Origin of the sequence: Microcoleus sp. K4-B3 (assembly GCF_036704615.1) — a bacterium.
In the GTDB taxonomy this organism is placed as follows: domain Bacteria; phylum Cyanobacteriota; class Cyanobacteriia; order Cyanobacteriales; family Microcoleaceae; genus Microcoleus.
On sequence record NZ_JAUBSF010000006.1, the window covers coordinates 57672 to 113932 of the forward strand.

58 protein-coding genes and 1 pseudogene (2 of these 59 cut by a window edge) are annotated in these 56261 nt (G+C 46.7%); 35 read left to right on the forward strand and 24 right to left on the reverse strand.

All coding sequences use genetic code 11. The features are described from left to right. Window positions 1-1329, forward strand: the 3' portion of a protein-coding gene (locus QUA78_RS05120) for a VWA domain-containing protein (protein ID WP_333398624.1). It extends 1203 nt beyond the left edge of the window; the window shows 1329 of its 2532 coding nt (coding positions 1204-2532); its start codon lies beyond the left edge, outside the window; it ends in the stop codon at window positions 1327-1329. 453 nt (window positions 1330-1782) lie between these two features. On the opposite strand, the gene QUA78_RS05125 is transcribed toward QUA78_RS05120, so the two are convergent. Both QUA78_RS05125 and QUA78_RS05130 read right to left on the reverse strand, forming a co-directional pair. Beyond that, complete coding sequence (locus tag QUA78_RS05125; protein WP_333305029.1) at window positions 1783-2751, reverse strand: hypothetical protein; 969 nt, start codon at window positions 2749-2751, stop codon at window positions 1783-1785. 169 nt (window positions 2752-2920) lie between these two features. Next, on the reverse strand, window positions 2921-3904 hold the full coding sequence (locus tag QUA78_RS05130; protein WP_333305031.1) for an AraC family transcriptional regulator: 984 nt from the start codon (window positions 3902-3904) through the stop codon (window positions 2921-2923). 186 nt (window positions 3905-4090) lie between these two features. Between QUA78_RS05130 and QUA78_RS05135 the strand changes: the two genes are divergently transcribed. The 6 genes from QUA78_RS05135 to QUA78_RS05160 all read left to right on the forward strand — a co-directional run bounded on the left by QUA78_RS05135 (window position 4091) and on the right by QUA78_RS05160 (window position 10145). Next, entirely contained in the window at window positions 4091-4927 is an 837-nt protein-coding gene (locus QUA78_RS05135) for an SDR family oxidoreductase (protein WP_333305033.1), read from the forward strand. A gap of 117 nt (window positions 4928-5044) precedes the next feature. Next, complete coding sequence (locus QUA78_RS05140) at window positions 5045-6103, forward strand: NAD(P)-dependent alcohol dehydrogenase (RefSeq protein WP_333305035.1); 1059 nt, start codon at window positions 5045-5047, stop codon at window positions 6101-6103. Between the two features lie 74 nt (window positions 6104-6177). Beyond that, window positions 6178-6822, forward strand: coding sequence for a TMEM175 family protein (locus tag QUA78_RS05145; RefSeq protein ID WP_333305037.1), 645 nt, complete (start codon window positions 6178-6180; stop codon window positions 6820-6822). A gap of 58 nt (window positions 6823-6880) precedes the next feature. Continuing rightward, window positions 6881-7888, forward strand: a complete 1008-nt coding sequence (locus QUA78_RS05150) for an aldo/keto reductase (RefSeq protein WP_333305039.1) — start codon at window positions 6881-6883, stop codon at window positions 7886-7888. Window positions 7889-8042: 154 nt separating this feature from the next. Next, window positions 8043-8894 carry an aldo/keto reductase gene (locus tag QUA78_RS05155; RefSeq protein WP_333305041.1) on the forward strand — a complete coding sequence of 284 codons (852 nt, stop codon included), beginning with the start codon at window positions 8043-8045 and terminating at the stop codon, window positions 8892-8894. An 87-nt stretch (window positions 8895-8981) separates the two neighbouring features. Beyond that, on the forward strand, window positions 8982-10145 hold the full coding sequence (locus QUA78_RS05160; RefSeq protein WP_333305043.1) for an aldo/keto reductase: 1164 nt from the start codon (window positions 8982-8984) through the stop codon (window positions 10143-10145). Between the two features lie 89 nt (window positions 10146-10234). Here the strand turns inward: QUA78_RS05160 and QUA78_RS05165 are convergent, their stop codons facing one another. Beyond that, entirely contained in the window at window positions 10235-11140 is a 906-nt protein-coding gene (locus QUA78_RS05165) for a hypothetical protein (protein ID WP_333398626.1), read from the reverse strand. Here QUA78_RS05165 and QUA78_RS05170 point away from each other — a divergent pair. After that, window positions 11140-11301: a hypothetical protein gene (locus QUA78_RS05170; RefSeq protein ID WP_333398644.1), complete on the forward strand. Its 162-nt coding sequence runs from the start codon at window positions 11140-11142 to the stop codon at window positions 11299-11301. The genes QUA78_RS05165 and QUA78_RS05170 overlap by 1 nt on opposite strands. A 34-nt stretch (window positions 11302-11335) precedes the next feature. Here QUA78_RS05170 and QUA78_RS05175 read toward each other — a convergent pair whose 3' ends face one another. The 3 genes from QUA78_RS05175 to gyrA all read right to left on the reverse strand — a co-directional run bounded on the left by QUA78_RS05175 (window position 11336) and on the right by gyrA (window position 16341). Continuing rightward, window positions 11336-12628: a ribonuclease D gene (locus QUA78_RS05175; RefSeq protein ID WP_333305047.1), complete on the reverse strand. Its 1293-nt coding sequence runs from the start codon at window positions 12626-12628 to the stop codon at window positions 11336-11338. Window positions 12629-12848: 220 nt separating this feature from the next. Beyond that, window positions 12849-13574, reverse strand: coding sequence for a Uma2 family endonuclease (locus QUA78_RS05180; RefSeq protein ID WP_333305049.1), 726 nt, complete (start codon window positions 13572-13574; stop codon window positions 12849-12851). 55 nt (window positions 13575-13629) lie between these two features. Continuing rightward, window positions 13630-16341 carry a DNA gyrase subunit A gene (gene gyrA / locus QUA78_RS05185; protein ID WP_333398628.1) on the reverse strand — a complete coding sequence of 904 codons (2712 nt, stop codon included), beginning with the start codon at window positions 16339-16341 and terminating at the stop codon, window positions 13630-13632. A 396-nt stretch (window positions 16342-16737) separates the two neighbouring features. Here gyrA and QUA78_RS05190 point away from each other — a divergent pair, with 396 nt between their 5' ends. From QUA78_RS05190 to QUA78_RS05200, 3 genes are all read left to right on the forward strand, one after another. Further along, window positions 16738-17661, forward strand: a complete 924-nt coding sequence (locus tag QUA78_RS05190; protein ID WP_333398630.1) for a histone deacetylase — start codon at window positions 16738-16740, stop codon at window positions 17659-17661. A gap of 343 nt (window positions 17662-18004) precedes the next feature. After that, window positions 18005-18193, forward strand: a complete 189-nt coding sequence (locus QUA78_RS05195) for a hypothetical protein (RefSeq protein WP_015175516.1) — start codon at window positions 18005-18007, stop codon at window positions 18191-18193. A gap of 495 nt (window positions 18194-18688) precedes the next feature. Beyond that, the gene (locus tag QUA78_RS05200) at window positions 18689-19711 is read left to right on the forward strand and encodes an ATP-binding cassette domain-containing protein (protein ID WP_333306007.1); all 1023 of its coding nucleotides are present in this window, start codon (window positions 18689-18691) and stop codon (window positions 19709-19711) included. An 83-nt stretch (window positions 19712-19794) separates the two neighbouring features. On the opposite strand, the gene QUA78_RS05205 is transcribed toward QUA78_RS05200, so the two are convergent. From QUA78_RS05205 to QUA78_RS05220, 4 genes are read right to left on the reverse strand one after another with little or no spacing between them, the layout of a single operon-like run. Further along, window positions 19795-20064, reverse strand: a complete 270-nt coding sequence (locus QUA78_RS05205) for a hypothetical protein (RefSeq protein ID WP_333306009.1) — start codon at window positions 20062-20064, stop codon at window positions 19795-19797. After that, on the reverse strand, window positions 20061-20675 hold the full coding sequence (locus tag QUA78_RS05210) for a Uma2 family endonuclease (protein ID WP_333306011.1): 615 nt from the start codon (window positions 20673-20675) through the stop codon (window positions 20061-20063). The genes QUA78_RS05205 and QUA78_RS05210 overlap by 4 nt, the downstream gene beginning before the upstream one ends. Before the next feature lie 31 nt (window positions 20676-20706). Beyond that, entirely contained in the window at window positions 20707-21867 is a 1161-nt protein-coding gene (locus tag QUA78_RS05215; RefSeq protein ID WP_333306013.1) for an NB-ARC domain-containing protein, read from the reverse strand. A gap of 24 nt (window positions 21868-21891) precedes the next feature. After that, on the reverse strand, window positions 21892-22110 hold the full coding sequence (locus QUA78_RS05220; protein ID WP_333306014.1) for a hypothetical protein: 219 nt from the start codon (window positions 22108-22110) through the stop codon (window positions 21892-21894). A 477-nt stretch (window positions 22111-22587) separates the two neighbouring features. Here QUA78_RS05220 and QUA78_RS05225 point away from each other — a divergent pair, with 477 nt between their 5' ends. Then, complete coding sequence (locus QUA78_RS05225; RefSeq protein WP_333306016.1) at window positions 22588-22803, forward strand: hypothetical protein; 216 nt, start codon at window positions 22588-22590, stop codon at window positions 22801-22803. A 156-nt stretch (window positions 22804-22959) separates the two neighbouring features. Here QUA78_RS05225 and QUA78_RS05230 read toward each other — a convergent pair whose 3' ends face one another. The 3 genes from QUA78_RS05230 to QUA78_RS05240 form a co-directional block, all read right to left on the reverse strand. Then, window positions 22960-23322 (reverse strand): type II toxin-antitoxin system PemK/MazF family toxin, encoded by a 363-nt coding sequence (locus QUA78_RS05230; RefSeq protein WP_333306017.1) that lies wholly within the window; start codon window positions 23320-23322, stop codon window positions 22960-22962. Then, on the reverse strand, window positions 23312-23707 hold the full coding sequence (locus QUA78_RS05235) for a hypothetical protein (protein WP_333306019.1): 396 nt from the start codon (window positions 23705-23707) through the stop codon (window positions 23312-23314). The genes QUA78_RS05230 and QUA78_RS05235 overlap by 11 nt, the downstream gene beginning before the upstream one ends. A 95-nt stretch (window positions 23708-23802) precedes the next feature. Continuing rightward, entirely contained in the window at window positions 23803-24039 is a 237-nt protein-coding gene (locus QUA78_RS05240) for a hypothetical protein (RefSeq protein WP_333153890.1), read from the reverse strand. Between the two features lie 570 nt (window positions 24040-24609). Between QUA78_RS05240 and QUA78_RS05245 the strand changes: the two genes are divergently transcribed. Both QUA78_RS05245 and QUA78_RS05250 read left to right on the forward strand, forming a co-directional pair. Beyond that, complete coding sequence (locus QUA78_RS05245) at window positions 24610-25500, forward strand: ABC transporter permease (protein ID WP_333306021.1); 891 nt, start codon at window positions 24610-24612, stop codon at window positions 25498-25500. Window positions 25501-25768: 268 nt separating this feature from the next. Then, window positions 25769-26152, forward strand: a complete 384-nt coding sequence (locus tag QUA78_RS05250) for a hypothetical protein (RefSeq protein WP_333398631.1) — start codon at window positions 25769-25771, stop codon at window positions 26150-26152. A 117-nt stretch (window positions 26153-26269) separates the two neighbouring features. Here the strand turns inward: QUA78_RS05250 and QUA78_RS05255 are convergent, their stop codons facing one another. After that, a complete protein-coding gene (locus QUA78_RS05255; RefSeq protein WP_333398632.1) occupies window positions 26270-27628 on the reverse strand; it encodes an FAD-binding oxidoreductase in 1359 nt (452 codons plus the stop codon). Window positions 27629-27773: 145 nt separating this feature from the next. Then, window positions 27774-28535, reverse strand: a complete 762-nt coding sequence (locus QUA78_RS05260; RefSeq protein WP_333303229.1) for a class I SAM-dependent methyltransferase — start codon at window positions 28533-28535, stop codon at window positions 27774-27776. A gap of 278 nt (window positions 28536-28813) precedes the next feature. Here QUA78_RS05260 and QUA78_RS05265 point away from each other — a divergent pair, with 278 nt between their 5' ends. The 6 genes from QUA78_RS05265 to QUA78_RS05290 all read left to right on the forward strand — a co-directional run bounded on the left by QUA78_RS05265 (window position 28814) and on the right by QUA78_RS05290 (window position 36356). After that, window positions 28814-30283 carry an adenylate/guanylate cyclase domain-containing protein gene (locus QUA78_RS05265; RefSeq protein WP_333303230.1) on the forward strand — a complete coding sequence of 490 codons (1470 nt, stop codon included), beginning with the start codon at window positions 28814-28816 and terminating at the stop codon, window positions 30281-30283. 384 nt (window positions 30284-30667) lie between these two features. Continuing rightward, entirely contained in the window at window positions 30668-32080 is a 1413-nt protein-coding gene (locus QUA78_RS05270) for an adenylate/guanylate cyclase domain-containing protein (RefSeq protein WP_333303231.1), read from the forward strand. A 215-nt stretch (window positions 32081-32295) separates the two neighbouring features. Then, a complete protein-coding gene (gene bioA, locus QUA78_RS05275) occupies window positions 32296-33600 on the forward strand; it encodes an adenosylmethionine--8-amino-7-oxononanoate transaminase (protein WP_333303232.1) in 1305 nt (434 codons plus the stop codon). A 17-nt stretch (window positions 33601-33617) separates the two neighbouring features. Continuing rightward, a complete protein-coding gene (bioB, locus tag QUA78_RS05280) occupies window positions 33618-34661 on the forward strand; it encodes a biotin synthase BioB (RefSeq protein ID WP_333303233.1) in 1044 nt (347 codons plus the stop codon). 234 nt (window positions 34662-34895) lie between these two features. Then, window positions 34896-35507 (forward strand): methyltransferase domain-containing protein, encoded by a 612-nt coding sequence (locus QUA78_RS05285; protein ID WP_333303234.1) that lies wholly within the window; start codon window positions 34896-34898, stop codon window positions 35505-35507. 174 nt (window positions 35508-35681) lie between these two features. Next, the gene (locus QUA78_RS05290) at window positions 35682-36356 is read left to right on the forward strand and encodes an SDR family oxidoreductase (protein ID WP_333303235.1); all 675 of its coding nucleotides are present in this window, start codon (window positions 35682-35684) and stop codon (window positions 36354-36356) included. Between the two features lie 140 nt (window positions 36357-36496). Here the strand turns inward: QUA78_RS05290 and QUA78_RS05295 are convergent, their stop codons facing one another. Beyond that, on the reverse strand, window positions 36497-36976 hold the full coding sequence (locus QUA78_RS05295) for a hypothetical protein (RefSeq protein WP_333303236.1): 480 nt from the start codon (window positions 36974-36976) through the stop codon (window positions 36497-36499). Between the two features lie 82 nt (window positions 36977-37058). On the opposite strand from QUA78_RS05295, the gene petN reads away from it, so the two are divergent. From petN to QUA78_RS05315, 4 genes and pseudogenes are all read left to right on the forward strand, one after another. Further along, entirely contained in the window at window positions 37059-37148 is a 90-nt protein-coding gene (petN, locus tag QUA78_RS05300) for a cytochrome b6-f complex subunit PetN (protein ID WP_071883976.1), read from the forward strand. A 92-nt stretch (window positions 37149-37240) separates the two neighbouring features. Continuing rightward, on the forward strand, window positions 37241-37840 hold the full coding sequence (locus QUA78_RS05305) for a DJ-1/PfpI family protein (protein ID WP_333303237.1): 600 nt from the start codon (window positions 37241-37243) through the stop codon (window positions 37838-37840). Then, a pseudogene (locus QUA78_RS05310) lies at window positions 37837-38080 on the forward strand (DUF167 domain-containing protein). The gene QUA78_RS05305 and the pseudogene QUA78_RS05310 overlap by 4 nt, the downstream one beginning before the upstream one ends. Window positions 38081-38165: 85 nt before the next feature. Next, the gene (locus QUA78_RS05315; RefSeq protein ID WP_333303238.1) at window positions 38166-38354 is read left to right on the forward strand and encodes a CsbD family protein; all 189 of its coding nucleotides are present in this window, start codon (window positions 38166-38168) and stop codon (window positions 38352-38354) included. A 291-nt stretch (window positions 38355-38645) separates the two neighbouring features. Here the strand turns inward: QUA78_RS05315 and QUA78_RS05320 are convergent, their stop codons facing one another. Together QUA78_RS05320 and QUA78_RS05325 are read right to left on the reverse strand one after the other, a co-directional pair. Beyond that, entirely contained in the window at window positions 38646-40601 is a 1956-nt protein-coding gene (locus QUA78_RS05320) for a calcium-binding protein (protein ID WP_333303239.1), read from the reverse strand. A 464-nt stretch (window positions 40602-41065) separates the two neighbouring features. Beyond that, the gene (locus QUA78_RS05325; RefSeq protein WP_172186209.1) at window positions 41066-42199 is read right to left on the reverse strand and encodes a cob(I)yrinic acid a,c-diamide adenosyltransferase; all 1134 of its coding nucleotides are present in this window, start codon (window positions 42197-42199) and stop codon (window positions 41066-41068) included. A 227-nt stretch (window positions 42200-42426) separates the two neighbouring features. Between QUA78_RS05325 and fraC the strand changes: the two genes are divergently transcribed. The 9 genes from fraC to QUA78_RS05370 all read left to right on the forward strand — a co-directional run bounded on the left by fraC (window position 42427) and on the right by QUA78_RS05370 (window position 51262). After that, window positions 42427-42945: a filament integrity protein FraC gene (gene fraC, locus QUA78_RS05330; protein WP_172186210.1), complete on the forward strand. Its 519-nt coding sequence runs from the start codon at window positions 42427-42429 to the stop codon at window positions 42943-42945. Between the two features lie 5 nt (window positions 42946-42950). Continuing rightward, window positions 42951-43949 (forward strand): DUF5357 family protein, encoded by a 999-nt coding sequence (locus QUA78_RS05335; protein WP_333303241.1) that lies wholly within the window; start codon window positions 42951-42953, stop codon window positions 43947-43949. Between the two features lie 250 nt (window positions 43950-44199). Beyond that, window positions 44200-44973 (forward strand): ABC transporter permease, encoded by a 774-nt coding sequence (locus QUA78_RS05340; RefSeq protein ID WP_333303242.1) that lies wholly within the window; start codon window positions 44200-44202, stop codon window positions 44971-44973. Window positions 44974-45135: 162 nt separating this feature from the next. Continuing rightward, a complete protein-coding gene (locus QUA78_RS05345; protein ID WP_333303243.1) occupies window positions 45136-45978 on the forward strand; it encodes a Uma2 family endonuclease in 843 nt (280 codons plus the stop codon). 20 nt (window positions 45979-45998) lie between these two features. Then, window positions 45999-46826 (forward strand): ATP-dependent sacrificial sulfur transferase LarE, encoded by an 828-nt coding sequence (larE, locus tag QUA78_RS05350; RefSeq protein ID WP_333303244.1) that lies wholly within the window; start codon window positions 45999-46001, stop codon window positions 46824-46826. A 249-nt stretch (window positions 46827-47075) separates the two neighbouring features. Then, window positions 47076-47705, forward strand: coding sequence for a DUF4178 domain-containing protein (locus tag QUA78_RS05355; RefSeq protein ID WP_333303245.1), 630 nt, complete (start codon window positions 47076-47078; stop codon window positions 47703-47705). Between the two features lie 8 nt (window positions 47706-47713). Further along, window positions 47714-49162 (forward strand): spermine/spermidine synthase domain-containing protein, encoded by a 1449-nt coding sequence (locus QUA78_RS05360; RefSeq protein ID WP_333303246.1) that lies wholly within the window; start codon window positions 47714-47716, stop codon window positions 49160-49162. After that, entirely contained in the window at window positions 49152-50420 is a 1269-nt protein-coding gene (locus tag QUA78_RS05365) for a peptidoglycan bridge formation glycyltransferase FemA/FemB family protein (protein WP_333303247.1), read from the forward strand. Before QUA78_RS05360 ends, QUA78_RS05365 begins: the two co-directional genes overlap by 11 nt. Then, window positions 50417-51262 carry a DUF350 domain-containing protein gene (locus QUA78_RS05370; RefSeq protein WP_333303248.1) on the forward strand — a complete coding sequence of 282 codons (846 nt, stop codon included), beginning with the start codon at window positions 50417-50419 and terminating at the stop codon, window positions 51260-51262. The genes QUA78_RS05365 and QUA78_RS05370 overlap by 4 nt, the downstream gene beginning before the upstream one ends. Window positions 51263-51559: 297 nt before the next feature. On the opposite strand, the gene QUA78_RS05375 is transcribed toward QUA78_RS05370, so the two are convergent. After that, complete coding sequence (locus QUA78_RS05375) at window positions 51560-53422, reverse strand: polysaccharide biosynthesis/export family protein (protein WP_333303249.1); 1863 nt, start codon at window positions 53420-53422, stop codon at window positions 51560-51562. Window positions 53423-53751: 329 nt separating this feature from the next. On the opposite strand from QUA78_RS05375, the gene QUA78_RS05380 reads away from it, so the two are divergent. Further along, window positions 53752-54453, forward strand: a complete 702-nt coding sequence (locus QUA78_RS05380; protein WP_333303250.1) for a class I SAM-dependent methyltransferase — start codon at window positions 53752-53754, stop codon at window positions 54451-54453. An 11-nt stretch (window positions 54454-54464) separates the two neighbouring features. On the opposite strand, the gene QUA78_RS05385 is transcribed toward QUA78_RS05380, so the two are convergent. The 5 genes from QUA78_RS05385 to QUA78_RS05405 all read right to left on the reverse strand — a co-directional run bounded on the left by QUA78_RS05385 (window position 54465) and on the right by QUA78_RS05405 (window position 56072). Next, window positions 54465-54818 (reverse strand): DUF4864 domain-containing protein, encoded by a 354-nt coding sequence (locus tag QUA78_RS05385; RefSeq protein ID WP_333303251.1) that lies wholly within the window; start codon window positions 54816-54818, stop codon window positions 54465-54467. A gap of 22 nt (window positions 54819-54840) precedes the next feature. Continuing rightward, on the reverse strand, window positions 54841-55131 hold the full coding sequence (locus QUA78_RS05390) for a type II toxin-antitoxin system RelE/ParE family toxin (protein WP_333303252.1): 291 nt from the start codon (window positions 55129-55131) through the stop codon (window positions 54841-54843). Continuing rightward, entirely contained in the window at window positions 55119-55454 is a 336-nt protein-coding gene (locus QUA78_RS05395; protein WP_333303253.1) for a hypothetical protein, read from the reverse strand. Before QUA78_RS05395 ends, QUA78_RS05390 begins: the two co-directional genes overlap by 13 nt. Before the next feature lie 137 nt (window positions 55455-55591). Next, window positions 55592-55813, reverse strand: a complete 222-nt coding sequence (locus tag QUA78_RS05400) for a hypothetical protein (RefSeq protein ID WP_333398634.1) — start codon at window positions 55811-55813, stop codon at window positions 55592-55594. Next, on the reverse strand, window positions 55800-56072 hold the full coding sequence (locus tag QUA78_RS05405) for a BrnT family toxin (RefSeq protein ID WP_333398636.1): 273 nt from the start codon (window positions 56070-56072) through the stop codon (window positions 55800-55802). The genes QUA78_RS05400 and QUA78_RS05405 overlap by 14 nt, the downstream gene beginning before the upstream one ends. A gap of 63 nt (window positions 56073-56135) precedes the next feature. Between QUA78_RS05405 and QUA78_RS05410 the strand changes: the two genes are divergently transcribed. Continuing rightward, window positions 56136-56261, forward strand: the 5' end (the start) of a protein-coding gene (locus tag QUA78_RS05410; protein ID WP_333398637.1) for a histidine phosphatase family protein. 513 nt of this gene lie beyond the right edge of the window; the window shows 126 of its 639 coding nt (coding positions 1-126); it begins with the start codon at window positions 56136-56138; the stop codon falls past the right edge of the window.

The window sequence follows — 56261 nt, forward strand, 5'->3', positions numbered from 1 at the left end:
AGCATCATCATCAACTTGAAACACTTGCAAGAAAATTATCAGCGAAAAGGTTTGAAGCGAATTGAGGGAAAGCGAGACGAAAACGGCAACCTTGTCAAGCCTTGGCTGAAAACTGAATTCTTGGATGGTGACGAATACGTGCAAATGGGTTCATTTGCCATCAATCAAAATACCGCTACCATCAATATGCTGATTACCCGGAAAGCTAAGCTGGTAAAAGTTGAGGATGGAACTTTAATCGCAGAAGTGGCGGGAATTCTAGTTACAGACCTCAATACTTTCAACAATTATACCATTGTCAGCGACGGCGAAGTTAATATCAAGTCGCTGCGAACCAAAATCAGCAGCAAACCAGTGTTTGATTTGCTCAAAAAATGCGGTATCCTTGAAAAAGACGGTTCGCCTGTGCAAGAATTTGACTTCCGTTCAGAGTACGATATTAAGTTAGAGACTTTGCCCCTCGTGCCTTTTGACGGGCGTTACGGCAGCCTTGACGGAGTGTTTGAGGAACTCGCAGAAATCAAAATTCTCTCTAGCATTCTCTCGGCTCATTTGAAGGAGGAATCCGAGGCTTACACTGCGGAACAATTGGAAGAATTGAAACAGCATTATCTGTCAAAAAGCCTTTACATCAATTTTCCGACGACGACGGAATACACAGATTTAAAAAGTGCGATCGCCAACGGTTCAGTAGATTCGCGAGTCAGCTACAAAATCGACCTCGGCAGCAAAAACATCCTCAACTTGGGCAAATTGCACTCTGCCAACAAATTTCTCGATCGCCTTTATGAAGTTTACCACAAAAACACGGGCGAAAAGCTAGCAAAACCGACATTTGACATCACGTTAGATGAGCCTGTTGTCTTCGCACACAAAACCCTGTCATCCCGAACAAAAATCACCAAAGTTGACGACTTGATGAAACTGATTTTCGATGAGTTTCTCGGGTTGGAAGATAACGGAATTGTTAGCGCTACTTTAGCCAAAGTGGGTGCAGATAGTTTGCTGCGCCTTTTGCAAGCGAAATGGCAGGGAGAAGATGTCAAGCGAGAGGAGTTTGTCGCTGCTTTAGCTAATGCGAATGAGCGACTGGAAGCTTATGCCGAAAAAGTGTACAGGGAAAAAGTTTCACCGCTGGTTTTCTATATCGGTTCTACCGGACTTATCCCGGATGAAATGGAGGCAAAAGCGGCGACTGCTGAGGAAATTAATTCTAAATACGGCAACTTGCAATTTTCTAAAGATGAGCAAGAGGGGATGTTTTTTGAAGTGGGAGACTGCATTATTAGCGTGTATGCTAAGACTGAGTATTTCACGGTAGGGAAGTAGGAATTATAGCCTTTCTCAGTAACATGAGGTACTCATAGGGCATAGGGCATAGGGCATAGGGCATAGGGCATAGGCATAGGAATCGCCCCCATACCTCACCACGCTTGAGAACCGCTATCGGGTGGGCATTATTTGCCCACCTTGCTCAAATATGGGTGATTGAAATGAACCGCAAAGGCGCAGCGGTGGCGACTAGGAAATAGGTAGATGGGACAAGTGTTAGGTTGCCAAGACGAAAGGAGCGATCGCCCTACCACTCAACATCCTTAAGCCAATCCTCCAGCTATTTAATAAAAGCGCGTCCTGTAGCATTTTTACCCCCTTTTTAAGGGCAGGAGGCGATCGCCACAAACACAGCGATCACACTCTGTTTCTACCTCCTTACCTCCCGCTTTTGCTGGCTGGGAGCCGGGATGTGCAGCCCACTGTAAGCAGCGACTGCAACGATTACTTTTATGAATTAGTCTCGGCAGAAGTACACCTCCCTATCAAAATGTCCAAAAACACGAACGTTCCATCCTTAGCTTTTTCGCATTCTTGAATTAAGTCATTATTTTGAGATAACTGACATAATTCGAGTAAATCCAGCGTGGCTATAATAATATAAAAAATACAACAAGAAACCATTTGATTTAGGTAAAATTTAACTTCTTCATTGAGTTGAAAATTACTGCTATGTTCCATACTTATAGCAAAAGCACTAGAATGTACATAGTTTGACATTAGCTTATTAAAGAATTTATCGAATCTGTTTCCTATCTTCTCCTCTTTATCCGAAAAAGGCACAGAAACATATGTTGCTAGACGTTCCAATAATATAGTTTGGTCAGTTTTAAAACAACCTTTCCATCTCGTAAGTCTCTCCATGAAACCCTGACTAAATTCTATATTCTTTTTATTTCCGTTTTTTTCTGTATCTTCAATTGATTGAACCAGCGTGCCGTAAATATGTTGACTATTTTTTGTACTTAAAAATTTATAGTAACTGTGATTTCTTATCTTTTTTTTGCTCTCTACTAAGTCAGTTTGCAGATCCGGGTAGTTATTGCCATTCCTAATTGCCTCAATCATGTAGCGACGTTCAATAAAAAAGTAAACTTTAAAAAGCAAGTATCTAAAGTCACGTTCTTCCTCTTTGATATTTTCAATAGTTAAATAATAAAATGGTCTATAAGATTCAACTAAGACTCTTGTTAAACTTCCAATTGATGCCACACTAAAATTTTCTGTTTCTGAAACAGGTAATAGTTTAGAGATAGCCTCACTAATTAGTAGTGTTCTGCGATATAGAGTCACTCTAAGCAGATCAATTTCGCTTGGGCTTGTACCTAAATTTTTCTGATTATTCAACAATAATTCACTTAAAGTAGTAGCTAATACAATAGATTCTTTAAGCTTATTCGATAACAAATGATAGTCCATAATATTTTTGTATCTTAACTGGCAGAGAGTGAATACTTAATTAAATTATAGCGCCGCGACTTAACTAACGAGACTAGGACACAGAGAAAGGAGGAGAACGGTGCGCGACACAGAGCAGTCTCCACAATGTTTTAGCGATTTCTGGCAAGATTAGGGCATCTTGAGGAGATCATGTTGAACTCGCAATCTGCCTAGCAGCTTCTCGCAGCCGCTCCATATCGCGCATCGGTGGTATACCAAAGAGCCGCTTGTACTCTCGGTTGAAGTGCGAGGAATCGTCATAACCCACACGGTAGGCTGCACTGGTAGCGTCAAGGTTTTGCCCCAGCATCAGACGGCGAGCCTCCTGGAGCCGCAGTTGCTTCTGGAACTGCAAGGGACTCATGGCAGTGACAGACTTGAAGTGATGGTGGAAGCTCGATACACTCATTCCCAGCTCTCGTGCGATGCTTTCAATCCGAAGTGGCTGGTTAAAGTCTTTACGAAGTCGATCGACGGCTCTAGCAATTTGGTGGGTAGAGCCACCCAGAACTGCAATATGACGCAGCCGACCACCTTGCTCTCCCATCAGGAGTCGGTAAATGATTTCCCGCTTAATCAGCGGTGCCAGAACATTAGCTTCAGCAGGGCAATCTAGAAGCCTGACGAGCCGCACCACAGCGTCCAAAAGATTTGCATCCAACGGACTTACGTCGATCGCTTTGACATTGGCATCCCTTTGTGGTGAGGGATCGCCCGCCTCAACCATGACTGAACCGACAAGTGTGGGGTCGAGATCGAGGCGAAGGCTAAGGTACGGTAGCGCCTTAGACGCTTCCAGAATTTGGCTGGCGATCGGCAGTTCGACCGTAGCCAGCAAATAATGCAAAGGGTCGTACTGATAGCGATCGCAGCCCAGAAGCACTTCTTTGCTGCCCTGAGCGATCGCACAAAAAGCAGGGATAGAGACACTATGAATGCATTCTGAAGGGGAGGAGGAGCGGTTGAAGTGCAATCCTTTCAGCGGCTCAACCGTCCCATCCTGACGAATCGCCTGTGCAATCCGCTCAGTCAGTTCGTCTCTGTTGGCTTGCGTTCTGTCTGCCTCGCGCTTTGCCTGCTGGTCGTTCATTAACTCCATATCGGGCTTTTCACTCGGTTTGGCAGCGTTCATTTCTAAGTTTGCAGGATTGTACAACAATCTTAGACGATCGTTCTATTGCTTGCCCTTGAGGATTCTTAGAATGAGGCTAAAGCAATGAAAAACCATTTCGGCGAATTGTAAGCATTCTGGATTTTTATTTAACAGAAAACTCGGTTTTGATTGGGCAAGAGATTCGCCGTTGAAAGGAGTACGACTATGAACAAAGTCTGGTCGATCACAGGTGCCGGCAGCGGTATCGGAACCGGAATCGCCAAGGCAGCATTACAGGCTGGCGATCGGGTCGTCGCGACCGGAAGAAACCTCGACAAAGTGCGTAAAGCCTTGCGCGACGTTACTAACGAGAATCTTGCGTTTGTCCAGTTAGATGTTTCCGACGAGATACAGGCGAAAACAGCCGTCGAGGAGGCGGTGAAGCGGTTCGGTCGCATCGACGTTTTAGTTAACAATGCTGGCTACAGCCTGCTTGGTAATTTTGAAGAGATGACCACAGCCGACATCGAACGCCAGTTTGCTACGAACTTCTATGGTGTGGTGTACGTCATGCGCGCCGTGCTCCCGATTATGCGTCAGCAGCGATCGGGCCACATCATCAACATCAGCTCCGTTGCTGGCGTGGTCGGGTTTAAGCACTGCGCCGCCTACGCCGCATCGAAGTTCGCCATCGAAGGACTTTCGCTGTCGGTCGCGGCCGAGGTCGAGCGGTTCGGCATCAAGATCACGCTCGTCGAACCAGGCTTCTTCCGCACCGATCTTCTGGATGACCAGAATGTCAGATGGCCCAGCAACGCCATCGAAGACTATGCCGCCGAGGGCAACGTCCAGGATACGTGGTCGGCCTACAACGGCACGCAGCAGGGCGATCCGGCAAAGTTAGGCGATGCTCTGGTCAAGATCGCCGGGATGGAGAATCCGCCGAAGCTGTTTGTTGCCGGAAGCGATGCCCTCGCGGCGATCGCCCCGGCTGTTGAGGAACGGTTGCAGGCGATGCGCGCCCATGAAGAGCTATCGAAATCAACAGACGGTTCATTCTAGCGATCGCGCGAGAAGCATCATCATTCAGAACTCGACGGCAAGACTGTGGACTGGCTGGAACAGGTCAGCGACGAGCAATACCAGGTGTCAAACGTAAACCAATAGGAGCATCAATTTATGTACAACACGAAGGCTTATTCCGCAGTCAGTGCAACATCACCTCTGTCCTCTACCGAGATCGCGCGGCGCGACCCAACTGATCGCGACGTACAGATCGAAATCCTCTTCTGCGGCATCTGCCACTCCGACCTCCATTCGGTGCGTAACGAGTGGAGCAGCCTCGTGTCCACGGTCTATCCAATTGTCCCCGGTCATGAGATCGTTGGTCGTGTCACCAAGGTCGGCTCGGCAGTTACCAAGTACAAGCCCGGAGATCTAGCTGGAGTCGGCTGCATGGTCGAGTCAGACCGTACCTGCCCTCATTGCCAAGCTGGGCTTGAGCAGTTCTGCTCGAACCTGACCCTCACCTTCAACTCCACGGATAAACATCTTGGAGGCGTCACCTATGGTGGCTACTCCGATAGCATCGTCGTCGATGAAAGCTTTGTTCTGCGCGTTCCCGACCACCTCGATCTCGCTGGAGTCGCGCCACTCCTCTGCGCTGGGATTACAACCTACTCGCCCCTGCGCCACTGGGGTGTCACCAAGGGCAAGAAGGTAGGCGTGGTCGGTCTCGGTGGGCTGGGTCACATGGGCGTGAAGTTCGCCCGTGCGTTTGGAGCCCACGTAGTCGTCTTCACCACCTCACCCGACAAGAAAGAGGACGCGCTCCGCCTCGGTGCCCACGAAGTCGTGGTATCCCGCAATGCCGACGAAATGCAAAAGCACGCTGGCAGCTTCGATTTCATCCTCGACACCGTTTCCGCCAAGCACGATATCAACGCCTATCTCAACCTGCTGGGCCTCGACGGCAACATCACCCTTGTCGGTGCACCTGAGAAGCCTCTGGATGTCTCGGCATTCAGCCTCATCATGGCCCGCCGCAGTCTCTCCGGCTCTAATATCGGCGGCATCGCGGAAACCCAGGAGATGCTGGACTTTTGCGGCGAACATAACATCACTGCGGATGTCGAAGTCATCCCCATCCAGAAGGTCAACGAAGCCTACGAAAGACTGCTCAAGTCCGATGTGAAGTACCGCTTCTGTATTGATATGGCATCTCTGAAATCTGAATAACTGAGGCAGACCCTGGAAGGAGCAACCATACAGAAGCGCAAATTTGGCAATCGTTACTCGTAGAGGAGAGGAGTGTGGATACCAACCGTTTGGAGGCATTCAGCGACGGCGTTTTTGCGATCGCAATCACCCTGCTGGTACTTGAAATCAAAGTGCCACCACCCGACACGGCGCTTGGAGCGGAACTCCTCCAGCTCTGGCCGTCTTACCTCGCCTACGTAGTGAGCTTCCTGGTGATCGGCGCAATCTGGATCAACCACCACGCCATGTTTAAACACATTGTCCGCGTGGACGGAATGCTATTGCTGCTTAACGTCCTCCACCTGATGCTGATCGCATTCCTGCCGTTCCCAACCGCCGTGCTCGCCGAAGCGTTTCACCGGGGAACGGACGAGCCAGTTGCCGCTGCGTTCTACGGTGGCATCTTGACCGTCATTGGTATCTTCGTCAACGTCATGTGGCGGTACGCGGCTCACGAGTATCGGCTGATCGATACCCACCTCACAGCGAAAAAAGTACGGAAGATCAGACGTTTATTCCTTGTCGGACCGATCGTTTACGCGATCGCCACCGCGATCGCGCTGGTCTTACCCTGGCTGGCAGTGCTGGTCTTCATCCTCCTCAACCTCTTCTATCTTTGGCCTCGCTGGGGTCATAAGACCACCTCAGCCCACATCGATGACTCCACAGTGAGCACAGATCGCAGTGAAGACGGCTGACAACGACGAGATCGATCGACGGCGAACACTATCAATTCCACATTAACGGAGAAAAACAATGCAAACGCGCAAACTTGGCAACAGCAATCTGGAAGTCTCGGCGATCGGGCTCGGCTGCATGGGAATGAGCTTTTCCTATGGTCCGCCCAAAGACAAACAGGAGATGACTGCTCTTCTGGGGGCTGCGGTCGATCGCGGCGTTACATTCTTTGACACCGCTGAAGTTTACGGCCCGTACTTGAACGAAGAACTGGTGGGTGAAGCTCTCGCTCCCTTCCGCAACCAAGTGGTGATCGCCACCAAATTTGGGTTCGACATCAGTCCCAATTCCGATCCTCGTGGCATGAAGGGTTCACCCGGACTCAATAGCCGGCCGGAGCACATCAAGGAAGCCGTGGAGGGGTCGCTCAAGCGGCTCAAAGTTGAGGCGATCGACCTCCTCTATCAGCACCGGGTCGATCCGAACGTGCCGATCGAAGACGTGGCAGGAACAGTGAAGGAACTGATTCAGGAAGGTAAGGTTAAGCACTTCGGACTTTCTGAAGCGGGAGTGCAAACGATTCGGCGCGCCCATGCCGTTGTGCCAGTCACGGCACTCCAGAGCGAATACTCGCTGTGGTGGAGAAAGCCTGAAGCGGAAGTGATACCGACCCTTGAGGAACTTGGCATCGGACTTGTCCCCTATAGCCCGCTGGGCAAAGGCTTCCTCACGGGCAAGATCGACGAAAACACGACCTTTGACAGATCCGACTTCCGCAGCACTCTGCCTCGCTTCACACCGGAGGCTCTCAAGGCGAATCAAGCCCTGATCGATCTGCTTGGCAGCATCGCAGAACAGAAGCAGGTGACACCCGCTCAGATCGCACTTGCCTGGCTGCTGGCTCAAAAGCCGTGGATCGTCCCGATTCCAGGCACCACAAAGCTGCATCGCTTGGACGAAAACATCGGGGCAGCCTCCGTCGAACTCACGCCCGACGACCTGCGCGACATTGATGACGCCGCCGCCAAAATTACAGTACAAGGCGCGAGATACCCCGAAAAGTTAGAGCAAATGACGGGTCGCTGAGTCCAGTTTTAGTCTCTGGGTCTGGCATAACCGCCCCTTAAACCAGACCCAGCTCATTATGACTGGTTGCGGTCGGATGGCAGAGATCAACCCCGAACCATAACAGAGTTACTGACTGCTCATTGAAGGAAAAAGCACAACTTGGAGAGAAACAATGCAAAAGGTTGTACTAAATAATGGTGTCGAGATGCCCATTTTAGGGTTCGGTGTTTATCAGATCGCTGACACCGAAGAGTGTGAAAGAAGCGTATATGAAGCCATCCGTGCGGGCTATCGTTTGATTGATACTGCCGCTGCTTATCAAAACGAAGAAGCCGTTGGCAAAGCCATTGAAAAAAGTGGTGTGACAAGGGAGGAGATATTTGTCACTACAAAGCTTTGGATTCAGGATGCTGGCTACGAAAGCACAAAGAAGGCGTTTGAACGATCGCTCAAAAGATTGCAATTGGATTATCTGGATCTCTATCTGATTCATCAACCCTACGGCGATGTCTATGGCTCGTGGCGAGCAATGGAAGAACTGTATCGAGAAGGCAAGATTAGAGCCATCGGTGTTAGCAACTTCCAACCCGACCGATTGATGGATCTAATGGTTCATAACGAAGTAGTTCCTGCGGTCAATCAGATTGAAACTCATCCCTTCAACCAGCAAATTGAAACCCAGAAATTCTTGGAAGAAAACAAGGTGCAGATCGAATCCTGGGGACCCTTTGCCGAAGGCAAAAACAACATCTTTGAGAACGAGTTGCTACGCTCCATAGCAGGCAAATATCAGAAGACCGTGGCTCAGGTCATTCTGCGTTGGCTGACACAAAGAGCAGTCGTTGTGATTCCCAAATCCGTTCGCAAGGAAAGAATTGTCGAGAACTTCAGCATTTTCGATTTTGAGTTAAGTCCTGAAGATATGGATGCGATTGGCACGTTGGACACGAAGGTGAGCAGCTTCTTCGACCATCGCGATCCGGAGATGGTGAAACGGTTGGGTACCGTAAAACTTGACATTTAGAATCACCGCGCTCCCGTTTGATTTGGTTCAGATAGCGTTTAACAACGAACGATAGCAGGGCTGCTAACTGCCCTTAAAGGAAAAATCATGCAAAACCGAAAAGGTCGAAATGGAAAACACGGCCCCGTTCTGCCCGGTCGCCGTCAAGTGCTTGGTGCCGGCATTGCGTTGGCGGCAACTTCATTGCTGCCTCGCAACATCGCGCGGGCGACGGATCAGAACACGCCGGACGCCAACACACCGTCGCAATCCACGCCCGGCGCCCGGCGCAGGCTCGGCACCCTGGAAGTCTCTGCCGTCGGACTTGGCGTCCAAAACATGAGCCGCACCTATCAACAGACTATCCCCACCCGGTCTGAGATGTTCAACATCATTCGCACAGCCTTTGACCGGGGCGTCACCTTTTACGACGCGGCGGAGGCTTACGGGCCGCATGAGGTGGAACGAATCTTGGGCGAAGGCGTGGCTGCGTTCCGAGATCGGGTCGCGATCGCAACCAAGTTCGGCTGGAACATCGATCTCGAAACTGGCGTGCGGCGTCCGGGACTCAACAGCCGCCCCGGTCATATCAAGTTGGCCGTCGAGGGTATGCTCAAGCGCCTCCGCACCGATCGCATCGATCTTCTCTACCAGCACCGAGTTGACCCACAGGTTCCGATTGAAGATGTCGCCGGCGCAGTCAAGGAGTTGATGGCGCAAGGCAAGGTTCTGCACTGGGGTCTGTCCGAGATGGGGCCGAACACGTTGCGCCGCGCTCATGCCGAGTTGCCCGTAAGCGCCGTTCTGAACGAATATTCGATGCTGTGGCGCGGGCCGGAAGAAGAGGTAATCCCTCTGGGCCAGGAACTGGGCATCGGCTTTGTTCCTTGGAGTCCGCTTGGCGTGGGTTTCCTGACCGGTGCCATTGACGCCCAGACCCGGTTCGCGGACGGTGACATTCGCGGCGTTGAGTCCCGGTTCTCGCCCGAAAATCTGCCGCACAACCTGGCGATCGTGGATTTACTCAAAACCTGGGCCGTGCGGAAACAAGCCACTCCTGCCCAAATCGCGCTGGCGTGGCTCTTGGCACAGAAGCCGTCGATCGTCCCCATTCCCGGCACGACACAGATGCCGCACATGCTCGAGAACATCGGCGCGGCAGCCGTTCGATTCACGCCTGCCGAACTCGCCGAACTGAACCGGTCTGTTTCGGCGATCCAGATTCAAATATTTTCCACTCTGCATCGATTAGGTCGCTCGAATAAGCCATGATACTTGGATTAGCTGGTTTCGAGTACCCTAATTCAAATTCTAAAAGATGTCAAAGGGGTTCTATAAGAGCTTAATAATCCAGTTATTTATTAATTGCTATAACTGTCTTTGCTCGAGTATGTCTCATAAGCAACAAAACCAAAAATCAGAATAGCTAAGACAATGCTGATCCGCCCTGTACCAAAGCCTACTCCACCAACATCCTGAGATTTACCGATCCAATCTGCGAATGAAGCGCCCAATGGTCTAGTCAGGATATATGCGAGCCAAAAAGCCCCGACCTCATTAAGTCCTGAGCGCCAGTATGCGAACGCTGGTAAAGCAAATAACAAGGCAAACAGTACACCTGATGTGAAGTACCCCAAACCCCAAGTTGATGCTGTCATATCACCTGCAGCTGTGCCAAGCGCAAATGTAACCATAACGGTTGCCCAGTAAAATAACTCGCGCCGAAGTGTGTAAATATGATTAATCGATAAAGTCTTCTCGCTCATATACCAAACTGCAAAAATAATACTAAGTACGACGGAAAATCCTACAGTCGATAGGAGATACGAAACACCTAATACAACATGGATAGCATCAGCAGCCATTGTTCCGAATATAGCTACCATAATAATAGCTAACCAATAGACCCAGGAAATATATTTCCGTACTAAAAACTGTATTAGTAAAGCAATCACTAATCCACTTCCCCCCAGAGCGACCGCAAAAATGGGGTTCATCTGATGGGCTAGGTAATCTGAAGTTGTTTCGCCCATTCCCGTAGTCAGCAACTTGATAATCCAGAAAAAAATGGTAACTTCTGGCAGCTTTTTGAGCAGGCGATGCTGTGCCGATTGTTCTGTACTGTTTGGTTTTGGCTTCATATCTGGGTGGATTTTAGTTGCGACTTTACTCAATATATAATGATAAATTAATTGTAGATTAGCAGGCGACACCTGCTCAGATCGCGATCGCCTGGCTGCTGGCCCAGAAGCCGTGGATTGTTCCAATCCCAGGCACCACGAAGCTGCATCGCTTGGACGAAAACATCGGGGCAGTCTCCGTCGAACTCACGCCTGCGGATCTGCGTGAAATCGATGATGCCACCGCCAAAATCACAGTAAAAGGGGCGAGATACCCCGAAAAGTTAGAGCTTTTGACGGGTCGCTGAGCGGCGAAGAAGAGGAAACGTGATATTTTAGTAGTTAAAACGGAATCTCTTCCTCTTCATCTTCCACAGTCTTAGCCGTCATCCGCCAACTCGTAATATACTCAATTTGCACATCAATTTTGTTAATTGCTTCCCCTAACCGCTTTTGGATATATTGAGTCAGCGTCACCATAAAATCTAACTCAACTCCCACAGATAGGGCAAGTTTTGCGAAGCTAGCAAAATCTACCTTCAAAATTGAGGAACTGGATAACTTAAAATCGGGAGTATTTCTCTTATTTTGCACCAACATTGCTTTTTTAATGCGCTCTTTCAGATGCTCAACTTCTGAATCCAGTAACTTCCATTCAGGCAAAATTTCTTTGTACCTTTCCCCCAATGCTGTTAAATCCTCACTCTCCGGTTCCGGGGCAATTTTCTTAGTAGATTTTCGCCGCTGCTGTAGGTTGGAATTCAACCGCCAACTAGCAATCTCCTCAACTTCCAAAGATGGATCGGCGATGAGTTCGCCTAACTGTTTTTGAATTTCTTTCGTCAGCGTTACCGGAAAATTTAACTCAATTCCCTCAGTTTGCGTCAGTCTGGCCAGCGTGAGAAAATCTACTTTCATCGTTATCGAACTGGAAAGCTCAAAATAAGAACTGTCTTTGAGCTTTTGGATCAGCATCCCTGCTTTAATCCGTTCTTTCACTTCAGTGATTTCTGAATCTAGCGGCTTCCACTGAGATTCTATTTCCTGATATTTTTCGCCCAATGCTGTCAAGTTTTCCGTTGCGGGTTCGGGGTAACATTGGGCAAGGATTTCTAGCAGGCGGCGATGCACTCCAGCTAAATAAACCGCGTCCATCTTGGCATATTCTAGCTGCTTCTGGGTCAGGGGACGCTTTGCCCAATCGCCGCCTTGTTCTGTTTTATCTACATAAGCAATGCCGCAAAGCGTTTCTATTAAAGTTTTGAGTTGTCGATTAGGTAAGGGCAGAATGTAAGCTGGAATCTTGCTCGCCATTTTTAATGTGCAAGTGACATTTTGAGCGTCGTCATTGCCTAGAAATCGGATGTCATAGCTGGCGTTGTGCAAGACTTTTTCAATATTTGGATTTACCATGATTTGGTTGATGAAATCTTTGGCCAATTCAGGTTGATCCAAGACATCTAGTAGAAAAGTGGCATCTCCCGTCGAATCTGTGGAGTCAGCTAACACTTGAATCAGAGATAATTTGGGGTTGGATTTATAGTCTGCTATTTCTGTATCAACCCACAGGATTTTAGCTTGGGAAAATTTAGCGATGAGTGCTTTGATGTCGTTTGCTGCTGTTAAATAAGGCATTTTTACAGACTTTTGCTATTAACTTTAGGGTTATATTATGCTATAGCAATTATCGGATCGATTGTCAACGATTCAAGCACCGGACACGGAATTGCCTTAGTCTTGGGTACACGCAGACCTCAGAAACCCGGTTTCTTCCTATATTTCTCGTTCCTGTTCACAAAACTCGTAGAAACCGGGTTTTTAGCCTCCAGTTAAAAAAAGAATGCAGTCGATCGCACTATTGAGGATTCCCGCGAACTTCCTCTAAAAACCAGTTGCCTACTTCTGTATTGTCCGTCTGGCGACTGCGGCGCAAACCTTCCTCTAATAAAGCAACTTTTAGCCCAGGCAAAACTTGAGATTCCGTCAGCCGTTCGCTTCCACGGTTAGCAATTATTTTGAAAGCAATAACTTGCGCTTTTTGTACGTCTACTACCCAATACTCAGACACTCCTAATTCTTCATAAATCATTCTTTTGGTTCCCAAATCGTCAACGAGAGAACTGTCGGCAATTTCAATTGCTAAATCTGGGGAAACTAGGCTATCCAAATTCACTACAGAACTGCCGCGAGGTGCCGTTTGCACCCGGTCTCCGATGTAGTAAGAAGCATCGGGTTGAGCGCCTCTGACACCTGTTTTGGCGTAGCTACAGTTGACCAGCAGTCTCATTTTTATACCTTTAGCAATGCCAAATAAATTGATTAAGATGACGATAATTCCGTTGTCATCAGCATGATCTGGCCCGACTGCTGCCATTTCAATCCTCAACTGTCCGTTGTAATAGTAGCATTTTGCTCGATCGTACTCCGGCTGTTTAATAATTTCTATATATTCATCCCAAGTCGCTGTAACCCAGGTATCAGTTAGTAGTTTGGTTTGGAGTTGACTCATCATTACCTCACCGGAAAAAATCTTTGACTTTTGAGGGAAAACTTCTGAGTAGGGGCGATCGCATTTTACCATTCAGCAGTAAGGTGCGCAGTGCGCCGTGCGCACCCTACAAACTATTAACCTATGCCTATTCTGCCACTTCCTCAGATTCCGATTCTTCGATCGATTCTTCACCAGCAGGCGGCACTAAAGCCACAGCTACGATCGAATCATCCTCGTCCAACCGCTGCACCCGCACACCCGTTGCTGTGCGCGATTGAGTTGAAATTGCACTCACAGCCTGACGGATAATAATACCTCGGTTGGTAATGATCATCAACTCGTCATGTTCGTTGACAATTCGCAGCGCAGCTACCTGATCCTTACCCTTTTTCGACTTAAATTTAGTAGCCGTCAATCCCTTGCCCGCCCGTCTTTGTAGGCGGAATTGAGAAACAGGAACCCGCTTGCCATAGCCGTTGGTGGTGATTACCAACACCGAAGGAACTTCGCTGCTAACTGTCGAAATTTCTTCGACCTCTTCGCCTTCAATTTCCTCGGCTTGCAATTCTAATTCTTCATCTTCCAATTCTGCATCTTCAGTTTCCAATTCAGCAATTTCTGCCCCTTCAAATTCCGAGTCTTCAGTTTCTAATAGAGCAATATTAGCTCCTTCAAATTCCGAGTCTTCAGTTTCCAATTCAGCAATTTCGGCAACAATTGAACTCGGCAATATGTCCATACTGATCAACTCATCGCCCGATCGCAATTTCATTGATTTTACACCCCGCGTCGCGCGGCCGACAGGGCGCAACTGTTCGTGATTGGTGCGGAAATGAATTGCCATGCCTTGGCGCGTACCGATGATGATGCTGTCCCCAACTTTTGCTCTCCGCACCCAGCGCAGTTGGTCGCCTTCTTCTAGAGAAATCGCGATTAATCCATTAGTGCGGATGTTGCCAAAAGCTGAAAGTGCGGTTTTCTTGATGTAGCCGCCGCGAGTCAACATTACCAAGTATTCTTCGCTGGTGAATTCTGTGACTGACACCATAGAAGTGATTTTTTCTTCTATAGGAATCGGCAGCAGTTGCACCACGGGAGTGCCGCGGGCAGTCCGGGAACAGATGGGAATTTGATAAGCTTTGACAGAGTAAACTACGCCCCTGTCGCTGAAGAACAAAACGCTGTCATGATCGCAGCAGGAAAGGAAATGTTCTACTCCGTCGTCTTCTTTCATTTTCGCGCCTGCTTTGCCGCGAGTAGCGCGACTTTGGGCCTCGAAAGTGCTGACAGGCATCCGCTTGATGTAGCCTTGCTCTGTGATCAGAATAATTGCCTGTTCGTTCGCAATTAAATCTCTTTCATCGATTTCTCCTTCGGCGTGTTCGATGACGCTGCGTCTAGGAGTGGCGATTTTGGTTTGGATTTCGACTGCTTCAAATTCGGCTATTTCTAAGATGCGTTCCCGCCGCGCTAAGATATCTTCCAAATCGGCAATTTTAGCTCGCAGTTCTTCGTGTTCTTGCTGAATTTTTTGCGCTTCTAATGCTGTCAAACGCCGGAGCTGCATTTGCAAAATTGCATCGGATTGCTGTTCGGAAAGACCGTAATTATCCATCAATTCCTGTTTGGCTGCTGCGGAGTCGGCAGCGGCGCGAATTAGGTGAATAATTGCATCTAAGTTGTCTAGGGCAATTAATAAGCCTTGCAGAAGGTGGTCGCGTTCTTCTGCTTTGCGGAGTTCATATTGAGTCCGGCGAGTAATTGTCTCAATGCGGAAGTCTAGGAAGACATTGAGGAATTGGGAGAGCGTAAGTAGTTGGGGTTCCCCGTTTACTAGCGCTAACATATTAGCTCCAAAGTTGGCTTGGAGGGGTGTTTGTTTATAGAGGTTGTTGAGGACGACGCGGGGATAGGCGTCGCGCTTGAGTTCGATCACGATGCGCATTCCGTCTCTATCGCTTTCGTCGCGAATGTCGGAAATTCCATCTAATCTTTTGTCATTGACAAGTTCGGCAATTTTCTCAATTAGCGCTGCCTTGTTTGTTTGGTAAGGCAATTCGGTGATAATAATTGCTTCTTTGTCGGGGCGGCCGGGATGTTCAATGGTTTCAATGCCGGCGACTCCGCGCATTGTAATCGAACCGCGACCGGTGGTGTAAGCATCGCGGATGCCCCCTCTCCCCAGAATTTGCCCTCCGGTGGGAAAGTCCGGGCCGGGGATGTACTGCATTAATTCCAGGTCGGTAATTGCTGGATTGTGAATTAGTGCTAATAAACCGTCAATTATTTCGCCTAAATTGTGCGGCGGAATGTTGGTTGCCATCCCCACAGCAATCCCGGAGGAACCGTTGAGCAAAATTTGGGGAATGCGTGCCGGGAGTACGAGGGGTTCTTGCTGGGAACCGTCGAAGTTGTCGCCGAAATCAACTGTTTCCGAGTCGATGTCGCGCAGCATGGAGTCGCTAGTCAGAGCTGTGAGGCGACACTCGGTGTAACGCATGGCAGCGGGCGGGTCGTTGTCAACGGAGCCGAAGTTGCCGTGACCGTTGATCAGGCGTTCCCGCATGGAAAAATCCTGAGCCATCCGCACCAGGGCGTCGTAAACCGCTGTATCTCCGTGCGGGTGATACTTGCCCAGCACCTCCCCCACGACGCGGGCGCATTTGCGGAAAGGTCGATCGGGAGTCAAGCCCAATTCGTTCATGGCGTAGAGAATGCGTCGGTGAACGGGCTTGAGACCGTCCCTGGCATCTGGTAGCGCCCGACCGACAATTACGCTCATGGCGTATTCCAAGTACGATCGGGACATCTCATTACCCAGATCCGTCGGGATTATCCGCGACTCAGAGGTGCTCATAGGTTGAAAAACTCCGTTATAAATTTAAATTTGACCGCTATAAATCTCAAAAATGCGATAAAATCGGTTTGGATTCAGTAGAGCTGCCAAATATTGCAAATTACTCCTAAAATTATATCACAATTTGCCTTTGACTTTATGGGAAAGTTGCCAGAAAAATTAAGGGACGAAACAAGGACAATTGATAATTTGTCAGTTGGTGATTTGGTCAGCGGTTGGCAAAAGCTAGAAAGGTTTTTTTAGGCGGTCGGCTTTCATGCTTTCGTTAGTTGTTTTGACGGCCCTATAAGAAATTAAAATGGTTGAGCGATCGAAATTTTAATTTCACAAAGCCGAATGCCGAATTGAAGTAAACAGAAAATCTAAAATCTAAAATATCAACTCTAAAATCTGCTGATGCTACCCGTCATCTACTCCGAAGATTTCTTGCTGCACAAGACTGGAATGCTTCACCCAGAGCGACCAGAACGTTTAACGGCGATCGCCAACGCTCTGAAAGCTGCTCCCTGGGCGGCTCAAATTGAGTGGCAACTGCCCACCCCAGTGGCGCAGCGCGAACAAGCACTGTTCTGGGCTCTCAAAAAAGTTCACGCGCAAAGATACATCAAAGAAGTGGAACATTTGGCTCATCGGGGAGGCGGCTACCTCGACGGCGATACGCCGATTTCTGCTGAAAGTTACGACGTAGCGCTGCTAGCGGCGAGTGCTTGGCTCGATGGGGTCGATCGAGTGCTGGCTGCCGGGGAACCGGCTTTTGTGCTGGCCAGGCCGCCGGGACACCACGCCGAAAAGGCCCGCGCGATGGGTTTTTGCTTGTTTTCCAATGCTGCGATCGCCGCTCACTACGCCCTGGAACAGCCGGGAATCAAGCGCGTCGCCGTCCTCGACTGGGACGTGCACCACGGCAACGGCACTCAATCCTTGGTGGAAAACTGCCGACAAATTGCCTACTGTTCCCTGCATCAATCTCCGTGCTATCCGGGAACGGGAGATGCCGAGGAGCGCGGCGCCTACGACAACGTGCTGAACATTCCCCTGTATCCGGGCGGCGGCATAGCTGAATACCTGGGCGCCTTTGAATCTCTTGTCGTGCCTTTTTTGTCAAAATTTGAACCGGATTTGTTGATTGTCAGCGCCGGTTACGACGCTACTGCGTCCGATCCGCTGGCGAGCATGACTCTGGCTCCGTCAGATTACGGTACTTTCACCGGATACTGCCTGCAAATCACCCGCCGCATCGCCTTTGGTTTGGAGGGGGGTTACGCGCTCAAAGATTTGGCCGAGTCGGTTGTGGCGACTATTGACCGATGCCTCAATTAGCTGGAAAATGGGCATAGGGGAAAATGAGATTGAGAAGCCATGAGGACGGGAGGGAGAGTTTTTGAGGGCGATAAGCGAAGCTTAGATTTGGCGATCGCGCTTGATGGCCTTTTTCCCTCTTCCTTCTGACTTCTTCCCTCTTCCTTCTGAGTTAAGTGACAAGGATCACAAATTTAAGAGTTCCAAGTCACTGGCTATCAAAGTCTCGGTCACAGATTTTTAGCCCAAAAATCACACCGTGTCAATGTTTTCGATCGCCTTTGGAGTCGCTCGCAGAGAGCATAATAAGATTACAATCAGTCTGTGAAAATTTTATCTGTCTCAATCAACTAGGAGGTTTATCATGTCAGTCTCCCAAATGACACTCGAAGAGTTATTTGGTCAGGTCATGTTCTCCAGCGTCGTGACTCGCCACGACCGGAGACAGCTCAGATCTGCACTCTTAGAAAGAACGCTGAATGAAGATGAGTATGCCATCATCAACCGACTGCTGTACAACGTGCGCCGCGGTTGGGTAAAAATTGTCGATTAAAGACGCCTCCGCCAACTTTCTTTAGGGGAGTTAAAAGTAGAACTTGCCACGTCGGGAAGTTTTTGCTGTTTAATATTTGGCTCGAAAGTTGGATGTGTTGGATAACGGTGTTAATTATCAAAATCGCGCTACACATCAGCCTATAGGTAGAGATAATTATAAAATAACAGGTTTCGGGTGCATCTCTACTTGTTAAACAATTGTGAGTTTTGAGTTACTAACTGAGAAGTTATAATTAACTCAAAACTCATAATTTTGAGAGTAGAGATTAGAGATTAGAGATAGGGAATTTACTGATGAATATCAGGGTTAAGAATCGCTATAAAGTTGATCTTTTATAAACGGGTATTAAGAATCAAAACTATAAGCAGTTTCCGGTTGAGGAGGATTGTGCGATCGTTACAAGCACAGCCAGTCGCATTGGTCGATCGACGATTCCGGTAATTTGAGCCCGGAAGTGTCAAAATATTAACAACCAGTTCATCCCCAAAATATATGGCTCCCGCCGTTTTAATTGAAAATCTTCAGAAACGCTACGGCACTGTAGAAGCCGTTAAAGATGTTTCCTTCAAGGTAGAACCGGGGGAAATATTTGGTTTGCTAGGCCCCAATGGTGCAGGCAAAACCACAACCCTGCGGGTACTTTGTACTTTGAGTGCGCCCGATAGCGGACGCATTGAAGTGTCTGGCATTTCTGCTGTCAGTCAGCCGAGAATTGCCAGACAAAAACTCGGCTACGTCGCCCAAGAAGTGGCTCTCGATAAGGTGCTGACGGGGCGGGAACTCCTGCAACTGCAAGCAGCGCTTTACCATTTGCCGCGCCCTACGATTAAAGGGCGGATTGACGAAATGGTGAAACTCCTCGGTTTGGAGGAGTGGGAAAATAAAAAGACGGGTACTTATTCCGGCGGTATCCGCAAGCGCTTGGATTTGGCTGCTGGGTTGCTGCACCAGCCGGATGTTTTGGTTTTGGACGAACCGACTGTCGGGCTGGATATTGAAAGTCGGGTGGTGGTGTGGGATTTCCTGCGCCGCTTGCGGGAGGAAGGTACGACGGTGTTGATTACCAGCCATTATCTCGAAGAAGTGGATGCTTTGGCCGATCGCGTGGCGATTATTGACAAGGGTACGGTGATTGCTGAGGGCACACCGGAGGAGTTGAAAAATCGGGTTGGGGGCGATCGGGTGACTCTGCGGATTCGGGAGTTTTCGCCGATCGAAGAAGCCGAAAAAGCTAAAACTCTGATGCAATCTTTGCCTTTTGTGCAGGAAGTAATTGTCAACGCGGCTCAAGGAAATTCTCTGAATTTAGTAGTAACACCGCAAAGCGACGCGCTGGTGACTATTCAGCAAGCTTTAAAAAATGCGGGATTGCCTACTTTTGGGATTGCTCAATCTCGGCCGAGTTTGGATGATGTGTATTTGGCGGCGACTGGTAAGACGCTGTTGGATGCGGAGTTGGCTGCTGCTAGCAACCGCGATTTGAAGGCTGAGCAAAAACAGGCGATGCGATCGTAGTTTATACCAATTCCTGTAGGGACACGGCAGTGCCGTTTCCTTAGCCGGTGCTTTGGTGAAAAGGAAACGGCAGTGCCGTTTCCCTACCTGGGGGATTTTCTACGGGATAGCTTTTTCAGCCAGGGAATTAATTTTTTGGCGGCATGTTGGTTGAAGTTGAAACCAATGAGCAACGGAGGACACGGCAGTGCCGTTTCCCTACCCCAAAATAATTGCTCGCCCTCGATCGGATGCAAGCATGGCCCGATTAATTGTAGGGAAACGGCACTGCCGTGTCCTGATGGTTCGGCTTCGCACGCGCCTACCGCTGTGGGTAATATCAATTCCGATGCCACCGGATTTGGAAATATCATACATCCAATACTTGCTCTGCTGTCAGCGCTAATTCTGGGAAAGTTCGGGATCTAATTCGCTCAGTCCCTCGGTAAGCAGTCATTTGATAAACGCCATTTTCATCTAGCAGGTAAACAAAAACAGTCGGTTCTTTCGGGTTGCCCAAATAGTTTCTGCTACCCAAAGCTAAATAATCGACAATCCAATATTCAGAAATTCCCAGCCGCTGATATTCATCCAGCTTGTCGATATAATCATCTTCCCAATTTGTTGAGACAACTTCTACAACTAATTGTGGTGGTTCAGTTAGGGCTGAATAGGCGAACGGCTGCGATTCCCAGAGGTTTTTGTCTACTACTGTAACATCAGGATGGCGGCCTTGTTCTTTACCATTCGGGGTTAATGTCCTCAGCATAAATCTGCCAGATATCCTGTAATTGAGCGGAACGCGATCGACTTCTCTATCAAATTGTTTTATCAGAAAATCAGCAACATCCTCATGCAGTCTTATTGGTAATATTTTCACAATTTCTCCATTGACAAGTTCATAGCGGCCTTCTTCATCGGGAAGTTGCTTCACAAATTGCTCGAAACTGAGAATCTGCTTAGGTTGGGTAGGAGTTGCGGTCATGGTTTGCTCTCATTTAGCTAGATATTTAAGACTATTCTGCAACCATTTTAACATACTGTTTTAACACAGGTGGAATCGTGAAAACGGTTTCAGTTTCACAGCTCAATTTTTCGATCATTCCCCGTCTTGCTAAAGATTGAATGGCTTTAAAGAATTCGCCCTGCGAACCTTGACATTTTGCCATGAATTGGGTAAACGAAATAGGATCGATTTCATTACTAATTTGCGAAATCGCCTGTTTTTCTATTTGCGACAACCGCTGATAGTGCTGTTGCAATATCGGTGTCAATTCATCGCTTAAAAATACTGGTTGATAGCTTAAATATTGAGAGACTCTACCGCCAAATAAGTTGTTAATGGTTTGAGCGACTAATTTTAACCACAGGGGATTCTCTTGATAAAGTTTAATCAATTCTGGCCAGGATTCTTCATCCAACAAACATTTTTCTCTAAGGATTTCTGTTGCTGCTTCACCTAAACCGGTTAACTGTAATAAACATACTGCTGAATTATCGTCGGTGAATGTGATGATGTCTGAGGGAGGTTCCCAACTATTAAGGATTAAGCAGCTATTGTGGGGAATTTCGCCGATGAGTTTAAATAGGGTTCCGTAATTTTCATATCCGGGTTTGTAATTTCCTGCAAGTTGCCCGCTGCTGAGAATTTGCTGCACGTCATCGAGGATAATGAGACAGCGATTTTCGCGCAATGTTTCTATTAGGATTGATAACTGAACATCGGTGTTGGCGGGTATGTTAACTTCTGGTTGATTTGAGAGAAATTGAATGAGGGTTTTGAGGGTGGTTTCGAGGGGTGGGGAGGTGCGGAGACTGCGCCAGATGATGCGATCGAATTGAGTTTGAATTTGGGGGATGAGGTGACGGGCGATCGCACTTTTGCCGGTGCCTGCCATGCCTGTGATGGTGAGGAGGCGGCAGTTTTGGCGGGCGATCGAGTTTTCGAGGGCGGTGAGGGGTGAGTTGGGGCGATCGTAGAAGGTTTTGAGCTCTGGTGCATCTCTTAAATCGAGTTTTTGTTGGGTGTTGTTTTCATTTGAGGTTTGTGTTGGGGGTGAGTTTTGTGGAGTTTTGGGAGGGTGGGATGTTTCTGGGCAGAAGTTATTGATGTTACTTTTTTGTACAATATTAAAGTTTACGAAATTAGAACATTGAGAAATTTCATATCTTTCCATTGTTGCTCTAAAGTTAGTTTTTTTTTATTTTTTATCAGTTAGCCTGTCTCTGAATAGCCTGAATAACTTGGAGGCTACTTTTTTAATGTGAGTCTCACTACAATTGCAAGCTTTTGCTATCTCCAAGTATTTCTTGCGTTCCCAAATACCTCGCAGTGTATCCTTTTGAATGTCATCCAAATATTTTCCTGTTGTGTCCACCGCCAGTTCATCAGCTAATTTCAATACTTCTTGAACGTCCATAGGTCATACAGATGTTAATGTTGTAGCCATTATCCCACTTTTTCCTGCTTTTTCCTACTTTTTACTACCACATCGCTACTTAAAATATTTTTATACTAACAAAAAGGTTTTAAAATGAATACCCAAAGATACTTTTTATAGTAGGCAATAATAAAAAATATTAATATAATTCTCTACAAGGCTTTTAAGTAAATACCTAACTTTAGGTAGAGGCTTAAAACGCCCAATGCCATTAATAGCAAATAAAACGTGAAAAATATGTTCAGAACATTTTGGCTAAGTACACTAATGTCTTCAGCAGTCTGCGCGTTAGTAGCAACTAGCACAATTGGTGAAGCTGTTTTCGCTCAAATACCGGGACAAAGACGAGTAATCTACAAGATTTCTGATATAAACCAGTTCGATGCAGACCGATTTTGTAGGGGTCGGTACGGAAACTATACATCTGCTCGCCTCGATCCTGAGAGGGATCGTGTTATGTGTGGGACACGGCGTTCTTCCACACAAACTCAAACGGGTGGGCAAGCCGGAACAAGCGGAGTAAATGGTACAAGAAATGTCACGGTAAATGACCCTGAGTGGAAAGAGGAGTTTCATCATCTCTCTGAGGTTTGTGAGGATAAGCATTCGGGCAAAGGTACTTGGGTTGGCGATGGAGGACGTTCTTGTTACGATAGCTACTGGACATGGTAGACTCAATATCCACAATGTGTGTTGCCTAAAAGGTTCGGACAAACATTAGGGGAAAAAGGCGATTTTGCAAAGCAGGTTCGCCTTTCTTTAATCCAATTTTTAGTGAGGGAGCTATCGCCCTTCCTTTTCTTAAAAAATATCGCTATTTATAAGTGACTACTGATACTCTACTACCGCCGCGATCGCCCTGGCAATTTCCTCCATATCAGTAGTCGAAAGTTCTCCTATTTTACGAATGAATCTTTGTACATCCATACCCCGTAATTGCAACAGGTCCACTGCCGAAACTTTCGTTAAACCATTAGCAATATCTGGCTCAATCTTAACGTGCCAGATATTGCCAGCATAATATTTTTTCCAATCTGTGATAGGTGCAGCCAATTTCAGTGGTAATTTACCAACACTATCAGAACTTACCACTACAGCCGGACGGATTTTTTTGATTTTTGCTCCCACTGTTGGGTCAAAATTAGCCAACCAAATATCACCCCGTTTAGGAGAAGGAGAGTTAGTAGTCAATTAAATCTCCTGCTTCTAATTCTGGCCATTTTCTATCTTCCTGGTAATGTTGCAACATTACCTCAGCTTGTTTTGCCAGAATATTTCGCCTCTCTTCTAGCGGCAATTGCATAAATTCTCTGCGACTGGGATAGTCGGCTAGTGTTGGTGTTTTTACAGCTATATCAATATCTAATGGCTGTGCTTTTCCTTCAGAAATTTCCTGTTTGGCGCGCTGTGCAGCTATAATCAGCGATTGTTGTGTGTTCTCACAAGATAAATTCCACTGCTCTTCATCCCTTAAGTCTTCAAGATATTCTCGCAAATGTTCAACCACTTTGTCTTGAAGAGTTAAGGGCAAAGATTCCATGATTTTGACCAAGGTTGCGATCGCACTTGATGACATAGCTTTATCCTCGGTTTTTGAGAAACCATTCTCATTAATGATTTATTAATCGGCAGCTTTCCCTGATTTTAGCAACTTTGAGGGAAGCACCCTCATTAACTTCTTACCTCTTGATACAAACCGTCTGACGATTCTGCTATTTTAGGCAGACTACCATCCTTAATAGCTTTCATCAAATCTTCGCGCAACGCTTCTAAAAAATAGCGATCGTTGCCGATATCTGATGCTTCATCCTCATCCAATTCTTCATCCTTCAAACGTTCTCGGTATGCCTCGATCCGAAACTCAAGAGCTTCGATAATAAATTGTACATCCTTAAAAGATAGAATCATCTGAACTCCATTTTTAATCTTTACACTTACTTGCCACTATGATAACCGACTCAGTTTCAAAGCTGCCAAAGCTGGAAATCTTTAACTCACTTTGTAGAAAGATGCACTTATCAGTCGAAGAGACTCCTTGTACTCCTCTATCGGCATAATATGATTCGGTTTCCACAACCAATGATCGTTGTGGTCATTAACTAAATCAAGCGCGGCAGGAATTTCACTCTCCGCATCTAACTTCCACCAGTTTTTGTCGTTTCTTTAAGTAGCAAATGTCGAAATCCCACCTCCTAAAGTAGGATCTACCCAGATTCGACCATTTTCTTCATAAGTAGCAACATCTTTGTTCGGTCGGACATTATCCATTCAAGGTGAATTAGCGTTGCCTTGTCGATATAGAGCGATCGGTGTTTCTGCCATATCTCGATCGAAGATTCCCTGCTATGTAGAATTTATCATAATGACTATACAATCTGATCTGCTGGCTTGTGACGATCGCCCGCCCAACACCACCAATACCTCCAGACTTGCTACTGTAAAGAGAGTTAGATTTAATCAAAATCAGCGCAAGCAATTATGAGCGGTACTGTTACATCCCCCAACAACCTCAACCAGCAGCGATCGCCCTCAACGGCTATTACAGCCTCGAACAGTTCCCTGCTGGGCGACTTCATCCAAGAAACACTCGCCTTAACCAAGCGCCTGTTTATTCAATTGCAGCGCCGCCCCTCCACGCTAGTTGCAGGCATTATTCAGCCCCTGATGTGGTTGGTTTTGTTCGGAGCTCTGTTTGAAAATGCACCCGCAGGCTTGTTCGGCGAAAGCCAGAATTACGGACAATTTCTCGGCGCTGGTGTAATCGTTTTTACTGCATTTGCCGGAGCGCTGAATGCTGGTTTGCCGATTATGTTCGATCGCGAATTCGGCTTTCTCAACCGCTTGTTAGTCGCGCCCTTGGCTTCGCGATTTTCGATAGTCCTCGCTTCGGCTATTTTTATCGTCACCCTCAGCTTTATCCAAACCGGCACAATCGTTACAGCGGGAGCGTTTTTGGGCGCGGGATTCCCCGGAATTGCCGGACTGGGGGCGATCGCCCTAATAGTCCTACTATTAGTTTTGGGCGTCACCGGCTTGAGTCTGGGTTTAGCCTTCGCTCTTCCCGGTCACGTAGAATTAATAGCGGTAATTTTTGTTACTAACTTGCCGCTGTTATTTGCCAGCACAGCCCTCGCGCCGCTCTCATTTATGCCAGAGTGGCTGCAAGTTGTAGTGACTCTCAATCCTCTGAGTTACGCGATCGAACCCATCCGCTATCTGTACCTGCACAGCGATTGGTCGCTAGCCAGTGTCGTGATGTACGCTCCTTGGGGTAATGTTACCTTTGGAGGAGCGCTGTTAGTATTGCTAGCCTTTGATTTGGTGGCGCTGCTGAGCATTCAACCGCTGCTGCGACGCCGGTTTGCTTAGTTAGGGCGATCGTTTTACCTGCGCCGTCAATTCTAGGACACGGCAATGCCGTGTCCCTACCCCGGATCGCAGTCAATGGTAGGGACACGGCAATGCCGTGTCCTTAGCCCAATCGAAGTAATACAATCAATGGTGGACGGATTCGCAGTCAATTGTAGGGACACGGCATTGCCGTGTCCTTAGCCCCAGCCAAGTAATATAATATTTAGTCGCAAGTCAGAATATTGTTTAGATAGAATTGTTTTTTTGAAGGTTCAACTAATAAATTATGAACACCAAAACTTCTAAATCGGGCAAATTGATGATTGGGATTGCTGCAAGCGCGATCGCATCCTGTGCTCTGTTCTCGCCTCAAGCAAGCTTCGCTCAAGCCAGCGGTTTAAATAATGCCCAACCGCTGCAAGACTTTCAAACTCAAGACAATACCGACCCATTTTCCGGCCGCAGCAGCGGAAGCGCAATATTTGATTTAATTCACAGATCCCAATTGGGAGGCGGCCGCAGCATGGAAGAATTTAATAGCGAACAGCGTCAAAATTTGAACGATGCGGCAGCAGAATTTCGCAACAAACAGCGCCAACTACTGGAAAAGCAAGCTGTACCTTCTGAAGGGGCGATCGCACCAGCAGAAATTACCGCCCCCGTCCCTTAAATTTACAACTGCTGTTTGCTCATTTCTCAGTCCGCGTGGGCAAAGCCAGCGCTTAGGCGGACTTCGTTTGTCTAGCAGCGATTTCAATCGCCGAATCTTATCTAAAAACCATCGCCCTTAATCCCGTTCCAACCACGCCCGCATTTTACCCGGATTAAGCAAACCGTAAGGATCGACCAACTCTTTAAACTGCAACTGTTCCACATTAATACTTTTCATCCCTCCATCTTCCAATATATAAGTGTGAGGATTAGCAATCATTGCACCTTGCTCTTCGTGATAGCGAATAATTTCATTGAGCCGTGATTCCGTAGTGTAGCGAACTATTTGCAAAGCCGCGGCGATCGCCCTGCCGTTCATCCGCAAAAACTCCAAGTGCATCATCACCTCATCCCCATAATAATTGTACAGTTCCTCAATCAATTTCAAACCTTTATCTGCGGGAAAAATCGTCTGCAAATAAGTCAGAGACGGGTCAGCGCTGCGAGCGTGCAGAGTTGTATGATTCCAAGTAAATTCAGCAATTGCTGCACCTTTGCTCGCAGCTTGCGCGTTTTTTTGATAGCAAATTGTGCCGCCATATTCGCGCACCAAATCTTGCAGCGGTTCCAGACAAGATTCAGCTACCATTAACAAAGCGCAGTGCTTACCTTCAGGAATCTCCTCGCGGAAAGCAGCAAAATAAGCAGGAATCGGCCAAGCACAAACACAAATTAGTTTTTTGATAATTCCGTCCGCATCGCCCAAGGCTTGACCGAAGTTGGCCGATGTCATAAAATCGTCAAAAGCGACGATGATTTCCGCCCAAGCATAAGCAGGGGCGAGGGGAATTTCTAACTCAGTAATAATCCCATTTGTGCCGTAAGCGTGATTGACTTTTTGCACTTCATCGCCTCGCAATTCGATGACGCGGGGCTCGTCTTCCATTGTAACGACTCGAACGGCATGAAGATTTCCCCGATCGCGCAATTGCCCGTAAGTTATCGAACCAATTCCCCCGCTACCGCCGCCAATAAATCCCCCAATCGTTGCGGTGCGATAGGTTGAGGGAACCATCCGCAATTCCCAACCAGTTTCTCGCGCTTGTTTGTCGAAAACCGACATTTTCACCCCCGGTTCTACGCAAGCTAAACCCGGTTTTATCCAGCGGATACTGTTCATTTTGCTGGTATCTAAAATGACGCCGCCCTTGAGGGGAATGCACTGCCCGTAATTGCCCGTTCCTGCACCTCTAACAGTTAGCGGAATTTTGAATTTGACGCAGGCTGCCGCAATCCGCAAAACTTCGGCTTCGCTGGCGGGACGAACGACTAAATCTCCTGTTTTATCACTTAAGAGAGGTTGCAAAACAGGACTGAAGTGATAATAGTCGTGAGATAGCTTGACAACTTGCGCGCGATCGCTAATTATTTCAATTCCCGATAGTTCCGAAGAAAAAGCATCCCAGTCAATACTTTGAATCGCAGTTGCAGTCATTTTGTTTCCTCAATCCTGACAGGATTATATATTTTTTCAAGCATAACTTAGTAACCTCAAATACTAACTGCAATCTTTCTTTAAGCAGTAAGGTGCTTATTCGCGCACCCTACATATAGAAGTTCTGTCTCGCAGACTGCTTTTTTCAATTAACAAATCCCCCAAACACCGCCATACCGTAGTATTTCCAAGGCACTGCAACAGTGTCAAATCTAGCTTTTACCAGCATTTCCAACTGTGCCGAAAGTGTAGCTAGGCGATCGGGATTAGAATAGCCGTAAGAGACACTCGTCCCCACATTTGCCCGAATTTCGGCTAACGTTTCCCCCTGATTTAGCGCCCAATCTTCTCGGGCCGCTTGATAAATATCTTTCATTGCTGCTGATTCTGCTAAAAGAGGATCGGCATTCCAAAAACAGCCACCACCATTTAAACTTTCGCGAATGCGTTGAAACAATTTCAACTTCATCTCGTCCTCAAGATGGTGAATTGCCAGAGATGAAATGCAAGCATTGAATTTATCACCCAAGCCGGAGAAATTTGGATTGTTCGCCCATTCTCCAAAATCCATTTCTATACCAATCCACCGGGCTGCGTATCCTGCCGACTCTATTTTGGCGCGGGCAAAATCAAGCATTCGCGGCGAGTAATCGACAGCAACTATTTCCGCAGACGGGTAGCGTTGGAGAACTTTTAAAGTGAGTTCCCCCGTACCGCAGCCGAGTTCTAAAATGCGGTGGTTTGCACTAGCAATGCAGCCTGTTAATACATCCAGCATTTCGTCATATTTAGGTAAAATTCGCCGAATGCCGGTATCAAAATCGGCAGTATTGACGAAAACTTCTCCCGGAAAAATTTCGTTGTTCGTAGGTGAGACAGTAGAGTCAGAATTCACATCGGCAACCATAGACTACAATTGCTATCCTAACCGAGATAGAGCAAAAAGTTCGTGAAGTAAGGACACGTCAGTGCCGTGTCCTTAGCTGATATCTCAACTGAAAACCGTTATAAAGTTATGCGTACTTTTACGGAGAACCCCTACACTCGCTGTAAATAACAATAAACCATCCCTTGCACTACGCCGTCTGGGTTTAGCCCGACGCCGACAAAGCGACCTGAAAAAGCAGTGTTATGTTAGTAGTGCGTAAAATCACTTAAAGATTCAACCTCACATTTGAGGATACCATGCGCCAGTTAATTTCTCGCAGTCGGGCTGCCATCAGCCAATTAATTTACAAGCGAATTCTCCTTGCGGTGACAATTTTATTTTGTGTAGGTGTAGGAGTAGCGATGGCAAATATGTCTCGTCTTTCCTCCACCCTAATTGAATCGCAAGCCCTCCAAAATGCCACCCTCTATGCCCAAGCTATTAAAGAAGCCCGCACCCTTTACAGTTCGGATGTTGTCAATCCTCTTAACACAGCTAAAACAATTAACTTTACCCACGACTACAACCCGACAAAAGTAACAGTTCCCGTACCTGCCACCTTCTTAATAGAACTCGGCAACCATATCACCCAAAAAAATCCCGAAGTATCAGTTCGTCTCTACAGCGACTACCCGTTTCCCTGGCGGCGAAAAGAAGGCGGAGCTCGAGACGATTTTGAACGGCAAGCTATTACCTATTTGATGAAAAATCCGACAGAAAAATTTTTCCGCCGTGAGGATTTTCGCAGCAAGCCAGCATTTCGATATGCCGAGGCAGATATTCTAACTCCTAGCTGCGTTAACTGTCACAACACTAACTCCTTCAGTCCCAAAAAAGACTGGAAAGTGGGAGATGTACGGGGGATATTAGAAATTACTCAACCTCTCGATACCATCACTCAAAATACTCGCAGCGAACTGAAAAACCTGTTTTTACTGTTAGTAGGACTTTCAATCTTAGGGGTAACAGGATTAACTGTATCTATCAGCAGGTTGCGCCAAAATGCTAAACAATTAGAACAGCGCGTCAGGGAACGCACGGCACAATTGCAAGAAACTAATGTAGAATTGGTAAAAGAACAGGAAAAGTGCGATCGCCTGCTGCTCAATATTTTACCCGAATCCATTGCTGCCAAGCTAAAAAACGGTCAAAGCAGTATTGCTGACGGCTTCGCAGAAGTCACGATTTTGTTTGCGGATATCGTAGGCTTTACCGTGCTTTCAGCACAAATATCTCCCGAAGAATTGCTCAAGTTTCTCAACGAAATTTTTTCTGCCTTCGATGGTTTGACGGAAAAGTACGGCTTGGAAAAAATCAAGACAATTGGAGATGCTTACATGGTAGTGGGAGGTTTGCCAAATCCCAGCACCAACCACGCCGAAAGCATTGCGGAAATGGCTTTAGATATGCAGGAGGAATTAGCAAAATTCAATGCCAAACATCATGCAGGAATTAACATTCGCATCGGCATCAATACCGGGCCTGCAATTGCGGGGGTTATTGGCACTAAAAAATTCATTTACGACCTCTGGGGCGATGCCGTTAATACAGCAGCCCGCATGGAATCCCACGGGATTGCCGGCGCTATTCAAGTCACACAATCAACTTACGATATCTTGCAAAATAAGTATCTGTTTGAAGACAGAGGAATTATCCACGTCAAAGGCAAGGGCAATATGAATACTTATCTGCTTGCAGGCAGGTTAGTCAGCGCAGTTTCGGTTTAATTTGTTTATTATATTATGAAGGGGTCTGCTAGTTAGTCCGGAGTCAGTCAATTTTAGATTTTAGATTTTAGATTTTAGATTTACTGCACAGGTGAATCTGGGATCTTGAACTTTGGTCTAAAATTTTTATATATCCACGAGTTAAGTCGGGGGCTGGTATCCGTTTTTGGGTGGGTCATCAGTCATTCGTTGTTAGTCGTCAGCCAAGAACTAACAGTTAATAGCTGCTGGCTGTTGGCTGCTGACAATTACAGGAATTACACAGAGGATGTGAGGAACCCGGTTTCGACGCAGTTGATTTGTTGACAAACCCAAAATTTATTACGAGAAACCGGGTTTATTTTCCTATGTCCTACATTAGCCATTTGCAAAATAGTAAATTTTATGCCAGCGCGGATTTTATCATTCTTGAGTTTTTTCAAATCTCGCTTGTCTAGGCAAATAGCTTTGTGGGTATTTGCTAGCATTCTTGTCATAGAGGGAATTATTTTAGTTCCCTCTTATTTTCGGCGAGAAAATGAACTTTTAAGTCAACTGGAACAGGTATCTCGGGCGACTGTTGATTCCCTAGAGTTTTTGCTCCAACAAGATATTTCCGATCGCACTTTTTTGCAAGAAGAAGTAAAAAATATTACTAAGGATTCTCAAGTAGTCTTAGGACTATCTATTTACCATGCTAACGGTGAGCTAATATATACACTTGGCGAACCCCCAGAAATCAGTTTAAAGCAACTAAAAAGAACTCGTATAGTTCACAATCACAATTTCGATGACCAGCGGTACGATATTGCTTGGACAGAGCGACATTTTGGAGGCGATTACATCTTAATTGTTCGCCACGATGCTTCCACCGTTCAACCGGAACTCTACGCATTTATCGGGCGGATTGCGGTTCTAGTCATCATTATATCAGCCTTTGTCACTTCGGTGACTATGTTTTTTTTAGGGGTGACAGTAATTGCACCTATCTTGAGATTGCGCGATGACTTGATCGCTGCTGGAGACGCTTTGAGCAAAGATCGAGAAAAACCTGATTTCTACTCTCTCTCTGTCAAGCGCGATGACGAGTTGGGAGAACTCATGGTCGCATTCAATCAAATGTTTCACCGAGTATATAAGGAAATCGCACAGCGGAAACAAGCTGAGGAAATATTGCGCGCCGAACAAGAAAAGTCGGAACGTTTATTACTAAATATCTTACCGGCAATGATTGCCGATCGCCTAAAACAAGGCCAGATAAATATTGCGGACGGATTTGCCGAGGTTACGGTTTTGTTTGCCGATATTGTGGGCTTTACCGAAATATCTTCGCGCACGTCTCCTGAAGAATTAGTCGAATTACTTAACAAAATATTTTCAGCTTTCGATCGGTTGAGCGAGCACTACGGCTTAGAAAAAATTAAGACAATAGGCGACAATTATATGGTAGCAGGCGGTTTGCCACTTCCCTGTACAAATCACGCCGAATCTATTGCCGAAATGGCCCTGGAAATGCAGCAAGAAATTATGAAATTCCGCGACGAATGCGGTAAACCTCTCAATATCCGCATTGGCATTAATACTGGGCCTGTTGTAGCAGGTGTCATCGGCACTAAAAAGTTTATTTACGATTTGTGGGGAGATGCTGTCAATACAGCAAGCCGCATGGAATCTCAGGGGCTTCCGGGTAAAATTCAAGTTAGCAACTCAACTTATGAGTTGCTGTGCGATAAGTATTTGTTGGAAAAGCGCGGTAAAATTAATGTTAAAGGCAAAGGATCTATGACGACTTATTTGCTCAAAGGCAGAAAATTGTAACTGACAAATTTAACCATCGCCCGGGAATACGTGATATGGCGGCAGACGTTGCAGGGCAGCCGCCTTCAACTCCAAACTAGATTTTTTTTGAACGAACCGCGAAGACGCTAAGGACTCGAAGGAAGAGAAGAAGAAACAAAAACAAAAAAAAACTTTATAAGTGAGTTAAAATTGCTATATTAAAAGGCGACTTAATATTAGTTTGATTGGTAAAAATGACTGCGAATCAGGAACATAATTCTTCAAATTCACCGATTTGGCAGCCCTTCACGCAAATGAAAACGGCTGCCCCGCCGCTGAAGGTAATTCGCGGCAAAGGATCGGTGCTGGAATTAGCAGACGGGCGACAAATTCTTGACTGCATTTCTAGTTGGTGGGTGACTGTTCACGGGCACAGCCATCCGGTTCTGGCGGAGGCTCTTTACGAACAAGCTCAAAAGTTAGAACACGTAATCTTTGCAGGATTTACTCACGAACCGGCAGAGAAACTTGCAAGTAAATTGCTAACTCATACGCCTGTTTCTTTAACGCGGATTTTCTTTTCTGATAACGGTTCTACTGCTGTTGAAGTTGCTCTGAAAATGGCATTTCAATATTGGCGCAATCTCGGAGAAACTAACCGCACTAGCTTTATTAGTTTTGAGGGAGGTTATCACGGCGATACTGTGGGCGCGATGTCTGCTGGCAGAAGTTCGCTGTGGTGGGAATCTTTTGCACCTTTAATGTTTGCTGGGGATGTTGTTCCTTTTCCGGCGACTTTTGACGGCGATGAGGAGGTGGAAAGCAAGGAGGCGGCGAGTTTGGAGAAATTGGAGTTTTTGTTAAAGCAGGGCGGCTATGCGGGTATTTTTATCGAACCTTTGGTGCAAGGTGCCGGGGGAATGCGAATGTGCCGCCCTGAGTTTTTGCAGGCGATCGCACAACTTGCCCGCCAGTTTAATGTATTGTTGATTTACGATGAAGTAATGACGGGTTTTGGCCGCACAGGCGAACTGTTTGCCTCTGTTAAATCTGGAACTTCACCGGATATCCTGTGTTTGTCTAAAGGATTGTCTGGCGGCTGCTTGCCAATTGCTGTCACAATGGCATCGGAGGATATTTATCAAGCTTTCTGGCGAGATGAATCGGACAAAGCTTTTTTTCACGGTCATTCTTACACCGGAAATCCTTTAGCTTGTGCGGTGGGTGTAGCATCTTTGGAGCTTTTGGAGCAAAACCCAAATGTGTATCAAGGGATGGAAAAACTGCACCGCAAATATCTGAATCAATGGCTGAGAAATCATCCTAAACTCGAACGGATTCGGACTTGCGGCACCATCGCAGCAATGGATGTGAAAACCGAAAGCGTTTCCGGTTATTTTAATGACATCGGTTCTGTTTTGAAAGCCAGATTTCTCGAAGCGGGGTTTTTGCTCCGCCCCTTGGGAAATACGCTTTACTTGATGCCTCCCTACTGCATTTCTCCTGATGAACTAGAATCGATTTATCGGGTGATTCGTCAGGTTTTGGATACTCTGTAAACCCTTTAATTTTAGTAATGAATTTACCCAATTGGAACGATTTGGCTGACGACGCGCTGGCGGGCAAATGTCTCTCTCGCGAGCAATCTTTAGCCGTATTGCGCGCACCGGATGAGGTTTTGCTGGAACAACTAAACGCAGCTTATCGGGTGCGCCGCCACTACTGGGGAAACCGAGTCAGGCTGCACTATTTGTTAAATGCTCAAAGCGGCCTTTGTCCTGAAGATTGCCATTATTGTTCTCAGTCCAAAATTTCGACTGCGGAAATTGAGAAATATCCGCTTTTAGCTAAGGAGAAAATTCTGGATGCCGCCCAACGCGCAGCAGACTTAAAAGCAGGTACGTTTTGTTTGGTGATTTCGGGCCGCCAACCCAGCGCATCTACTTTCGATCGCGTTGTGGATGCTGTTGAGACTGTGAAGGCAAATTATAACCTAAAAATTTGCGCTTGTTTGGGATTGTTGAGCCAGGAGCAAACTCACCGGCTGGCTAAAGCTGGAGTCGATCGCGTAAATCACAATCTCAATACTTCCGAATCATATCACACGGACATTTGCACCACTCACACTTTTGGCGATCGGGTTGAAACCGTCGAACACGTAAAAGCAGCGGGAATCACAACTTGTTCCGGCGGAATTTTGGGGATGGGCGAATCGGATGATGATGCGATCGATTTAGCCCTTTCGCTTCGCAAGTTGGGGGTTACTAGCGTGCCGGTCAACTTTTTTATTCCGATTCCCGGTACGCCATTTGCAGATGTGAACAGGTTAAATCCCCGCCAATGTTTGCGGATTCTCTGTTTGTTCCGATTTTTGCTTCCCAGTCAAGAAATTCGGATTGCTGGGGGACGGGAAGTGCATTTGCGATCGCTGCAACCTCTCGGACTCTACCCCGCTAATTCTATTTTTGTTGGCGATTATCTGACAACTCCCGGACAAGCTGCACATCAAGATTGGGACATGATTCGAGATGCGGGATTTGCGATCGAATCCCCCGAAAGTTCTCTTTTAGAAGTTGATTCAGCAGTTACCCAATCAAACCAAAAAACACTGGTTGTGTAACTCTTATAGCAGTTTTCAATCGGATGAAATAGAGTAGGACACGGCAATGCCGTGTGCCTACCCAATATCTCTACTTCACGCTTACGCATGGGGAAGAAAAACCGGGTTTCTGAGGTAGCAAATGCGTCATCCTTAAGTTCTTAGATTGTAGCCATAAACCCTTATTCTACGGTTAACATTCTTCAATCTAAAATCTAAAATCTAAAATCTAAAATAATACAAGAGGGGGAAATTGTGGACAAACGCGAAGAAATTACGATCGCAGAATACCAGCTAACTGCCGAATCTTTCCGAGAAGGAACTTGGCATCACGACGTATCCCAAAATCGCGACGCATTGACCGCTGCCATGCCCCGCAATCCCGGTAAAATTCTCGATATAGGATGCGGCCCGGGACGAGATTTAGTAGCGTTCAAGAGCCAAGGACACACAGTTGTAGGCTTAGATGCAACTCCAGCTTTTGTAGAAATAGCTAAGAAGTTATCGGGATGCGAAGTTTGGCAGCAATCTTTTCTGAATCTAGACTTGCCAAATGCAGAATTTGACGGTATTTTTGCCAATGCTTCCCTGATTCACGTTCCCAGCGATGAAATGGTGAAAGTGCTGCAAGATTTGCACAAAGCCTTAGTTGTTAGCGGTGCAATTGTCATGTCAATGTGCCGGGGAAATTGGGAGGGATACGACGAGCGGCCAACCGGAAAACGCTATACTGCCGGATGGGAATATCATACTTTAGCGCCTTGTTTAGAACAAGCGGGATTTGCCATTGTCGATCGCTACTATCGCCCCCCCGGCTTACCCCGCGAAGCTCAATCTTGGGTAGTAATCGTGGGAAAAAAAATCTAACGTAAATTGGAAATTGGGAATCGGTAATTGCGAATCATTCCCCTCTCTTCCTCTGCGCCCTCTGCGCCCTCTGCGGTTAAATAAAAAACATAATTCACCAATTGACAGAGGATGGTTGTATAATAATCCACAGTCAAATAAACCAATTTCTGCACCAATTAAATCAAAATTGATATGACAGAGAAATTCCACATTTTTTTAGCGGGTGCTAGTCGAGGCGTCGGCTTAGAAATCGCGAAATGTCTGACAGCACAAAAGATGCAAGTAACTACACTTTTGCGATCGCCCGCTACCACCACCGAATTAGAAGCAATGGGCATCAAAGTCGTGACTGGCGATGCTTTGGAACTGGCGGCTGTGGAAGCTGCGATGGCTGGCGGCGAGCCAATTCATGCCGCAATCAGCACAATTGGCGGCTTGCCAAAAGATGGAGAAAGATCCGATTATTTGGGCAACAAAAACTTGATTGATGCGGCTGTCAAAGCAGGGGTGCAAAAATTTATTTTAGTTTCATCCATCGGCAGCGGTAACAGTGCCGCTGCTTTGCAACCGCAAGTTTTGGAAACCTTGGGGCCGGTTTTAATTGAAAAGGAAAAAGCCGAAAATCATTTGATAGAAAGCGGGATGATTTATACCGTGATTCGTCCGGGCGGACTCAAGTCGGAACCTGCAACAGGCAACGGTATTTTAACAGAAGATTGTCTAGTGGCTGGAACTATTCACCGGGCGGATGTAGCGCAGCTAGTTTGTCAGTGTTTAGTTTCTGATTCTGCTAACAATAAAGTTTTGTCGGCTGTAGACAGGCAAATGCTTTACGGCAATCCAGAATTTGAGGTATTAAATCTTTAGGGGCGGGTTTAGCGCAAAATAAGCTGTTTCGCATCTAAATTTTATTTTTTGGGCGGGCTAGAAGCCCACCCCACAAGAAAATTGAACTTTTGTGGAACAGGCATCTTGCCTGTTCATAAAAATGCTGCAAGATGTGGCACTCAAGAATCGAAAGGCTTAATCCACGATCGCCCGATCGCCCAATCCAAAACCAAACCCGCGATCGCAAACAATACTACACTCTCGGCACCGCGAACAGCAAACGGCAATAACTCCTGTAGGGCGGGTATCTTCCCGGGTTCAAAAAACAATCCAGCATCCAACTGTCCAAAAGCCCGCACCAACCCAAAAGCCAACACCGCACCAGATTTAAGCTGCGGATTAACATCTCGGCGAATCGCATAGCGGTAAGTCACGCCGAACAAAAAACCGCCCAAAAGTGCGATAGTCCCTCTCAAGGCAAAATTTAGGTCAATTTCCCTTACCTGCAAACTCGCCAGAGAATCCAACCTATCCGCTAGAATTAAGCTATTACCAAGGGCGATCGCCCCAAAACCAAGCAAACAAGACAAAGCAGCAACACTCCCTGCTTTCAAAGATTCTACCCGTTCAGCGGCACTAAAATTTGACGAGTCCTTCACAGCGCCCTCATTTCAAAAATGGCTCAAATTGACTTATCATAAGGTTTGGAGTCACTTTGTACAGTTTGTTCAATAAATAGCTATGGATATTTTGTCACTCGGTTGGGTTTCGGTGCTAGTTCTGTTCTCCTTCTCAATTTCAATGGTCATTTGGGGACGCAACGGTTTCTAGATTCCACAATAGCTTGCGGGGCAAGCTTTTTAACTGCCCCGCATTTTTTTTTAATCCTATTTAATCAAATCAAAATAACAGGAGTTGGAAACATGACAGCCAAAAAAATCTTAATGTTAGTCGGCGACTTTGTAGAAGACTACGAAGTAATGGTTCCTTTCCAAGCACTGCAAATGGTAGGTCACACCGTCCACGCCGTCTGCCCGGAAAAAGCCGCAGGCCAAAAAATTCGCACCGCAATTCACGACTTTGAAGGCGATCAAACCTACAGCGAAAAACCCGGCCACAACTTCACTTTAAATGCCACTTTTGACGAAATCAACCCGGCCGACTACGACGCTTTGGTTATCCCCGGAGGACGCGCCCCAGAATACATCCGCCTCAACGAACAAGTGCTGCAAATTACCCGCTACTTTGCCAACAGCAAAAAGCCGATCGCATCTATTTGTCACGGTTTGCAAGTCCTAACTGCCGCAGGCGTACTCGAAGGCAAACGGTGCACTGCATACCCCGCTTGCAGCCCCGACGTACTCCGGGCAGGCGGCAAATATACAGAAGTTCCCGTTACCGACGCTGTAGTCGATGGCAACTTAATTACAGCCCCCGCGTGGCCGGCTCATCCTAACTGGCTGGCTGAATTTCTGAAAGTTTTAGGGACAAAAATCGAACATTCAGAAACAATCGAAGCATGACTGTTTTCACAGTCAAAGTAAAACCGCATTCCAAACAGCAAAGCATCGCAGAACAACCAGACGGCAGTCTTACAGTACATCTCAAATCGCTGCCAGTCGATCGCACAAGCCAATCAAGAATTAATCATGCTGTTGGCGAAAAAGTTTAAAGTGCCGAAATCTGCGATCGGCATTAAATCCGGTTTTTTCTCCAGAAATAAACTTGTGGAAATTCCAATCGAACCTGTAACTGAGAAATAAAGGTAATAACAAATCTATCTAAAGAGGGATACAGACTCAACTTTAAAATCATATATTAATAATTGTAGAGTTAGAATAAAAAATTATGAGCATTGAAAATAGAGTCGAAGCAACAGCGAAGAATATTGAAGGCAAAATCCAAGAAGCTGTTAGCGAAGTTACAGGCAATCAGAAAGATAAATTAGAAGGTCAAGCCAAGCAAGACCAAGCATCAGCAATTCACCTGAAAGAAGACCTCAAAGATAAAGCAAAAGAGATTGTAGACAAAGCTTAGTAACAGTATTTGCTACAAGTTTCCTGCCTACTCAATCCAGCAAACCTATCGTTTGCTGGCTTTTTTTTGATCGCCCAAACTTGTAGGATCCGTGAGGGGGGCTATTAGTGTCAGGCAAACACCTCGCGATGCAAAGAAACTCAGGCTCCCTGACGCACCCTGTTCCACTAACAATCGCTGCAATAAAAAAAAGCCAGGGATTGATATCCCCAGCTCTAAACATACCAGAATTAGTTTTGAGAGTTGGTAGGGCGATCGTTTCAGAATCGACCCCACGCACTTTTACCCAAATTAAATCAGGGTAATGTCAGAAGCCGTCACGCCCGGTCTGCCATTCAGAATTGCCAGCGTAACGCCTGGGTTAGCACCAGCAGTACCGTCAGGGTCAAATCCTAGTCGTCCGGTTCCATTTTCATAAAAGAGGAACGCATCTGACGCGGCAGCCCCGGCTGGACCAAAACTGCTAGTGTAAGCGCCGTTCTCAAGCACCAAGAACGACCTCGAAGAAAGTCGATTCGTACCTTCGACTGCACTCACGCCCGGGAAGCCGTTGAACTGCAAGATCAACTTGTCTTGACCGACAACAAAATCTCCGATTTGGTCTGGCTCACTACCCAATGTGCCGCCCTCGCCGAAGTTGTTGTAGTAGAAGCTGTCATTGCCGTTGCCACCAATCATCGTGTCAGCACCAGGCCCGCCGCCGAGAGAGTCGTTGCCGTCACCCCCGATCAAATAGTCCTTACCAAAGCCGCCCAGTATCGTGTCGTTCCCAGCGCCACCATTTAAGGTATCGTCCCCGAATGTTGCGTTGGATGAGTCGCCGAACAGTATGTCATCCCCGCTACCAGTAGTTATGACATCAGTGCCGTTGCCGCCAGTAATGAAGTTGCTGCCTAAAGTATCGGTAATGAAGTTGGCGACTGTGCCGCTAAAGGTGACGCTGGTAGCATAGGAGATGATGTCGTTACCCGCAAAGTTGCCAATCACGCGATCGAACTGGCTGCCAAAGATGATCGTGTCACTTCCCTCGCTACCGTTCATGAGGTTGGTGACGGTGAAGGTGCTGCCAGTAGGATTAGTGTAGCCAATTAACAGATCGTTGCCCAGCCCGCCGTCGAGAGTAACCAAAGCAGTACCAGTACCAGCAAAAATAGCCTTGGTAGCATCGATAGTATCGTTGCCGTCTGCACCGGAGGCTTGAGTAAAGCTACCGCTCAGGCTGTCGTTGCCATCACCGCCGACCATGGTATCAGTCGAATAAGCTGCAACGATCGTGTCGTTGCCCACTCCGCCGTCGAGCAAGCTCCGACCCGCGAAGCCTGGAAATGAACTGGAGGCGCCTACGCTCGAAATTGCAACTACCGTTGACGACACGATGAAGTCGTCGCCTCCACCTCCGAGGGCAGTATCCTGCGCTGCAAAAACCCTGATCGTGTCGTTGCCGTCCCCGCCGTCAAAGAAGTTTCTGCCGCTGCCAAACTCGCCGATGGCGCCGTAGAGAGAATCGTTGCCCGCACCGCCAATCAAGCTGGTTCTTTCAATGCCGACCGTGATGACGGTCGAAGCAAACGGGCTGGCTTGGGTACTGTTGGTAATGACTAAGATGTCGTCGTCATTATCGCCGGACAGGTAGCTGCTGCTGGCCACACCTCGTAGCGTGTCGTTGCCTCTACCGCCAAAGAGACTGTCTCTTACATTGATACCTACAACCAAGTCGTCGCCCAAATCACCCCGCAAGTAGTTGCTGCCTTCATTGCCAGCGAAGCCAATAGCCACGCCACCAGGTAAAGAGAGGTTGTTGCCACCGCCTGCGATGAAGAAGCCGATCGCGTCATTGTCTTTGCCGCCGTAGAGGGAGTCTCTTCTCTGCGCCCCTCCCAGCAGCGTATCTGCGCCCTGATTACCAAATATCAGGTTAGCTTCGACAGTACCTTGGAGGAAGTCTTCTCCCAAACCGCCGGCCAGGGTACCCTGGGATTCAGCGACTATGGTGTCCGAGCCTGCCTCGCCGAACAGCAAAGCCGGAGTGCGCTGGGATCTGATTGAGTCTTCATCCTCGCCGCCGTACAGGGTATCGTTCGGGCCAACTGAAACCAGAGTATCGTTATCGGCTTGGCCAAATATTAAGCTGCCGCCCAGGGTGGAAGTTCTAACGAAATCCGCCCCGGCTCCGGCGAATACTGTATCCGGCCCTAGTCCCGGAAGGTTTAAATCTAGTTGATTAGGATTGTCATCTAACGTTGTCATACAGCTTCACTCCTCTACTTGTTGGTCATCGCTTGTGCGACTACAGACACTGCCTAGAACACCGAATGTTTGGATGCCGCTGTAGTTTAACCTGTTTGCCAGCCGCAAGTCTAGCCTACTGGCATTAACCCTGTCTAGACTTTCTCCCTCGCGGACTTTTTGCTTGTAAGCTTTTATTTTCAATGTCTTCACCCTTTAATAACCCTTTTCCACAGTCTCAGGTGCTCATGCTCAAGAAGACGTGGCTTATATTCTTAATGTTCCATTCTGGATTGGCGGTCGGGGATCGCGTCCGGGGCAGGAAATTAAAGATTAAAAAAGGCAGATCTGGGTGATCGAGAAGACAAGGGAAATTGGGATATTTGTTACTTGGTAACAAGGCTTTGTGGCAATTTCCGGTTTTCCAGGCAGGGCCGTCATTTAATAATTCTGATCCCGGATCGAACTCCGTACCGCTCCGGGCTTTAAAAGTCTACGCCCCGCTTTAGTTCTACGCCCCGATCGCCGTAGTGTTTGTGACAGTATACCTCGGAGTGTACGCTTGCCAAGTCAAAGTAAGCGTGGGGTTTGTGGCACCGCCCGGTGATAATAATTTCTGTATCCCGGGGCTTGCGTAGCAGGGCTTCTACGATCGGCTCTACCGACAGCAGTTCTAAGTCTACTGTGGGATTGAGTTCGTCGAGAATAATCGTTTTGTACCAGCCGCTGGCGATCGCACATTTGGCGATTTCCCAGCCGCGTTCTGCTTCAATGCAGTCTAACTCTTGCTGTTGCCCCCGCCAAACTATAGCATCCCGGCCGCACCGCTGGTGGTCTACTAGCTGTGGGTAGCTTTGCCGCAAAGCAGCGATCGCCGCATCTTCTGTATAACCGGTGCCGCCTTTGAGCCACTGCACGATTAACACGCGGTGAGATTGGTCTTGACTGATACCCCTACCTATTGCCTGCAAAGCTTTGCCCAAAGCGCTCGTAGACTTGCCTTTGCCCGCTCCCGTGTATATTTCGATACCCGCAATCTGATGCTCTGCCGCTGCGGGGTGATAGTGGGGCTTCATTTCTGAGTGCAAGTCGGCAATATCCAGCAAAGCTTCGGGGGCCGCTCGACCTGTGGCGATTACTTCTAAATATTCTGGTTTGTTTTTGAGGGTTTGGACTACTTCGTCCACTGGCAGCAAACCCAAGTCCAATACGGGGTTTAGTTCGTCTAGTACCACCACGGAATAGAGCTCGCTGGCGATCGCTCCTTTGGCGATATCCCAGCCTCGCTGAGCTTCTGCGCGATCGAAGCGGGTGATTGCTTCGGCCCCAAAATATTCGGCTCTGCCGGTGCGCACTTGGTCGATCAAGTGCGGGAATGCCCGTTGCAAGGCTTCTATTGCCCCGTCTTCGTCGTAGGAGCGGCCGGGGCCTTTGAGAAAGCGCAGCAACAAAACTCGCGTGGGCGAGTCAGAATTGATACCCAGCCCGATCGAGCGCAACACTACTCCCAAAGCTGCCTGAGACTTGCCTTTACCAGCGCCGTCGTAGACGTGAATCTGACCCGCAACGCGTTCCGACCGGGATGAGGCTGTCCGAATACCAATGCCATTCCTTACCATAATCAGCAGTTATTTGAGTCTGTATCGGGGTGGGTATTCGATCGCGCGCCTTGAATGTTTAATTTTTCCATTCTGTTGGCGGATCTCCAAAGATTATACGATAAGTCCTAACCCCCAATCTTTTAAGCAGCGATCAAACGCAATCAGGGGCTCAAACCTGCGGTTAAGATTATTCCGCTTGTGCTGTACAATTAAAACTTAACACGGGCTTATATACCTGAAAGCTTATGATTGCGAGTGTTTTCCCATTTCGGACTGTTTTGGTGCAAATTTTAATTATGTTTTTGGCGATCGCGATCGAATCGTGGTTTCTGCAAAAACTACTTAAACTCGGTCCCAAAACCAGCGTTGAATATACAGCCATCCTCAATCTATCTTGCACTTTCGTAGGCTGGTTAGTTTTCTTCGGCATTGAAAGCGTTCTTCCCAAAGATTTGCGGGAACAGCTTATCGGTTATATTTTATTAGGTCGAGGGCAGGATGTTTACGCTCGAATAACTATGATAGCAGTCTCAGTATTGGCAGTAACTTTTATAGCTAAATGGCAGGGATTAGGAATCATAGAAAACATAGTTTTAGGCAATAAAAAAGCTTCCAAAACTCAGTTTTTAGGGCCGCCCACTCTCACCCGCCGTCCTCCCAAAAAAACTTTTCAAGTAACTACCCAGTTGGGGGGAATTTTAATCGCCCACACGGTTAGCAATTTCGTTATTTTAACCGTGTTGTTTTTGCAAAGCGTCAATTGAAATATATGATGAAGCAATTTTTTGATGCCACTCAGCAACTCACTAAGCTGACGAACAACCTTTGGGAAACCAATAAAAAAATCCAAAAGGCGATGATTCCGCCTAAAGTGGTCCACTGGAAGACGCCTTTACTGCTCAGCATCTTTTTAGCTTTGCTGACAGTGGCGGCAGTCACTGACTGGCGGACGAGAACTCTGCTTTTTGATATGAGCTGGTTATTTTTTACACTTTCAATGGGTTTGCTGACCAGCCAGCAACCTTTTGTAATTAAAGGAGTAAGTCTGAGTCCGTGGGTGACAAGCATTTTAATTGGCTTGTGGTTGCTGGTAAGATTGCCGGCGGATAGGAAGGAAATAGCATGGATATCCGGCCCACTTATAGCAGTAGTAATTCTTGCTACAATAGAGGTTTGGAATAGCGAGTCAAAACGGGAAAGTATCAAGTCGTTGGTGCGCCCTCAGTTTTTGATAATTACCCTAGTTCACCTGCTGTTTTCCTGTTGGTTTGCATTTCACTTTTTAATTCAAGGTTGGATAGAACAGTATCCAAGCGTTTTATCGCAGGATTTGAGGAAAAGCGATTATGTGGTGACATTTCAACAGCCAACTATTAATCGCTCCCGAGGTGTTGTCATCCTCAATGCCATGGAGCGATACCTGCAAAATGAAGCCCGCACAAAACCGTGGGCGCAGGTAGAGCAAATGTTAATAGATATTGACAACGAGCGATTTTTTCTGCGGAATCAAGCCTTAAAAACAACTGGGATAGTCCCAGAAGATGCGAGCTGGGATGTCAAAACTTCGATCGTCCAAGGAGACTCCCGCTATCAGTTAGAGATGCAGGCAACTTGGCTGGGGCTGGTTTTTAGACCGGAAATATATTCGTTTACCAAATCTTGCGAGGTGTTCGAGATAGGCAATAGGGCGACTGTAAGCTGCGATGCGATCAAACGCTCTCAACCCGGACAGAAAAAAGATGGAACTGCGGGAGACAGTCAAGTTTAAGCCTGTCTCAGGCAGTTAGGAGAGTGTCCCAGAAGAAAGGGGAAGAGGGGGAGATGAGGAGAGTGTCCGAGCCAGAGAGGGGGAGATGGGGAGAGTGGAAGATAGGGGAGAATCTTCTGTCGAACCTCGGACTTCTTCGCTCAACATCCAATCCGTTAAATCCGTTAAATCCCGATTCACTGCGCGTTGCCGAACTTCATTCTTCCTTATATTAAAGTATGGCGAAAGTTTCCAGCGGGTTAATAACTAGATGAATTTGAGAAGAATCTTGACAGTCGCGACCAATGTATTTTGGGAAGTAATTCGCGATCGCATCCTTTACTTAATTATTATTTTTTCTCTGTTGATGGGAGCCTCAGTACGGTTGATACCGGAATTGGCTGCGACAACCGAGAATAAAATTATCTTAGATGTCGGTTTGGCTGCTATGAGCATTCTCGGTATAATTGCCACAGTCTTTGTGGCTACCGGACTGGTCAACAAAGAAATTGAAAAGCGGACTGTTTACCTGTTAGTTGCTAAGCCGATAAGTAGGGCTGAGTTAATTGTGGGCAAGCACTTAGGGCTGTCAGCGGTGCTGGCGGTGCTTGTAGCAGCAATGACTCTTATCTATCTGGCTATTCTGAGTTTAACCCGCATTCCTTACCCCTTGGGAAGCATTTTAATCGCTTCGCTGTTTGTCTGGTTTGAGCTGTGTCTCATGGCCAGTGTCGGGATTTTATTTGGGGTATTCAGCAGTTCGCTGCTGGCAACTTTACTGACATTTGGCGTTTATTTGATGGGACATTCGACGCGGGATTTAGTGGCTTTGGGCAAGTTAACTAAAAATCCTGGCATTGAACAATTGATGATGGGACTTTATTTGGTTTTGCCGGATTTAGCCAGATTCAATTTGAGAAACGATGCTGTTTACGGACAAGTTCCTTACTTAGCGGGTTTGATTACAGATGCTGGCTACGGTTTGCTGTATGTGGTGCTGCTGCTGTCAGTTGCGATCGCCATATTTTCCCGTAGGGAATTTTAAAGCGCGCATTCCGCAGCTTCAGGGTAATTGTTTGTAGTGAGGACTTTAGTCCTCACTACAAACCAATTTTATTATCTACTTAGCGCGCTAAGATATAGACAAGGTTATCGATCGCCAATCTCGCCTAAAACTCAAACTTTTATTGGTAAAATGAGGTGACTTATGACTACTGTAATTCACAAACCGATATCGCAGCTCAAGATTACTTGGCCGCTGCTACCCGATGATTTCATCCTACCAGACGACCCCGTGGAAAATATAGAACATCCTTTAATCTCTAACGGTTTGCGGCAGTCTGTAGTGGATTCCCCGGAACTAATGCAAGACGCACTAATAGTTTCTAATTTTGCTTTGTGCGCTGCTGTGGACGATCGCACTATTTGCAAAGCCCCAGACTGGATGTACGTGCAGCCGGTTCAACCTTGGCCTCACAACTATCCCCGCCGCAGTTACACGCCTCATACCGAAGGAACAGTGCCTTTTGTAGTGATGGAATTTCTATCAGCTACTTACGGCGATGAATACTCTGTCGAACACACAGAAGAAATCGGCAAGTGGTTTTTTTACGAACAAGTAATTAAAGTTCCTCGCTATGTCATTTTTCGACCGCATACAGGCAGAATAGAAGTTTATGCGCTAGAATCAGACCGTTACGACAATCAAAATCCTGATGAAAACGGCCGTTATTTAATACCTGGATTAAATCTATTTTTGGGAGTGTGGCAGGGAAGTCGCGAAGGTAGAACAGGATATTGGCTGCGCTGGTGGACGCAGGGCGGAGAACTGCTTTTGTGGCCGGAAGAAAGGGCAGAAAATGAACGCCAGCGGGCAGAAAATGAACGCCAGCGGGCAGAAAATGAACGCCAGCGGGCAGAAAATGAACGACAGCGAGCCGATCGCCAACAGCAAGACAAAGAGTTAGCCGAGACGCTGCTGGAACAGGAAAAACAGCGAAACCAAGAACTTTTGGCCCGCTTGGCAGCCCTCGGCATCGATCCAGAATAGCAGTAATCAAAGTTGAAATCATGTTAGTCGAAAAACTAGAACAATTAAAAACTCTCTTCGCACAGATGGAACAGGCTTTGATTGCCTATTCCGGCGGAATTGACAGCACTTTGGTGGCAAAAATCGCTTTTGACGTGTTGGGCGATCGCGCTTTGGCAGTGACGGCTGTTTCCCCGTCTTTACTGCCCGAAGATTTAGAAGATGCGCGCATTCAAGCAGCAGAAATTGGCATTTCCCACGAGGAAGTAGAAACTCAGGAAATGGCAAATCCCAATTACACTTCTAACCCGGTTAACCGCTGCTATTTCTGCAAAAGCGAACTGCACGATACTTTGAAACCGCTAGCACTAGCAAAGGGTTATCCTTATGTGGTGGATGGGGTTAATGCTGACGATTTAAAGGATTACCGTCCCGGAATTCAGGCGGCAAAGGAACGCGGCGCGCGATCGCCTTTAGCAGAAGTAGGAATTACTAAATTTGAAGTGCGACAATTGGCAAAAGAATTGGGTTTGCCTTGGTGGGACAAACCGGCGCAGCCTTGTCTGAGTTCCCGCTTTCCCTACGGCGAAGAAATCACCGTCGGAAAGCTGCAAAGAGTGGGGCGCGCTGAACGGTATTTGCGGCAGTTGGGACTGAAAAATCTGCGAGTGCGATCGGACGGAGATACGGCGCGCATTGAGTTACCCGCAGAAGAGATTCAGGAGTTTGTGGTAAAGGCAGATTTGCCTGCATTGGTGGCGGTGTTTCAAGAGTTTGGTTTTGTGTACGCGACTTTGGATTTGGAGGGGTTTCGCAGCGGCAAATTAAATCAGGTTTTGCAGCCGGAATTGTTGGGGGCGAAAACCTAAATAAATTGGCAATAAATGGTTAGATAAATTTCGAGAATATAACCTCCCAGACTTCTCGGAGAAGTCTGGGATCTGAGATCGGGCAATCAGCCTTTAATAGCCATAATATCTCGATCGAGTAAATCTTTATAACATAAATTAACCCCGATCGGCGAAAATGTAAATAATAATGAAGCTAATAATCGATCGCTTGGCAAGACTTCCTGCCATATAGTAAACTCAAAAAAAAATTAATAAAATACAAAGATTGTGATCTCTACTGGAGTTCAAACTCAATTAGAACAGCTACAGGCGGGCGATCGCCTCACCTACCGCGGCGTCCGCTGGAAAGTCAAAGATGCCAGCACCTACGCTGACGCTAACGGCTACCAAACAGCAGAATGGTTGCTGCGATCGCCCGACAAGCAAGAACATTATCTGCTGCGCGAAGTTGACCCGGCCAATCCAGAAACTATTGTCCATTGGTATCTGGCGGAGGAAATTAGCAACCCCCAACTTTTTGCGCCCTATCCTCTTGAGAATACGGTCAATTACTTGTGGGAAAATATGCAGCAACTACAGCCGCCTTATCCCGAATTGCGACTGTTCGGCCGTTCTTATTACTTAGAGTCCCAAACAGAAGGAAATTATCAGGGACAAGCAGGGACAAGCAACCGCATTACTTGGGACTACTGGGATCGATCGCACCAGAAAAATTTAGCGATCGAAGCTTGGCCTTCTGGAGACTTGCACGTTTATTTGTCTAAGGTTGTCAATCCCCAAGACTTTTCGGAAATTGAAAAAGGTGCAGGTAAAAACTCTCGTGCTTTTCCTTGGGATCAGTTGATAGCTGCATCGATAACTTTAATAATCGGGATTTACTGGCTAATATTTGGATAGCGGAAGAAATGCCAACTTCTTTATTTATTGAGCATCGCACTAACGGTCTAGCTTTCTACATCAACGGCGATTTGCAGTTCGATACTGGTGATGAAGCTGTTTATCACGAATATTTGGTCGTACCTGCTGTTGCTTTGGCAGTGCAGCGATTTCCTCAAACTAATTTGCGAGTCTTAATCTGCGGGGGAGGAGATGGATTGGCCGCGCGAGATGTGCTGCGTTTTGCTGAAGTTGGTGCCATTGATTTAGTAGATTTCAGTTCGGAAGTGATTGAAATGGCAAATACGGTATTTTTGCCGTACAATCTAGGAAGTTTGAAGAGCGATCGCCTGACGGTTCGCATCCAAGAAGCTTTTGAATTTGTGGAGGCTGTTCCCGATAATTCTTATCACGCTGTCATCTGTGATTTTACATATCCTAATACTGCTGAAGAGACGGCTATTTACAGCCGCGAATGGTTCCAAGAAATCAACAGAATTCTGATTCCCGACGGCATTGTTAGCACAAATGGAGTATCGCCGGAAAAACGCGCGCTGGGTTTTTGGTGTTTGTATCAAACTTTACTTTCTGCAGGCTTAACAGCAAAGCCGTTAGCAGTAAAAATACCCTCCTTTGAGGAATGCGGCTTGGGGATTTGGGGTTTCTTGTTAGGTTCGCAGCGGGCAATTAAGAGAGAGGAAATAAAGTCGATCGCCCTGACCGATAGTTTAGAATCTCTGACTCGCAAACAGTTGTTTAATAGCTTCAATTTCCCTGAAAATATTGCTATGTATCGCCGCGATATTGCCATCCACACATTAGCTTGTCCGCAACTGTTTTATTATTTACTAAATCCTGAAATTCCATCGACACCAGCCGCAGAAAATACAGGTGAAACTGTAGATTTTCTGGACATTGAAGAATTAGGAACTGGAATTTTAGCCAAGGGCGATCGCCTCCAACTCGAATCAATTGTTAAAGCTTGGTTGGAACAAATTTATGAATCTCCCAACGCAGCAAATCACCGAGATTTTAGCAAATTTCTGCCCGTTCAACACCGCTACCACAGCCCGCAAATGGTTGAGGAGTGGCAGATCTACTTGAAACAAGCCCTAGCAGGGGTAGATGTTTCTCGCTTGCTGAAGGAATTGTTAGATCGATCGGCAGAACTTCCGCCTAAGTTTGCCAACAATTGCAAGCAACTAGCGACACAAATTAAAACCGGTCAAGCTTTATCCAAATTGCCGCCGCAAACAGCACAATTTATCATCACACTATCTGTCGTTTTATTAATGGCTAATCTCTTGACACCAGACGCTGTATTTGCTAAAGGTTTTTACAGCGGTAGCAGTTCTTCATCCTCTAACTCTAGTGGAGGTGATGGTTCTGGTTTCACTAAAACTGTAGGTTTCATTACCAGTATAGGTGCTTTATATTGGTTGTGGAATCTTTTATTTAATAATTCCGATGATGAATAATTCGGCAGAAAATTGCGATTCTAGTTTGACGGTGAAGTCAAAATCTCAGTTAAGTATTAGGTTGCTGAATATCGATGAGCGATATCTTTGGGATAATTTAGCAAAAACTGCACCTTTTGGATGTTTTATGCAGGGGTCGGCTTGGGCAGATTTTAAGGAATTGGAAGGATATAAAACATTTCGCTACGGTTTGTTTGAATTGAGATGTTGTACAATTATTAAAAACGGGCAAGATGCCCGTTCCACAACACAAGAAATTGATTGTGGAACAGGCATCTTGCCTGTTGCTGATATTGATGCGGGCCGGCTAGAAGCCCACCCCACAAGAAATAATTTTGATTGTGGAACAGGCATCTTGCCTGTTGCTGATATTGATTGTGGAACAGGTATCTTGCCTGTTCAAGCACAGAAATTAATCGGTGGGTGTATCTTTTATTACTATCCTCATCCCGACAAAGCTAATTTATTGCTAGGGACAGGCGGGCCGATTTTACCTCTAGAATATCGGGCAGCAGGGATGGAAATGTTGTTAGAAACAGCAAGAAAGCTAGCGAAAGAATTAGGAGCGATCGCCCTGCGGATCGAACCCATGTGGCAAGAAAAACCAGACTATTTAGCAGGGTTCGCGCGGGCTCCTGCCGATTCGCTGCCATCGGAAACGCTGTTAGTTGATTTGCGTCCTTCCGAAACCGAAATATTGGCGGCGATGAAGCCAAAAGGTCGATATAATGTGAATTTAAGTCAGCGGCGAGGTGTGGAAATAGAATTTACAGCAGATTCTCAAGCTATTCCTTTATTTTACGATGTTTTTCGCCAAACAGTAGAACGCCAGCAGTTTTTTGGAGAACCTTACGGCTTTTTTATTAACTTATGTCAAACTTTATTTGCCGCACAAATAGCTGAAATTGGCTTGGCGAGGTGGCAGGGAAAATTGCTAGCGGTAATGTTAGTTGTTTATTGGGGCGATCGCGCTATTTACTTGTATGGCGGCAGAAGTGCCGAACACCCGGAAGTAATGGCAGCTTACGGATTGCACTGGAGCGCGATCCAAAGAGCGAAAGTTAAGAATTGTCAACTTTACGATTTTTACGGTTTTACTCGCAACCCCAGTCACGGATATGCAAATTTTTCGCGTTTTAAAAGCCAATTTGGAGGATTTTCAGTGACAACTACAGGCGCACATGATTGCTTTTTTTACGATCGGCTAGCAGATACATTGATTAGCTTGTTAAGCAAAATGGAAGGAGAAAATATATGAGTCAATGGATGTTAATTATTTTGGAAATAGCGCTCGGGTTTTTGCTGTTTTGGCTCGGACAGCTAGCTTACCAAAAATTGTTTCGGCGGCGGATGGAATTAAATTTAGAACTGTTTGTCAAAGATAATCCGGCTGTGGCGATCGCCTTAGTTGGATATTACTTTGGGATTGTGATTGCTTTGGGAGGTGTTTTAGACAAAACCTTGTCCAGTTTCCCAGATCAACTGCTGAATTTAGCCAGCTACGGATGTTTGGTAATTTTGTTGATGCTAGCAGGAGCCTGGGTGGGCGATCGGCTGATTCTCAAAAACTTTGACTGCGATCGCGAAATCATCCAAGAACGCAATATTGGTGCGGCTTTTGTAGAAGCTGGAAATCACATCGCCAACGGCTTAATTCTGAATGCTGCTTTAGCGGGAGAAGGCGGCAATTTATTAGTAGGATTTGCTTGTTGGGCGATCGGATTGGGAGTGTTGGTTTTAGCGAGCGCTGTTTATCCCCGCTTCGCTAAATACAATGTGTTCCGAGAAATAGAAAAGCGCAACAACCCTGCTGCTGGCATAGCTTGTGCAGGATTGTTAGTGGCTACTGGCAATATTGTCAGGATTGCCTTTGCTCCTGAGTTTCAAGACTGGGTAAGCAGTTTTAGAGTTTACGGGTTAAATTTGCTGTTTTGTTTTGTATTATTGGTGGCCATTCGCTGGTTTGCAGATTTGATATTAGTACCGGGAGTCAAAATTTCTGATGAAATTGTCAATCAGGAAGTTCCTAATTTAGGCGCAGGTTTAATCGAAGCTTTTGCTTATATTGCCGCTTCTTTTTTGATTGCTTGGTCTTTCTAAGAAAATAACATAACTTGAGGTAAGTTAAGTCAACCTAATTAAACGCAAAATGCTCTTGTTTTAGATACTTGACTTATTAAAAAAGCAGGGTAAACGCATCTAACTACTAAATTCCCATATATAGCGTTTGAGTTGAGACAAAAGCGCTACAGGTTGAAAAACCGTTCTCAGTAAACAACAATAAAGCCAAGTGCGCAGTGCTAAAACCCCTCGTTATTGACAAGATGCGTTTACCCTGGTTAAAGAAGTCGGGTAGCTGCGTATTCTTTTGTTTTAGCCGTTGCTTACTTATGATGTCTAAGGAGCTGGCTGAATTTGCTGTGGCTGCATTTGCTGCTGCTGATTTTGGAGCAGAAGTTGCTGCTCCTGGATTTGAATTTGCCGATTCTCAAGATCTATTTGCCGCTGCCTGTCTTCAAGTTGCAGTCTTCTGTCTTCAAGTTGCAGTCTTCTGTCTTCAGCTTGCTGCAATCTATCTTGACGTTGTAGCTCTCTTTCTAGCAGTCTGTCTTCACGTTGCTCTTGTCTGTCTTGACGTTGTTCGCGAAGCTGTCTGAGTTGATTTCTCCGCTCGAAATCCCCTCCCAAAAATAAGTTTTGAAAAGCGTTGATAGTTGCTTGAAACCCAGTAAAAACGCCACTAACAGCGCTGATCCCAGTTGCAGCTCCTGCGATCGGCTGCAAGAAACTGTTGATATTGTCTGCTACCCTAGTATAGCCCGATCGCGCTACCAGAATCACATCGTTGTTGCGAAGAGTTGGGTTATTATTAGGATTCAACCCTTGAGCAAAATCCACCTCGATCGTGCGGCGAGAAACAGTACCGTTGGGGTTCAAACGCAATAGTTCTACCTTGTCTTTTTTAGCCCGCAATTGATTGAAACTGCCTGCGGTCAGCAAAGCTTGGTGCAGGGATGTACTAGGCCGCACCTGCAAAGCCCCAGGCCTAATTACTTCTCCTACAATATTGATGCTAATCGCGTTCGGAGAAAAACTGCTATTTGCGACTTGAGAAACTTCAGCTAAGTCTACAGTAGCTGCTGTCGGGATAATCACGCTATCTCCTTCTTGCAGCAAAACATCTTGAGTTGCGTCGCCTTTTTGCAGCAAATCCCACAGATTTACCATGATAGTTTGTTCGTTGCCACCTCTGATTCGGCGGCGGATTTGCACGCGGCGAATGTCAGCTTCAGTAGTGATACCGCCAGCAATTTTGAGCGCTCTAGTTATCGTTGGTAAACCGACAACTGCTCCTTGCTGTTGCTCGATGCTGACAAAACTCAGTTCTGTTTGTTGGTTGGTCGATCGCAAATCAGCAGCAGATATAGTGTAAGGCCCAGGCCTGTTTACCTCGCCGACAATTACCACGCCAATTGGTTTAGTAATATCAGCGGAAAAATTAGCACTGGCTCTTTGACGGACTTCTTCAGTATTGAGGGCACTTGCTGTCGGTACAAAAATTGTATCTCCATCTCGAATGGTAACGTCTTGACGCAAATTTCCCGTGTCTAAAAAATCCTGCAAATCAACATTAGTAACTTGCTCCGACCCGCCTCTGCGGGGACGGCGAATTTGGATATTTCGCATATCTCCTGCTGATGTCACCCCTTTTGCAAGTTGCAGCATTTCCATCAAAGTCGGGAATTTTACTCCTCCTCCTTCTCTAGTGGGATTAATCTTGTAGGAACCCGGGCGAGTAACTTCACCGGCAAGACCTATATTTAGGGGGCGAGCGACGACCAGAGTCACGGTAATAACGGGAACATTGATGAAAGGTTCGTATCGCTTGGTAATCACGTTAGCGGCTTCTTGCAGCGTCAACCCTTGAATTGGGACGCTGCGAATGATTGGCAAATTGAGCGTCCCGTCAACTAACACTTGATATTCCTTGCTGAATTCAGGGACACCGAAGATCTCTAAAGCAATGCGATCGCCCGAGCCTAAAGTATAAGCTGCTTCTTGTGTCAGCGAACCAACATTGCCGATCGGCGGCAAACTCGAACCCGCAGGTGGCGGCGGCGGTACTCTCGGTGGGTTTGGGTTCCTAGCGGGCGCAGGATTTCTGATGGCAGGCAACTGAGCTCTACTGGGCAGCGAACTCAATAGCACCAGGAGTGCTGACAAACTAAGACTTTTAGCGGTTTGAACGGTATGTTTCATCTTTCTTCCCTGGTTGCAGCCTGCCAATGAACGAGAGCAATTTACCTAGTTAATTTTAGTTTATTTTCTCTGCTGTCCAGTGTAGCCTCGCTTCGCTGCAAAATCCACAGGTGGAAGCATAAAAATAGTGCGATCGCACTTAACTATTTTGTACCTTGTTTGTAAAGAAACTGTAAAGCCCGCCAACTGTTCTCAGGATTAGGAACTCGTTTGAGAAAAAATATTCATACATAACTCCGGATACAAATCAACCCGCCCAAGAAATGGATAAAAAAACGCCCTGATTTGAGGTAAAATGTTAAATAATTCTCTCAGCAGGACAAAGACAAGTGTCACTAAAATTGGATCGAGTAATTCCTTGGGGACGCTGCTTGGATGAATACATAGGAATGTTTAGCTTGACATCAAGTGACCTCAAGCTAGCAATTCTTGATTGTGCCGGCGGCCCGGCAAGTTTCAATGCCGAAATGACTCGCCAAGGTAAAAAAGTAATTTCTTGCGATCCAGTTTATCAGTTTACTGCGGTGGAGATTGGCGATCGCATCCAAGAAACATATCAAACTGTCATTGACGGTGTTAAAGCCAATTTAGACGGCTATCTGTGGAATAATTTTGAATCGCCGTACCAGCTAGGCGAAGTGCGAATGAAGGCGATGCAGGAATTTTTAGAAGATTTTCCATCAGGCTTGCAGGAAGGCCGCTACCTGAATGCCGATCTGCCAGTTTTGCCTTTCGAGAACAGTCACTTCGATTTAGCTTTGTGCAGCCATTTCTTATTTGCTTATTCTCACCTGCTTTCCGAAGAATTTCATCTGGAAGCAATAACAGAAATGTGCCGGGTTGCAAAGGAAGTCCGGGTATTCCCTCTATTGCAGAGTTTTAGCGGGGAGGAATCCGAACACTTAAATCCGATCGCCACAGAATTGAAAAATAGAAATTTTAGTGTAGAAATTCAAGAGGCTCCCTACGAGTTTCAAAAAGGCGGGAATAAGATGCTGCGAGTTAGCAAAAAAATCTCAGCTTCAAAGTAAGTATAACTTATTTATGCTGTTATGGAAACCAAATAACAGCCATTAATTCGCCAACTATTATCCAACTGTTTTTCCATAAGATAAATGGCTCTGATTGGGATGCCTTCAGAGTCCAGCAACAGCACCGGCTGAGCGGGAATCCCTTCTACTGTGCCGAGGTTTTCAAATAGTACCGATCGCGGACGGTAGACAGCTTCATAGGCAATTTTTACCATGTGCATAAAGTTTTCTGCTGTGCGAAACTGCTGCTGAATTCCGGGACTGGCGAAGGAAAAAGCGAGCGCAGCATCATCTTTTTGAAATGCTTGTAGTTGCTGTTCTACGACTGAGCGAATGGTAGCGCGATCGCTATCAGTAATGTGCATAATTTTGATCGGAAGAGGCAATTTAGGTGGGACGTTGTTGTCGTCCGTGGTAAATCTGTAAAATCAGGACTTCATCGTTTAAGATAGCGTAATGCAGAACAAAACCAACTTTCCCAAAGGTCACAATTAGTTTGCGCAGACCAGGGGTTTGTTCAACAAGCGCGCCTCTTTGCGGGTATGTCTGCAAACTTTCTCCCACCTCTACAATCTTTTGAATTGCTTTAATAGCAAGATTGGGGTCAGTTTCAGCCAGGAATTGGCGATGCCGATCGAGTGCTGTTAAGGCTGGGCGCGTCCAAATTACTGAGGGCATGGCAATTCGCGATCGCTCCCTAGACTATCTGCCCATTGCTTAACCAGATCGTGCCCAATGCCCGTCTTGTTTGTCTGGTAATCTTGCAAGGCTGCGAGACTCTTGGCGATCGTTTCTTCTTCGCTGAGGGGTTGAAACTCGTTTGCTGTGTCAATTTCTCCCCACTGATAGCCCTCCGTTTCCTCGGCAATTTCTGCGATTAGGCGTTCAAAGTCGCTGAGATTACCGTTGGACTGATTCAGCCATGAAAGCACGATCGCTTTTACCGAATCGCTGGGCATGGCTTGAATTTGGGCGTGGAGTTGCTTTATAGATTGAGCCATTGGACAATACAGAGTGACTGATGTAATTTTAGCGCAGTGTCAAATAGTTGCACAAACTATAAGGCACAGTTGCGATAAAATTAATTAAAGACTTTAAAGCGACCCCACGGATCGATCCGGGGGCTTATTTCGCGATCTTATTTCTCAGATACCACGTTTTCTTTAGTAATTCTAATCAAAAACCGCAGAGCTTCATTCACTGCTTCAGAATCGGGAAACATCTCTGCAACATCCGGTTCTAAACGAATATTTACACCACCAACGGTCTTTCGTCCAGAGCCTACCCTTCTTACACGCAACTTCCTCAAATCATATTCCGACCGAAGCTCATCGTCCATCCCTGTTTCATCCTTCTTCATAAACTTCTCGCTCCACTCGTGTTACTTTTCTGGCGCTAATCAAACGAAGAAAATCTGCTCTTTCTGTATACGACACTATCAATAAATTACCTTGCTGGGACTCTCCAACAATAATATAGCGATCTTCTTCATCAGAGTGATCCGGATCGTAGAAATCGACGTAGAGGCGATCGTCAAAAACCGTTTTGGCTTCCTCAAATGAGATGCCATGCTTGGACAAATTTACCGCAGCCTTGTTTTCATCCCACTCGAATTTCATAAAGATCCTAAATCAGCATCTTTGATATAATATTACACCTAGAAGCCAAACTAAAACCAACTCATGCCACAAACAGTCTGGATCGCACGACACGGAAACCGCATCGACTTCGTTAACCCCGACTGGTTTCTCACCGCAGAACACCGCTACGATCCCCACCTTTCCAAAGACGGTCACGTTCAAGCCAAA

Bases quoted from the DNA above. Each gene is read 5' to 3' on its own strand.
- QUA78_RS05125 (WP_333305029.1), bottom strand. From the start codon at position 2,751: ATGGACTATCATTTGTTATCGAATAAGCTTAAAGAATCTATTGTATTA.
- QUA78_RS05130 (WP_333305031.1), bottom strand. From the start codon at position 3,904: ATGAACGCTGCCAAACCGAGTGAAAAGCCCGATATGGAGTTAATGAAC.
- QUA78_RS05135 (WP_333305033.1), top strand. From the start codon at position 4,091: ATGAACAAAGTCTGGTCGATCACAGGTGCCGGCAGCGGTATCGGAACC.
- QUA78_RS05140 (WP_333305035.1), top strand. From the start codon at position 5,045: ATGTACAACACGAAGGCTTATTCCGCAGTCAGTGCAACATCACCTCTG.
- QUA78_RS05150 (WP_333305039.1), top strand. From the start codon at position 6,881: ATGCAAACGCGCAAACTTGGCAACAGCAATCTGGAAGTCTCGGCGATC.
- QUA78_RS05155 (WP_333305041.1), top strand. From the start codon at position 8,043: ATGCAAAAGGTTGTACTAAATAATGGTGTCGAGATGCCCATTTTAGGG.
- QUA78_RS05160 (WP_333305043.1), top strand. From the start codon at position 8,982: ATGCAAAACCGAAAAGGTCGAAATGGAAAACACGGCCCCGTTCTGCCC.
- QUA78_RS05175 (WP_333305047.1), bottom strand. From the start codon at position 12,628: ATGCCTTATTTAACAGCAGCAAACGACATCAAAGCACTCATCGCTAAA.
- QUA78_RS05180 (WP_333305049.1), bottom strand. From the start codon at position 13,574: ATGGTAAAATGCGATCGCCCCTACTCAGAAGTTTTCCCTCAAAAGTCA.
- gyrA (WP_333398628.1), bottom strand. From the start codon at position 16,341: ATGAGCACCTCTGAGTCGCGGATAATCCCGACGGATCTGGGTAATGAG.
- QUA78_RS05190 (WP_333398630.1), top strand. From the start codon at position 16,738: ATGCTACCCGTCATCTACTCCGAAGATTTCTTGCTGCACAAGACTGGA.
- QUA78_RS05195 (WP_015175516.1), top strand. From the start codon at position 18,005: ATGTCAGTCTCCCAAATGACACTCGAAGAGTTATTTGGTCAGGTCATG.
- QUA78_RS05200 (WP_333306007.1), top strand. From the start codon at position 18,689: ATGGCTCCCGCCGTTTTAATTGAAAATCTTCAGAAACGCTACGGCACT.
- QUA78_RS05205 (WP_333306009.1), bottom strand. From the start codon at position 20,064: ATGATATTTCCAAATCCGGTGGCATCGGAATTGATATTACCCACAGCG.
- QUA78_RS05210 (WP_333306011.1), bottom strand. From the start codon at position 20,675: ATGACCGCAACTCCTACCCAACCTAAGCAGATTCTCAGTTTCGAGCAA.
- QUA78_RS05215 (WP_333306013.1), bottom strand. From the start codon at position 21,867: ATGGAAAGATATGAAATTTCTCAATGTTCTAATTTCGTAAACTTTAAT.
- QUA78_RS05220 (WP_333306014.1), bottom strand. From the start codon at position 22,110: ATGGACGTTCAAGAAGTATTGAAATTAGCTGATGAACTGGCGGTGGAC.
- QUA78_RS05225 (WP_333306016.1), top strand. From the start codon at position 22,588: ATGTGTGGGACACGGCGTTCTTCCACACAAACTCAAACGGGTGGGCAA.
- QUA78_RS05235 (WP_333306019.1), bottom strand. From the start codon at position 23,707: ATGTCATCAAGTGCGATCGCAACCTTGGTCAAAATCATGGAATCTTTG.
- QUA78_RS05240 (WP_333153890.1), bottom strand. From the start codon at position 24,039: ATGATTCTATCTTTTAAGGATGTACAATTTATTATCGAAGCTCTTGAG.
- QUA78_RS05245 (WP_333306021.1), top strand. From the start codon at position 24,610: ATGAGCGGTACTGTTACATCCCCCAACAACCTCAACCAGCAGCGATCG.
- QUA78_RS05250 (WP_333398631.1), top strand. From the start codon at position 25,769: ATGAACACCAAAACTTCTAAATCGGGCAAATTGATGATTGGGATTGCT.
- QUA78_RS05255 (WP_333398632.1), bottom strand. From the start codon at position 27,628: ATGACTGCAACTGCGATTCAAAGTATTGACTGGGATGCTTTTTCTTCG.
- QUA78_RS05260 (WP_333303229.1), bottom strand. From the start codon at position 28,535: ATGGTTGCCGATGTGAATTCTGACTCTACTGTCTCACCTACGAACAAC.
- QUA78_RS05265 (WP_333303230.1), top strand. From the start codon at position 28,814: ATGCGCCAGTTAATTTCTCGCAGTCGGGCTGCCATCAGCCAATTAATT.
- QUA78_RS05270 (WP_333303231.1), top strand. From the start codon at position 30,668: ATGCCAGCGCGGATTTTATCATTCTTGAGTTTTTTCAAATCTCGCTTG.
- bioA (WP_333303232.1), top strand. From the start codon at position 32,296: ATGACTGCGAATCAGGAACATAATTCTTCAAATTCACCGATTTGGCAG.
- bioB (WP_333303233.1), top strand. From the start codon at position 33,618: ATGAATTTACCCAATTGGAACGATTTGGCTGACGACGCGCTGGCGGGC.
- QUA78_RS05290 (WP_333303235.1), top strand. From the start codon at position 35,682: ATGACAGAGAAATTCCACATTTTTTTAGCGGGTGCTAGTCGAGGCGTC.
- petN (WP_071883976.1), top strand. From the start codon at position 37,059: ATGGATATTTTGTCACTCGGTTGGGTTTCGGTGCTAGTTCTGTTCTCC.
- QUA78_RS05305 (WP_333303237.1), top strand. From the start codon at position 37,241: ATGACAGCCAAAAAAATCTTAATGTTAGTCGGCGACTTTGTAGAAGAC.
- QUA78_RS05315 (WP_333303238.1), top strand. From the start codon at position 38,166: ATGAGCATTGAAAATAGAGTCGAAGCAACAGCGAAGAATATTGAAGGC.
- QUA78_RS05320 (WP_333303239.1), bottom strand. From the start codon at position 40,601: ATGACAACGTTAGATGACAATCCTAATCAACTAGATTTAAACCTTCCG.
- QUA78_RS05325 (WP_172186209.1), bottom strand. From the start codon at position 42,199: ATGGTAAGGAATGGCATTGGTATTCGGACAGCCTCATCCCGGTCGGAA.
- fraC (WP_172186210.1), top strand. From the start codon at position 42,427: ATGATTGCGAGTGTTTTCCCATTTCGGACTGTTTTGGTGCAAATTTTA.
- QUA78_RS05335 (WP_333303241.1), top strand. From the start codon at position 42,951: ATGATGAAGCAATTTTTTGATGCCACTCAGCAACTCACTAAGCTGACG.
- QUA78_RS05340 (WP_333303242.1), top strand. From the start codon at position 44,200: ATGAATTTGAGAAGAATCTTGACAGTCGCGACCAATGTATTTTGGGAA.
- QUA78_RS05345 (WP_333303243.1), top strand. From the start codon at position 45,136: ATGACTACTGTAATTCACAAACCGATATCGCAGCTCAAGATTACTTGG.
- larE (WP_333303244.1), top strand. From the start codon at position 45,999: ATGTTAGTCGAAAAACTAGAACAATTAAAAACTCTCTTCGCACAGATG.
- QUA78_RS05360 (WP_333303246.1), top strand. From the start codon at position 47,714: ATGCCAACTTCTTTATTTATTGAGCATCGCACTAACGGTCTAGCTTTC.
- QUA78_RS05365 (WP_333303247.1), top strand. From the start codon at position 49,152: ATGATGAATAATTCGGCAGAAAATTGCGATTCTAGTTTGACGGTGAAG.
- QUA78_RS05370 (WP_333303248.1), top strand. From the start codon at position 50,417: ATGAGTCAATGGATGTTAATTATTTTGGAAATAGCGCTCGGGTTTTTG.
- QUA78_RS05375 (WP_333303249.1), bottom strand. From the start codon at position 53,422: ATGAAACATACCGTTCAAACCGCTAAAAGTCTTAGTTTGTCAGCACTC.
- QUA78_RS05385 (WP_333303251.1), bottom strand. From the start codon at position 54,818: ATGCACATTACTGATAGCGATCGCGCTACCATTCGCTCAGTCGTAGAA.
- QUA78_RS05390 (WP_333303252.1), bottom strand. From the start codon at position 55,131: ATGCCCTCAGTAATTTGGACGCGCCCAGCCTTAACAGCACTCGATCGG.
- QUA78_RS05395 (WP_333303253.1), bottom strand. From the start codon at position 55,454: ATGGCTCAATCTATAAAGCAACTCCACGCCCAAATTCAAGCCATGCCC.
- QUA78_RS05400 (WP_333398634.1), bottom strand. From the start codon at position 55,813: ATGAAGAAGGATGAAACAGGGATGGACGATGAGCTTCGGTCGGAATAT.
- QUA78_RS05405 (WP_333398636.1), bottom strand. From the start codon at position 56,072: ATGAAATTCGAGTGGGATGAAAACAAGGCTGCGGTAAATTTGTCCAAG.